Origin of the sequence: Sphingomonas sp. T1 (assembly GCF_902506585.1) — a bacterium.
GTDB classification, from domain to species: Bacteria; Pseudomonadota; Alphaproteobacteria; order Sphingomonadales; family Sphingomonadaceae; genus Sphingomonas; species Sphingomonas aerolata.
Genome location: NZ_LR733875.1, coordinates 1,755,294 through 1,812,964 on the forward strand (window position 1 = coordinate 1,755,294; position 57,671 = coordinate 1,812,964).

General features: G+C 67.3%; 45 protein-coding genes (1 of these 45 only partly in view). 26 read left to right on the forward strand and 19 right to left on the reverse strand.

From position 1 onward, the window contains the following. The first annotated feature begins 266 nt into the window (after positions 1-266). Positions 267-1,223, forward strand: a complete 957-nt coding sequence (locus GV027_RS07925) for an isopenicillin N synthase family dioxygenase (protein WP_159511533.1) — start codon at positions 267-269, stop codon at positions 1,221-1,223. A gap of 179 nt (positions 1,224-1,402) precedes the next feature. On the opposite strand, the gene GV027_RS07930 is transcribed toward GV027_RS07925, so the two are convergent. The 5 genes from GV027_RS07930 to hflK all read right to left on the reverse strand — a co-directional run bounded on the left by GV027_RS07930 (position 1,403) and on the right by hflK (position 8,512). Next, positions 1,403-2,635 (reverse strand): M20 metallopeptidase family protein, encoded by a 1,233-nt coding sequence (locus tag GV027_RS07930; protein ID WP_159511534.1) that lies wholly within the window; start codon positions 2,633-2,635, stop codon positions 1,403-1,405. A 272-nt stretch (positions 2,636-2,907) separates the two neighbouring features. Continuing rightward, positions 2,908-4,701 (reverse strand): helicase HerA-like domain-containing protein, encoded by a 1,794-nt coding sequence (locus tag GV027_RS07935; protein WP_159511535.1) that lies wholly within the window; start codon positions 4,699-4,701, stop codon positions 2,908-2,910. A gap of 110 nt (positions 4,702-4,811) precedes the next feature. Further along, entirely contained in the window at positions 4,812-6,377 is a 1,566-nt protein-coding gene (locus GV027_RS07940) for a Do family serine endopeptidase (RefSeq protein WP_031439387.1), read from the reverse strand. Between the two features lie 105 nt (positions 6,378-6,482). Beyond that, positions 6,483-7,349, reverse strand: coding sequence for a protease modulator HflC (gene hflC / locus GV027_RS07945; RefSeq protein ID WP_037530602.1), 867 nt, complete (start codon positions 7,347-7,349; stop codon positions 6,483-6,485). Beyond that, complete coding sequence (hflK, locus tag GV027_RS07950; protein WP_107931848.1) at positions 7,346-8,512, reverse strand: protease modulator HflK; 1,167 nt, start codon at positions 8,510-8,512, stop codon at positions 7,346-7,348. The genes hflC and hflK overlap by 4 nt, the downstream gene beginning before the upstream one ends. A gap of 69 nt (positions 8,513-8,581) precedes the next feature. Between hflK and GV027_RS07955 the strand changes: the two genes are divergently transcribed. From GV027_RS07955 to groL, 6 genes are all read left to right on the forward strand, one after another. Then, positions 8,582-9,532, forward strand: a complete 951-nt coding sequence (locus tag GV027_RS07955; protein ID WP_107931845.1) for an Mrp/NBP35 family ATP-binding protein — start codon at positions 8,582-8,584, stop codon at positions 9,530-9,532. Between the two features lie 141 nt (positions 9,533-9,673). Next, positions 9,674-10,117, forward strand: a complete 444-nt coding sequence (locus tag GV027_RS07960; protein WP_159511536.1) for a CoA-binding protein — start codon at positions 9,674-9,676, stop codon at positions 10,115-10,117. A 76-nt stretch (positions 10,118-10,193) separates the two neighbouring features. Then, entirely contained in the window at positions 10,194-10,532 is a 339-nt protein-coding gene (locus GV027_RS07965; protein WP_056679394.1) for a hypothetical protein, read from the forward strand. A gap of 120 nt (positions 10,533-10,652) precedes the next feature. Continuing rightward, positions 10,653-12,620, forward strand: coding sequence for an MATE family efflux transporter (locus GV027_RS07970; RefSeq protein ID WP_328799397.1), 1,968 nt, complete (start codon positions 10,653-10,655; stop codon positions 12,618-12,620). Positions 12,621-12,746: 126 nt separating this feature from the next. Further along, positions 12,747-13,034, forward strand: coding sequence for a co-chaperone GroES (gene groES, locus GV027_RS07975; RefSeq protein WP_031394281.1), 288 nt, complete (start codon positions 12,747-12,749; stop codon positions 13,032-13,034). 103 nt (positions 13,035-13,137) lie between these two features. After that, positions 13,138-14,784: a chaperonin GroEL gene (groL, locus tag GV027_RS07980; RefSeq protein WP_031394280.1), complete on the forward strand. Its 1,647-nt coding sequence runs from the start codon at positions 13,138-13,140 to the stop codon at positions 14,782-14,784. 197 nt (positions 14,785-14,981) lie between these two features. Here the strand turns inward: groL and GV027_RS07985 are convergent, their stop codons facing one another. Further along, positions 14,982-16,058 (reverse strand): mannose-1-phosphate guanylyltransferase/mannose-6-phosphate isomerase, encoded by a 1,077-nt coding sequence (locus GV027_RS07985; protein WP_159511537.1) that lies wholly within the window; start codon positions 16,056-16,058, stop codon positions 14,982-14,984. Between the two features lie 161 nt (positions 16,059-16,219). Here GV027_RS07985 and GV027_RS07990 point away from each other — a divergent pair, with 161 nt between their 5' ends. Genes GV027_RS07990 through GV027_RS08010 form a run of 5 tightly spaced genes read left to right on the forward strand, consistent with a single transcriptional unit; the run spans position 16,220 to position 23,908 of the window. Next, on the forward strand, positions 16,220-17,608 hold the full coding sequence (locus tag GV027_RS07990; RefSeq protein WP_159511538.1) for a TIGR03013 family XrtA/PEP-CTERM system glycosyltransferase: 1,389 nt from the start codon (positions 16,220-16,222) through the stop codon (positions 17,606-17,608). A gap of 7 nt (positions 17,609-17,615) precedes the next feature. Further along, on the forward strand, positions 17,616-19,676 hold the full coding sequence (prsK, locus tag GV027_RS07995) for an XrtA/PEP-CTERM system histidine kinase PrsK (RefSeq protein WP_159511539.1): 2,061 nt from the start codon (positions 17,616-17,618) through the stop codon (positions 19,674-19,676). Next, a complete protein-coding gene (gene prsR / locus GV027_RS08000) occupies positions 19,673-21,052 on the forward strand; it encodes a PEP-CTERM-box response regulator transcription factor (RefSeq protein WP_201302598.1) in 1,380 nt (459 codons plus the stop codon). Before prsK ends, prsR begins: the two co-directional genes overlap by 4 nt. Then, positions 21,045-23,060, forward strand: coding sequence for a tetratricopeptide repeat protein (locus GV027_RS08005; protein WP_159511540.1), 2,016 nt, complete (start codon positions 21,045-21,047; stop codon positions 23,058-23,060). The genes prsR and GV027_RS08005 overlap by 8 nt, the downstream gene beginning before the upstream one ends. A gap of 38 nt (positions 23,061-23,098) precedes the next feature. Continuing rightward, entirely contained in the window at positions 23,099-23,908 is an 810-nt protein-coding gene (locus tag GV027_RS08010; RefSeq protein ID WP_159511541.1) for an ATP-binding protein, read from the forward strand. A 42-nt stretch (positions 23,909-23,950) separates the two neighbouring features. Here GV027_RS08010 and GV027_RS08015 read toward each other — a convergent pair whose 3' ends face one another. Together GV027_RS08015 and GV027_RS08020 are read right to left on the reverse strand one after the other, a co-directional pair. Beyond that, positions 23,951-24,205: a hypothetical protein gene (locus GV027_RS08015; protein WP_031393487.1), complete on the reverse strand. Its 255-nt coding sequence runs from the start codon at positions 24,203-24,205 to the stop codon at positions 23,951-23,953. An 87-nt stretch (positions 24,206-24,292) separates the two neighbouring features. Beyond that, positions 24,293-26,068, reverse strand: a complete 1,776-nt coding sequence (locus GV027_RS08020; RefSeq protein ID WP_159511542.1) for an ABC-F family ATP-binding cassette domain-containing protein — start codon at positions 26,066-26,068, stop codon at positions 24,293-24,295. 86 nt (positions 26,069-26,154) lie between these two features. On the opposite strand from GV027_RS08020, the gene GV027_RS08025 reads away from it, so the two are divergent. The 3 genes from GV027_RS08025 to GV027_RS08035 all read left to right on the forward strand — a co-directional run bounded on the left by GV027_RS08025 (position 26,155) and on the right by GV027_RS08035 (position 28,613). Beyond that, complete coding sequence (locus GV027_RS08025; protein WP_236559110.1) at positions 26,155-26,502, forward strand: hypothetical protein; 348 nt, start codon at positions 26,155-26,157, stop codon at positions 26,500-26,502. A gap of 34 nt (positions 26,503-26,536) precedes the next feature. Next, complete coding sequence (locus tag GV027_RS08030; protein ID WP_031393490.1) at positions 26,537-27,202, forward strand: response regulator transcription factor; 666 nt, start codon at positions 26,537-26,539, stop codon at positions 27,200-27,202. A gap of 100 nt (positions 27,203-27,302) precedes the next feature. After that, entirely contained in the window at positions 27,303-28,613 is a 1,311-nt protein-coding gene (locus tag GV027_RS08035) for a sensor histidine kinase (RefSeq protein WP_031440086.1), read from the forward strand. Here the strand turns inward: GV027_RS08035 and GV027_RS08040 are convergent, their stop codons facing one another. Beyond that, positions 28,614-29,612 (reverse strand): LLM class flavin-dependent oxidoreductase, encoded by a 999-nt coding sequence (locus tag GV027_RS08040; RefSeq protein ID WP_159511543.1) that lies wholly within the window; start codon positions 29,610-29,612, stop codon positions 28,614-28,616. A gap of 124 nt (positions 29,613-29,736) precedes the next feature. Between GV027_RS08040 and GV027_RS08045 the strand changes: the two genes are divergently transcribed. The 3 genes from GV027_RS08045 to GV027_RS08055 are packed head-to-tail and all read left to right on the forward strand — an operon-like array spanning position 29,737 to position 31,941. Beyond that, positions 29,737-30,402, forward strand: coding sequence for a pyrimidine 5'-nucleotidase (locus GV027_RS08045; RefSeq protein WP_159511544.1), 666 nt, complete (start codon positions 29,737-29,739; stop codon positions 30,400-30,402). Beyond that, positions 30,399-31,220, forward strand: a complete 822-nt coding sequence (dapD, locus tag GV027_RS08050) for a 2,3,4,5-tetrahydropyridine-2,6-dicarboxylate N-succinyltransferase (RefSeq protein WP_159511545.1) — start codon at positions 30,399-30,401, stop codon at positions 31,218-31,220. The genes GV027_RS08045 and dapD overlap by 4 nt, the downstream gene beginning before the upstream one ends. 10 nt (positions 31,221-31,230) lie before the next feature. Beyond that, a complete protein-coding gene (locus GV027_RS08055) occupies positions 31,231-31,941 on the forward strand; it encodes a CPBP family intramembrane glutamic endopeptidase (RefSeq protein WP_159511546.1) in 711 nt (236 codons plus the stop codon). Here the strand turns inward: GV027_RS08055 and GV027_RS08060 are convergent. The 5 genes from GV027_RS08060 to GV027_RS08080 form a co-directional block, all read right to left on the reverse strand. Then, positions 31,938-32,714: an ABC transporter permease gene (locus tag GV027_RS08060; RefSeq protein WP_159511547.1), complete on the reverse strand. Its 777-nt coding sequence runs from the start codon at positions 32,712-32,714 to the stop codon at positions 31,938-31,940. The two genes, GV027_RS08055 and GV027_RS08060, sit on opposite strands and share 4 nt — an antisense overlap. Beyond that, the gene (locus GV027_RS08065; protein WP_056408873.1) at positions 32,711-33,640 is read right to left on the reverse strand and encodes an ABC transporter ATP-binding protein; all 930 of its coding nucleotides are present in this window, start codon (positions 33,638-33,640) and stop codon (positions 32,711-32,713) included. The genes GV027_RS08060 and GV027_RS08065 overlap by 4 nt, the downstream gene beginning before the upstream one ends. A 169-nt stretch (positions 33,641-33,809) precedes the next feature. Then, on the reverse strand, positions 33,810-34,520 hold the full coding sequence (locus GV027_RS08070) for a DsbA family protein (RefSeq protein ID WP_082451560.1): 711 nt from the start codon (positions 34,518-34,520) through the stop codon (positions 33,810-33,812). Next, positions 34,517-35,872: a M48 family metalloprotease gene (locus tag GV027_RS08075; protein WP_159511548.1), complete on the reverse strand. Its 1,356-nt coding sequence runs from the start codon at positions 35,870-35,872 to the stop codon at positions 34,517-34,519. Before GV027_RS08075 ends, GV027_RS08070 begins: the two co-directional genes overlap by 4 nt. 190 nt (positions 35,873-36,062) lie before the next feature. Further along, complete coding sequence (locus GV027_RS08080; RefSeq protein WP_159512809.1) at positions 36,063-39,011, reverse strand: Rne/Rng family ribonuclease; 2,949 nt, start codon at positions 39,009-39,011, stop codon at positions 36,063-36,065. Positions 39,012-39,578: 567 nt separating this feature from the next. Here GV027_RS08080 and GV027_RS08085 point away from each other — a divergent pair. Both GV027_RS08085 and GV027_RS08090 read left to right on the forward strand, forming a co-directional pair. After that, a complete protein-coding gene (locus GV027_RS08085) occupies positions 39,579-40,820 on the forward strand; it encodes an N-acetylmuramoyl-L-alanine amidase family protein (protein WP_236559112.1) in 1,242 nt (413 codons plus the stop codon). 137 nt (positions 40,821-40,957) lie between these two features. Further along, positions 40,958-42,931 (forward strand): OPT family oligopeptide transporter, encoded by a 1,974-nt coding sequence (locus GV027_RS08090; RefSeq protein ID WP_236559113.1) that lies wholly within the window; start codon positions 40,958-40,960, stop codon positions 42,929-42,931. Between the two features lie 214 nt (positions 42,932-43,145). On the opposite strand, the gene GV027_RS08095 is transcribed toward GV027_RS08090, so the two are convergent. The 3 genes from GV027_RS08095 to queF all read right to left on the reverse strand — a co-directional run bounded on the left by GV027_RS08095 (position 43,146) and on the right by queF (position 47,363). Then, positions 43,146-44,429 carry a glycoside hydrolase family 130 protein gene (locus tag GV027_RS08095; RefSeq protein ID WP_031440075.1) on the reverse strand — a complete coding sequence of 428 codons (1,284 nt, stop codon included), beginning with the start codon at positions 44,427-44,429 and terminating at the stop codon, positions 43,146-43,148. A gap of 52 nt (positions 44,430-44,481) precedes the next feature. After that, positions 44,482-46,752 (reverse strand): glycosyltransferase family 4 protein, encoded by a 2,271-nt coding sequence (locus GV027_RS08100; RefSeq protein ID WP_159511549.1) that lies wholly within the window; start codon positions 46,750-46,752, stop codon positions 44,482-44,484. Positions 46,753-46,904: 152 nt separating this feature from the next. Further along, complete coding sequence (queF, locus tag GV027_RS08105; protein ID WP_037527914.1) at positions 46,905-47,363, reverse strand: preQ(1) synthase; 459 nt, start codon at positions 47,361-47,363, stop codon at positions 46,905-46,907. Positions 47,364-47,383: 20 nt separating this feature from the next. Between queF and GV027_RS08110 the strand changes: the two genes are divergently transcribed. Together GV027_RS08110 and GV027_RS08115 are read left to right on the forward strand one after the other, a co-directional pair. Then, positions 47,384-48,931, forward strand: coding sequence for a cryptochrome/photolyase family protein (locus tag GV027_RS08110; RefSeq protein ID WP_159511550.1), 1,548 nt, complete (start codon positions 47,384-47,386; stop codon positions 48,929-48,931). A gap of 184 nt (positions 48,932-49,115) precedes the next feature. Further along, positions 49,116-50,276, forward strand: coding sequence for an alpha-hydroxy-acid oxidizing protein (locus GV027_RS08115; RefSeq protein ID WP_159511551.1), 1,161 nt, complete (start codon positions 49,116-49,118; stop codon positions 50,274-50,276). Here GV027_RS08115 and GV027_RS08120 read toward each other — a convergent pair. Then, a complete protein-coding gene (locus GV027_RS08120; RefSeq protein ID WP_236559114.1) occupies positions 50,273-50,815 on the reverse strand; it encodes a DNA-deoxyinosine glycosylase in 543 nt (180 codons plus the stop codon). The genes GV027_RS08115 and GV027_RS08120 overlap by 4 nt on opposite strands. A gap of 15 nt (positions 50,816-50,830) precedes the next feature. On the opposite strand from GV027_RS08120, the gene GV027_RS08125 reads away from it, so the two are divergent. Next, positions 50,831-52,882, forward strand: a complete 2,052-nt coding sequence (locus GV027_RS08125; RefSeq protein ID WP_159511552.1) for a S9 family peptidase — start codon at positions 50,831-50,833, stop codon at positions 52,880-52,882. 123 nt (positions 52,883-53,005) lie between these two features. Here GV027_RS08125 and GV027_RS08130 read toward each other — a convergent pair whose 3' ends face one another. Further along, positions 53,006-53,941: a DUF808 domain-containing protein gene (locus GV027_RS08130; protein ID WP_159511553.1), complete on the reverse strand. Its 936-nt coding sequence runs from the start codon at positions 53,939-53,941 to the stop codon at positions 53,006-53,008. Between the two features lie 149 nt (positions 53,942-54,090). Between GV027_RS08130 and GV027_RS08135 the strand changes: the two genes are divergently transcribed. The 3 genes from GV027_RS08135 to GV027_RS08145 all read left to right on the forward strand — a co-directional run. Beyond that, positions 54,091-55,101, forward strand: coding sequence for an adenosine deaminase (locus GV027_RS08135; protein ID WP_159511554.1), 1,011 nt, complete (start codon positions 54,091-54,093; stop codon positions 55,099-55,101). Next, positions 55,101-56,096 (forward strand): bile acid:sodium symporter family protein, encoded by a 996-nt coding sequence (locus GV027_RS08140; RefSeq protein WP_443029553.1) that lies wholly within the window; start codon positions 55,101-55,103, stop codon positions 56,094-56,096. The genes GV027_RS08135 and GV027_RS08140 overlap by 1 nt, the downstream gene beginning before the upstream one ends. 71 nt (positions 56,097-56,167) lie before the next feature. Further along, positions 56,168-57,671 carry the 5' portion of a histidine kinase dimerization/phosphoacceptor domain -containing protein gene (locus tag GV027_RS08145; RefSeq protein ID WP_159511556.1) on the forward strand. It continues 623 nt past the right edge of the window, so the window shows 1,504 of its 2,127 coding nt (coding positions 1-1,504); the start codon lies at positions 56,168-56,170; the stop codon falls past the right edge of the window.

Sequence of the window (57,671 nt, forward strand, 5' to 3'; positions counted from 1 at the left end):
CCCCCCAACCGTCATCCCCGCGAAGGCGGGGATCCATACCGGCAACCCTCACGACTCCATCACCGACGTCCGAACATCTGGATCCCCGCCTCCGCGGGGATGACGAAACCAAGTGCCCCTCCCCCAAGGCCCGTCATCCCCGCCTCCGCGGGGAGGACGGCAAGAGAGGTGCCGGATCGCCCCGCCGCCACGCGAAATCCCGCCAGGCAATTGGCACCACGCGCCCGCGTCGCTATATCGGCGCTCCCCTATCCGGACATCCTTCCATGCTCGACAGCCCCGCCGCCCAGGTTCCCACACTCAGCCTCGCCGATCAGGCGCGCGACCCCGACGGCTTTGCCGCCGCGCTCGGCAACTCGTTCGAACGCTTCGGTTTTGCGATCGTCGCCGATCACGGCATCCCGACCGACCTGATCGACCAGGCCTGGGCCGAGACCAAGGCGCTGTTCGAGCTGCCCGAGGACGAGAAGCGCGGCTATTTCGCCCCCGGCGGCGGCGGCGCGCGCGGCTATACGCCGTTCAAGACCGAGATCGCCAAGGACGCCAAGGTCGTCGACCTCAAGGAATTCTGGCATGTCGGCCGCGAGCTCCCCGCCGGCCACCGCTACGAGGCACAGATGTCGCCCAACGTCTGGCCGACCCGCCCCGAGGGTTTCAAGCCGGTCTTCCTCGACCTGTTCAAGGCGTTCGACACCGCGGGCGACAAATTGCTCTCCGCGATCGCGCGCCACCTGAAGCTCGCGCCCGACTGGTTCGACCCCGCGGTCAAGGACGGCAACAGCGTCCTGCGCCTGCTGCACTACCCGCCGATCCCCGCCGATGCCGAGGGCGTCCGCGCCGGCGCGCATGAGGACATCAACCTCATCACGCTGCTGCTCGGTGCGGAAGAGGCGGGTCTCGAACTGCTCGACCGCGCGAACGGCCGCTGGCTGTCGATCAAGCCGCCCGAGGGTGCGATGGTCGTCAATGTCGGCGACATGCTCCAGCGGCTGACCAACCACGTCCTGCCCTCGACCACGCACCGCGTCGTCAACCCGCCGCCTGAGCGCCGCGGCCATTCGCGCTACTCGATGCCGTTCTTCCTGCATCCCGCGCCGGATTTCCTGATCGAGACGCTGCCGGCGACGATCACCGCGGAAAACCCCAACCGCTACCCCACCCCGATCACCGCACACGACTATCTCTACGAACGCCTCGTCGAGATCGGCCTGATCAAGAAGTAACCGCCCCCGCGCGCTACCACCCCGGCGAAGGCCGGGGCCCAGTTGGGGAACGGTGATAACGTCGGACACCGCTCCGTTACACAGCCCTCCCACCTGGACCCCGGCCTTCGCCGGGGAGGGGCAACGGAGTGGCGCGCCGCTCCCCCGGATCAGTCCAGCGGAGCGCACGCCCCCCAGCCTCAATCGAACCCGTTCGACAGAAACCGCTCCGCCAACGCGCAGTGCACCGCGATGCCGTGCGCCATCACCCGCTCGTCGATCGTCATCTTCGTATTGTGCAGCGGCGGGTTGGTCCGCGGGTCGCTCCCCTCGGGCGCCGCGCCGATGAACGCCATCGCGCCAGGCAGCTTCTGCAGCACGTACGAGAAATCCTCCGCGCCCATCATCGGCGGCATCACCTGATACGCGCCCTCGCCGCCGATCGTCGTCGCCACCGCCTTGATCAGCTCGGTCGCCCGCGGATCGTTCACGGTGACGGGATAGCCCTGCTCGATCGTCGGCGTCCCGACCGCACCATGCGCCGCGGCGATCCCCTCGACCATCCGCACGAACGCCGCGCGCAGCTGTTCGCGCGTCCGCTCGGACAAGGTCCGCATCGTCCCCAGCATCTCGACGCTCGACGGGATGACGTTGTGCGCGCTCCCTGCGTTGAGCTTGGTGATCGACAGCACCGCCGGATCGGTCACCGCCACCTGCCGCGCGACATAGGTCTGCAGCGCGGTGACGATCTCGCACGCGATCGGCAGCGGATCGAGGCAATCGTGCGGCATCGCCGCATGCCCGCCGCGCCCGGTGATCGTCGCGCGCAGCGTGTCGGTCGACGCCATCAGCGTCCCCGACCGGCTGACGACATGCCCCATCGGCATGTTGGGCGAGATGTGCAGTGCGAACCCCGCCTCGGGCAATGGCGCGTCGAGCAGCCCGTCGGTGATCATGTGCCGCGCGCCGTGATGCCCCTCCTCGCCCGGCTGGAACATGAACACGACCGTCCCCGGCAGATCGTCCCGCCGCGCGCACAAGGCCTTGGCCGCGCCGACCAGCATCGCGGTATGCGAATCATGCCCGCACGCATGCATCGCCCCGTCGACCTTCGACGCGAACGGCAGCCCGGTCTCCTCCTGCATCGGCAGCGCATCCATGTCGCCGCGGAGCAGCACGGTCCGCCCATTGCCCCCCGCGGTACCGCCGCCCCGCCCGCCACGCAGGATCGCGACGAACCCGGAGGTGGACGTCCCCTCGCGGATCTCGAGCGGCAGCCCGGCCAGCGCCGCCTTCACCTTGTCCGAGGTGCGCGGACAGTGCAGCCCGACCTCGGGATCCGCATGGATCGCGCGCCGCAACTCGATCGCCGCATCGAGGCTCTCCTCACCGATCGCGGCCCAGTCGGTGGTGGATTCGAAATCGAGCGACATGATCGGGTACCTTTGCAAGACGTGGTGCACCGGCCCGGCCAACGCCCGGCCCGTGCCGATGCCGCCCTATACCACAGCACCCCACCCCCTCCACCACCCCGGCGAAGACCGGGGGAGGTGCAAGCGAGATCGGACCCGCCAGCCGCCACACCCCCCACCACCCCGGCGAAGGCCGGGGCCCAATTGGGGGACGGCAATGACCCCGGGAAGCGCCCCGTTACCGCGACCTCCCCAACTGGACCCCGGCCTCCGCCGGGGTGGTATGCGCGAGATCACACGCCACCGCTCCCCCTTGTGTCCCCGCGAAGGCGGGGACCCAGTCTGGGCACCCGCCTTCGCGGGTGACCATGGGGAAGGACACGCCAGCCCCCACACCCCCCACCACCCCGGCGAAGGCCGGGGCCCAGTTGGGGGACGGCAGTGATGCAGGACAGCGCTCCGTTACTCCAACCTCCCCAACCCACAAGCCCACCCCCCGACGCCCCGCCGCGCGACCGCGACCGGCTCCGGCTGCTCGTCCCGAACACCTGTTTCCCGATCTCGTTCGCCACCTGCCGCCCGATCGACGAGCTCGCCGCCCGCGTCGCGGACGACGCCATCTTCGCCCAGGGCGAATCCGCCGCCTCGCGCTCGGCCGCCCGCTCCACCCGCTCAGCCTCGCGCTCCGCCGCCCGCGCCTCGCGCGCCGCCTTCGCGTCGAGCTTCGCCTGCGCCACCGCCGCCTTCTCCGCCGCGGTCGTCGCCTTCGCCTCGGCCGCCGCCGCGCTCGCCGCCTCGGTTTTCGCCGCAAGCAGCTCCTCCGCCGACTCGCGATCGACCAAAGTGTCGTATTTCGCCCCGATCGCATCCGTCTCGATCATCACCGCGCGCTCGGCGGGCGTGATCGGCGCGACCCGCGACACCGGCGGCTTGATCAGCGTGCGCGCGACCGGCGTCGGCGACCCGTCCGCCTGCAACAGCGACACCAGCGCCTCCCCCACCTTCAGCTCGGTGATCGCGGTCGCGACATCGACCCCCGGATTCGCGCGGAACGTCTCCGCCGCCGAGCGCACCGCCGCCTGGTCGCGCGGCGTGAACGCGCGCAGCGCATGCTGCACCCGGTTGCCGAGCTGCCCCGCGATCGTCTCGGGAATGTCGATCGGGTTCTGCGTGATGAAATACACCCCCACGCCCTTCGACCGGATCAGCCGCACGACCTGCGCGATCGTGTCGAGCAGCGCCTTGGGCGCGGCATCGAACAGCAGATGCGCCTCGTCGAAGAAGAAGCACAGCACCGGCTTGTCGGGATCGCCGATCTCGGGAAGCTGCTCGAACAGCTCGCTCATCAGCCATAACAGGAAGGTCGAATAGAGCTTCGGGCTCGCCATCAGCTTGTCCGCGGCGAGGATGTTGACCAGCCCCCGCCCGCGATCGTCGACGCCGATGAAATCACGCAATTCGAGCGCGGGCTCGCCGAAGAAATGCTCCGCGCCCTGCGACCGCAACTGGAGCAGCGCCCGCTGGATCGCACCGATCGACTGTTTCGACACGTTGCCATAGGTCGTCGTCAGCTCGTCCGCCCGCCCCGCGCACTCGCTCAGCATCGCCTGCAGATCGTCGAGATCGATCAGCAGCAGCCCTTCGGTATCCGCGACATGGAAGGCGATCGTTAGCACCCCCTCCTGCACCTCGTTGAGATCGAGCAGCCGCGCGAGCAGCACCGGACCCATCTCGCTGATCGTCGTGCGGATCGGATGCCCCTGCTCGCCGAACAGGTCCCAGAACTGCACCGGCGTGTCCGCATAGGCCCAGCCGTCATCGCCGATCGCCCTGGCGCGCTCGGCAAAGATCGCATGCGTCTTCGCGGTCGGCGATCCCGCCATGGCGAGCCCCGACAGGTCGCCCTTCACGTCGGCGACGAAGCACGGCACGCCGTTCGCCGAAAATCCCTCGATGATTCCCTGCACGGTCACGGTCTTGCCCGTCCCCGTCGCGCCCGCGATCAGCCCGTGCCGGTTCGCGCGTCTGAGCTCGAGCGTCTGCCGCGTACCGTCCGCGCTCGCGCCGATGAAGATGCCGTCGCCCATGCTGCTATGTCCTCGCTGTCGATCCCGATCCTAACCCCGCGCCCCGCAAAGAAAAAGGACCGCCGCTCGGGTGAGCGACGGTCCTTCGGGACACGCGAGTGTCGGGTGGATTACTTGATCTTGACCGGCAGGAACTGCGCCGGCCCGCGCCCGCGCTTGACCTGCAACAGCACCTGCGGGCGCCCGGCGGCCTTGGCCGTCGTGACCGCGCCCTGCAGCTCGGTTGCGCTGCGCACCGGCGTGCCGTTGACCGAGATGATCACGTCGCCGCGCTTGAGCTTGCCGAACGCATCGCTCGTCTGCGCGACGGCCGCGATCACCACGCCCTGCGTGCCCGCCTCGACGCCGACCGCCTGCGCGATCGCCGGGGTCAGCGGCTGGACACCGATCCCGAGCGCCGCACCCGCAGTGGGTGCCGCGCCGGTCGCTGCATCATCGTCGTCGCCGTCATCGGTGCCGAAGCCCTGCGCGTCGCCGCCCAGCGTCGCCGCCAGCTTGTCAGCACTCGGCCGTGGCACGACGACCACGTTCGCGCTCGTCGGCTTGCCGTTGCGCAGGATGTCGAGCCGCGCGGTCTGACCCGGCTTCACGTTCGACACGAGATAGGACAGCGACTGGTCGACCGTCACGACCTGGCCGTTGACCTTGGTCACCACATCGCCCGCGCGCACGCCGGCGCGCGCCGCGGGCCCGCCCGCGGTGACGTCGTTGATCAGCTCGCCCTGGTTCTTGGCGATGCCGAGCGCGGCTGCGGTATCCTCGTCGATCGTGCCACCACGGCCCAGCGTCACGCCGATATAGCCGCGCTCGATCGTGCCACCCTTCATGAAGGTCGCGATGATCGGCTTGGCGGTCGCCGCGGGGATCGCGAAGCCGATCCCGATATTGCCGCCCGACTGGCTGAAGATCTGCGAATTCACGCCGATCACATTGCCGTTCAGGTCGAACATCGGCCCGCCCGAATTGCCCTGGTTGATCGATGCGTCGGTCTGGATGAAGCGGTCATACGCGCCGCCCTGCCCGGTGACGCGGTTGATCGCCGAGATGATCCCCGCGGTCACCGTGCCGCCCAGCCCGAACGGCTCGCCGATCGCGACGACCCAGTCGCCGACGCGCGCGCCGTTCGAATCGCCGAACTTGACGAAGGGCAGGTTCGGCGCGTCGATCTTCAGCAGCGCCAGGTCCGATTCCTGGTCCTTGCCGATGACCTTGGCGACATATTCCTTCTTGTTGCTCAGCGTCACGGTGATCGAATCGACCGTCGCGCCCTGCGCGCCCGGCGAGATCACGTGGTTGTTGGTGACGACATAGCCGTCCGCCGAGATCAGGAACCCCGAGCCGAGCGACGCACCCTCGCGCTTGACCGGCGGGCCACCCTGCGGACCGCCGCCCATGCCGCCGAACAGCTCGCCGAACGGCGTGCCCGCGAACGGGTTGGCCTGCTGCTTCTGGACGATCGTCTGCTTGGTCGAGATGTTCACGACCGCGGGCTGAAGCCGCGCGACCATGTCGGCAAAGCTCATCGGCGCGCCGGGCTTGGGCACGACCGCCTGGATCGCGCCAGGTTCGTTCTGGGCGACCTGGCCGGTCCCCGAAGCGGTGCCGGGCTGGAGCGCGAGCGTCGCGGTCGCGCCGCCGAGCAGTAGAGCGCTGGTAATGGCGTAGGCGTAACGCACTGGATATTGTCCTCTCGTTTCATCGTCCGAAACCGGGGTTTCATCGCCGATTACGGCTGAACGACGCTTGAATATGAACGGGTGTTCAGAGCAAGCTCACGGGCTTTAACGCCCGCGGCCCTCGAATTCCCGCAGATAGCTGTTGTTCGGCGAAAGAATTATCGACGTCGATCCTTCCGGTGCCGGACCGCCATCTGCCCCGAACGTGTGCCGGTAGGACTGCATGGCCCGATAGAAGTCGTAGAAGTCGGCATCCTTGCCAAAGCTCTCGGCATAGATCTTCGCCGAATCGGCATCCGCCTGCGCACGGACGATCTGCGCCTGCTTCTGGCCCTCGGCGCGGATCGTGATCGCCTCCTGCTGGCGTGCGCTCGACATGCGCTTGAGCGCGCTTTCGAGCGGCAGGCCGACAGGCAGGTTCGCCTGCTTGATCCGCACGTCGACGATCTCGACGCCATACTGGCTCGCCACGCGCTGCAACCCGGTCTGGATATTGTCCATCAGCTCGGACCGCTCGGGGCTGAGCAGCTCGACGAAGCGCCGCTTGCCCAGCTCGTTGCGCAGCGCCGAGCCCAGGATCGGGCGCAGCTGGTCGGGGATGCGTTCCTCGCTGCCGACCGCGTTGCGCATCTTGCGCGGGTCGACGACGCGGTAGCGTGCATAGGCATCGACCTCGAGCCGCAGCTGATCGGTCGACAGCACCAGCGTGTTGTCGAGCTCGATGTCCTGCACGCGCTTGTCGATCCACACGATGCGGTCGATGAACGGCACGCGCACGATCAGCCCCGCGCCGGTCTGGCCGAAGGGCTGGCCGGGCGCATAGGCGTTGACCGTCCGGATCGGCTGGCCGAACCGCAGGATCACCGCCTGCTGCGTTTCCGGCACGATCGCAAAGCTCGCCGCGGCAAGGATCACGAGCACCAGCGCGATCGCGCCCGCGATCAGCGGGTTACGCCAGGTCAGACCGTTCACTGGGCGGCTCCCGGCTGGGCGGCGGCGGCGGCCGCAGCCGGCGCGGGCGTCGCCGGCTGGGCGGCGCGCGGCGCGACCTCCGGATCGGCGAGCCGCTTGCCGTTGCGCAGCGGCAGATAGGGGACGACGCCGCCCGGAGTCTCGACGATCGTCTTGTCGCTCTTGGCCAATACCGCTTCCATGGTCTCGTAATACATCCGTCGACGCGTCACCTCGGGGGCGAGGCGATATTGTTCATAGACCTTGTCGAACGATGCGGCCTCGCCCTGCGCGCGCGCCACGACCTGCTGCGCATAGGAGCGCGACTGGTTGAGGTTGGCGATCGCTTCCTGCTGCGCCGCGGTCACCGCGTTGAAGTCCTCGACGATCTGCGCGGGCGCGGCGGCCTGCTTGATCGCGACGCCCTGGATGCGGACGCCCGACTTATAGTCGTTGAGGATCTGCTGGGTCAGCTCGGCGACGCGCTGCTCGATCACCGTGCGGCCCGTGCCGATCGCCTGCTCCAGCGTCGTCGTCGCGACCACCGCGCGCATCGCGCTCTCGGCCGCGGCGCGTACCGTGGTGTTCGGCTCGGCGAGCTGGAACACGTAATCGCGCGGATCGGCGATGTCCCAGCGCACCGAATAGGCCAGATCGATGATGTTCTGGTCGCCGGTCAGCGTCAGGTTCTCGCCGTCGCCGACGGGGAAATTGTCGGTGCGGATATTCTGCACGTCGACCACCTCGACGCTCGCGATCGGCGCGGGCGGGGTCAGGCGGATGCCCGGGTCGAGCGTGCCGGCATATTTGCCGAAATAGGTGACCACGCCGCGCTGCTGCGGCCCGATCTGGTGGAACGACGTGAACAGCAGCCACAGCACCACGATCACCGCGACCGCGATCGCCCAGAGCGCGCGCGCATTGGCGCCCGTCGGCAGGCCGCCGAACCCGCCGCCGCTGCTACCGCCGCCGCCACCGCCGCCCGAGACCCGGGCCTTTTTCAGGAATTCGTCGAGCGCGCTCGGCTTGCCGGTCGGCTTGCGACCGCCGGGGGGCAGCGCCCAGGGATTGCGGGGGCCGCCGCCCTCGCCGGCATTATCGTCACCCGAGCCGCCCCAGGGGCCCTTTGGCGTTTCGACGGCGAGAATGGGGGGACGCCGGAGCCAGCGCGTAAAGATCGTCATCCAACCTTTATAGGTGTGCCATCGCGGAAAAACAGTGCCAAGCGCCCGCCACGGGCCTATCTGGCGGCGATGATCGACATTGAAGCGGTAAAGGCGGCGATTGCCGCAGTGGCGGGCACGCGCGCCACGGTGCGACTCGAAGGAACGCGGCTCGGCGTGGTGGTCGATGCGACCGGCCTCGACCCGAAGGCGCGCGACGCGCTCGAGGCGACGGTGAAGATGGCCGCGACCGCGCCGGGCGTCGGCGAGGTGCGCGTGGTCATGACCGCCGAACGCACCACCCGCCGGCTGATCGCGGTCGCCAGCGGCAAGGGCGGGGTCGGCAAGTCGACGCTGTCCGCCAACCTCGCCATCGCGCTGTCCAGGGCCGGGCGCCGCGTCGGCCTCGTCGACGCGGACATCTATGGCCCGTCGCAGCCGCGGCTGATGGGGGTCGAGGGCACCCGCCCGACCGCCAAGGACAAGGTGCTCGACCCGGTCCCCACCCCCTACGGCGTCCCCCTCCTGTCGATGGGCCAGCTCGTCGATCCCGGCCGCGCGCTCGCCTGGCGCGGGCCGATGGCGGCGGGCGCGCTCGGCCAGCTGGTCGAGGCGGACTGGGGCGCGACCGACACGCTCGTGCTCGACCTGCCCCCCGGCACCGGCGACGTCCAGCTGACGATGGTCCAGAAATACCGCCCCGCAGGCGCGATCATTGTCTCGACCCCGCAGGATCTCGCGCTGATCGACGCGCGCCGCGCGATCGACCTGTTCGAAAAGGCCGGCATTCCGATCATCGGGCTGGTCGAGAACATGGCCGGCTATGTCTGCCCGCATTGCGGCGAAAGCTCGGATCCGTTCGGCAACGGCGGCGCCGAGGCGGCGGCGCGTGAGCTCGGCATCGCGTTCCTCGGCCGCGTGCCGCTGACGCTGTCGATCCGCACCGCCTCCGACGCGGGAACGCCCCCCGCGGCCGAGCCCGACGACGTGATCTTCGCCGCCCTCGCCGCTCAGGTCGTCGCATGGATTGGAAAAATGTGAAACGTTTTGGGGCCCGCGCCGTTGTGCTGTTACCGGTCGTGCCTGGCGCGTAGAGCTACGGCACGAGCGGACCAGGATTCCAGCCACCCGACCGGTCTATGTACAGACCCGGACGGGTGCTCTCCCGAAGAGGACGCCGCGATGCCTCTTACCGCCGATTCCGATATCAAGGCGCTGCTCGAAAACGCGCGCACGATCGCGCTGGTCGGCGCCTCCGACCGCCCCGACCGCCCCTCCTACGGCGTGATGGCGCGGATGCAGGCGCACGGCTACCGCGTCATCCCGGTCAACCCGCAGATCACTGGCGAGCACATCCACGGCGAATTCGTCTTCCGCGAACTCGCCCAGCTCGGCGACCAAATCGACATCGTCGACATCTTCCGCAATTCCGCCGCCGCGGGCGAGGCCGTCGACCAGGCGATCGCGATCGGTGCCAAGGCGGTCTGGCTGCAGCTCGGCGTGATCAACGACGACGCCGCCGCCCGCGCCGAAGCCGCCGGGCTTCAGGTCGTCATGGACCGCTGCCCGGCGATCGAGATCCCCCGGCTCGGCATCGCCAGAATAGATCGGGATCCGACCGACTGACGCTTGCGGCTCGCCTGCGCGTGCGTCACCCTCGCGACGAGCTTCGTATCGGCCCATCGCGTATCGGGGACAGGTCATGTTCGCCTTGCTTCTGGCTCTCGCTCAGGACCCGCTGCTCGCCAAGGCCAGCGAGCGACTCGCCGCCGAACCCCGCTGCGTCATCGATCCCGCCTCGACCGACATCACCGTCTGCGGCCTGCGCCAGGCGGATCGGTTCCGCGTGCCGTTCGTCGAGCACGACCCCGGCGATCCGCGCCATGAAAGCCTCGCCGCGGAACGCGTCCGGCTGCTCAACGCGCGCACCCCGGTCCAGGACATGGGCCCGTTCCAGGTCGGCGGCGGCATGGCCGGCGTGTCGGTCGGCGTCGGCGCGGCGGGCGTCACCGCCGGCGGCCTCCGCAAACCCGCACCCTGACCCCCGCGCCATCACGCCCCCGCCATCAGCCCCCCGCCATCTGGACAGTGGCAAGACGCCCCGATCGGGTCCATGCTCGGGCGATGCCCATGATCACCGCAAACCGTTGAGGCGCCGCCGATGATTCTCGTCACGCTGCTCGCGCTCACACAGGCCGGCGCCATACCTGCGGCCCAGCCTGCCGCCACATCGACCTCGTCGGCCCCGACCGAGAAGAGCTGGTCGATCCTCAATCCCCCCGACTGCCCGGTGGTGAAGGAGGGCGACAAGACGATTACCGTCTGCGCGCCCGGCACCCAATCGGGCCCGCGCCTCCCGCTCCCCGACTGGGGCCCGCCCGACCGCCCCGTCGCCTCCAACCCGAACATGACCGCGATCCGCGCGCTGTCGCTCGAGGGAACGCCCTGCGCCGCGACCCAGAGCGGCTGCCAGTCCGGCTTCGGCCCCCCGATCGTCCCCCTCATCGCCGGCGCCGTCGCGCTCGCGAAAAGCGCCTTCGCCAAGAAACCCGACAAGACCGGCCGCATCGCCATCGACCTGTCCGACCCACCGAGGTGGGGGGGGGCGACCCCGGCCGCCCTCAAAGGACCAATCCACTGGCCAGTCAGCCCCGCCAGCCCGCCGCGCCCCCCGCACAGATCCCAGGTGTCCCACGCCGCAAATCCCGCTAGGGGCGGCCGGGTGATCGAACCCGTTCCCATCGCCACCGGCCCGGCGCCCGCCGATGCCCGCGCCGAGCTTCTCGCGCTGCTGCGGCTCGCCACGCCGCTGGTCGGGGCGAACCTGATCCAGATGGCGGTGTCCGCGGTCGACGTGATCTTCGTCGCGCGGCTCGGCACGGTCGATCTTGCCGCCGCGACGCTCGGCGTGTTCGTCTTCAACCTGCTGATGTTCGCGCTGATCGGGCTGACTAGCGCGGCGGCGCCGCTGATCGCTGCCGAACTCGGCCGCCGCGCGCATGCCGTGCGCGAGGTCCGGCGCAGCGTGCGGATGGCGCTGTGGCTCGGCATCCTCGGCTCGCTGCCGGTCATCCTGGTCCTCACGCAGGGCGAAACGCTGATGCGGCTCGCCGGGCAGGACCCGGAGGTCGCGCGCCGCGCCGGCCGGTTCATGACGATCATCGCCTTTGCGCTGCTGCCCGGCGTGCTCGCGGGCGTCATGCGCACCGCAGCGGCGGCGCTCGGCCGGCCGGGCTGGGCGTTTCTCGTCACCGGGCTGTCGCTGCTCGTCGGGATCGCGGGCAACTGGCTGCTGGTGTTCGGCAATCTCGGCTTCCCCGCGCTCGGGCTGGAGGGCTCGGCGCTCGCCAGCGTCGCCAGCCTCGGCGTGATGATGATCGCGTACGGCGTGATCCTGACGACCGACCGGCGGCTGCGGCGCTTCCACCTGTTCGGCCGCTGGTGGCGGACCGAATGGTCGCGCTTCCATGAGATCGTCCGGCTCGGCACGCCGATCATGCTGACCTGGATCTTCGAAGGCGCGCTGTTCGGCGGCGCGGCGCTGCTGATGGGGCTGATCGGCGTCGCGGAGGTCGCGGCGCATGCGATCGCGCTCAACATCGCCGCGGTCGCGTTTCAGGTGCCGTTCGGCGTCGCGCAGGCGGCGACGATCCGCGTCGGCATGGCGTACGGCGCGCAGGACCGGGTCTGGATCACCCGCGCGGGCAATGTCGCGCTGGTCGTCGGGATCGGCTTCATGGCGGCCAGCGCGCTGCTGATCTGGGCGGTGCCGCGGCTGATGATCGGCGTCTATGTCGATCCCGACCTGCCGCAGAACGCGGTCGTCGTCGCGCTCGCGCTGCGGTTCCTCGGCGTCGCCGCGGTGTTCCAGCTCGTCGACGGCGCGCAGGCGGTCGCGGCGGGCGTGCTGCGCGGGCTGCAGGATACCCGGACGCCGATGCTGATCGCGCTGTTCGGCTATTGGGTGATCGGCTTCGGCACCGCGATCCTGCTCGGCTTCCGCACGCCGCTTGCCGGCGAGGGGGTGTGGTGGGGGCTGTTCGCAGGGCTCGCGGTGGTGTCGGTGCTGCTGCTGTGGCGCTGGTCGCGGCGTGATCGGCTGGGGCTCGTCCTGACCCGCGGAATGTAACGATTGACGCGATTTTCGTTTGGACGCCCGTTGACGATGCCGGGGACGCGGCACATATGACGGCTGTTGGCACTCGATATCGTCGAGTGCCAGAAATCTGTCACAAACCTAAAGGACATGGATCCCATGAACTTTCGTCCGTTGCACGACCGCGTGCTGGTGAAGCGCCTCGAAGCCGAAGAGAAGACGGCTGGCGGCATCATCATCCCCGACACCGCCAAGGAAAAGCCGCAGGAAGGCGAAGTCGTCGCCATCGGCACCGGGACCCGCGCCGAGAACGGCACGATCACCCCGCTCGACGTCAAGGCTGGCGACAAGATCCTGTTCGGCAAGTGGTCGGGCACCGAGGTCAAGGTCGACGGCGAAGATCTGCTGATCATGAAGGAATCGGACATTCTGGGCATCGTCGGCTGACGCCGACGTGGCCTGGATCGCCCTTTAGGGCTGGTCCGGACCGCGCTCAAAAATACCGTTTTCGTCTCAACATTCACAACATTCGTTTGAAAGGGTAGCTGACATGGCTTCCAAGGACGTAAAATTCGGTCGTGACGCGCGCGAGCGCATCCTCCGCGGCGTCGACATCCTCGCCGACGCGGTCAAGGTGACCCTGGGGCCCAAGGGCCGCAACGTCGTCATCGACAAGAGCTTCGGCGCACCGCGCATCACCAAGGACGGCGTCACCGTCGCCAAGGAGATCGAGCTCAAGGACAAGTTCGAGAACATGGGCGCGCAGATGCTGCGCGAAGTGGCCTCGAAGACCAACGACATCGCCGGTGACGGCACGACCACCGCGACGGTCCTGGCGCAGGCCATCGTCCGCGAGGGCATGAAGTCGGTCGCAGCGGGCATGAACCCGATGGATCTGAAGCGCGGCATCGATCTCGCCGTCGTCAAGGTCGTCGAGGACGTCAAGGCGCGTTCGAAGCCGGTTTCGGGTTCGAAGGAAGTGGCGCAGGTCGGCATCATCTCGGCCAATGGCGACCGTGAAGTCGGCGAGAAGATCGCCGAAGCCATGGAGAAGGTCGGCAAGGAAGGCGTGATCACCGTCGAGGAGGCCAAGGGTCTCGAATTCGAGCTCGACGTCGTCGAAGGCATGCAGTTCGACCGCGGCTATCTCTCGCCCTACTTCATCACCAACCCCGAGAAGATGACCGTCGAGCTTCAGGATCCCTACATCCTGATCCACGAGAAGAAGCTCTCGAACCTGCAGGCGATGCTCCCGATCCTGGAAGCCGTCGTTCAGTCGGGTCGTCCGCTCCTGATCATCGCCGAGGACATCGAGGGTGAGGCACTCGCCACGCTCGTCGTCAACAAGCTGCGCGGCGGCCTGAAGGTCGCAGCGGTCAAGGCACCCGGCTTCGGCGATCGTCGCAAGGCGATGCTCGAGGACATCGCGATCCTGACCAAGGGCGAGATGATCTCGGAAGACCTCGGCATCAAGCTCGAGACCGTCACGCTCGGCATGCTCGGCACCGCCAAGCGCGTCACGATCGACAAGGACAACACCGTCATCGTCGACGGTGCCGGCGATCACGAGACGATCAAGGGCCGTACCGAAGCGATCCGTCGCCAGATCGAGAACACCACCAGCGACTATGACAAGGAGAAGCTCCAGGAGCGTCTTGCCAAGCTCGCCGGCGGCGTTGCCGTGATCAAGGTCGGCGGTTCGTCGGAAGTCGAAGTCAAGGAGCGCAAGGACCGCGTCGACGACGCGCTGCACGCAACCCGCGCAGCCGTCGAAGAGGGCATCGTCCCCGGTGGTGGTACGGCGCTGCTGTACGCGACCAAGGTGCTCGACGGCCTGACCGGTGCGAACGAGGACCAGACGCGCGGTATCGACATCGTCCGCAAGTCGCTGACGGCTCTGGTTCGCCAGATCGCGCAGAATGCGGGTCATGACGGTGCGGTGGTTTCGGGCAAGCTGCTCGACGGCAACGACTCGAACATCGGCTTCAACGCCGCGACCGACACCTACGAGAACCTGGTGGAAGCCGGCGTGATCGATCCGACCAAGGTCGTCCGCACCGCGCTGCAGAACGCGGCATCGGTCGCAGGCCTGCTGATCACGACCGAAGCGGCCGTGAGCGAAATGGCCGAAGACAAGCCCGCCATGCCCATGGGCGGCGGCGGCGGCATGGGCGGCATGGGCGGCATGGACTTCTGATTTCGAACGGGAGGAGCGACGCTCCTCCCGACACGAAATCGGAACGGCCGGCGGGCTGGGCGGCGAAAGCCACCAGTCCCGTCCGACGAAAAGGGCCGGCTTTGCCGGTCCTCCGTTCCGACCAAGACGACCCAAAGCAAAAGGGCCGGGGAGCAATCCCCGGCCCTTTGTCCGTTCTCATTATTGGCGGTACCGCCTCAGCGGTTCTTCATCGCCGCGATCAGCTTCTTCACTTCCTGGCTGCGACCGCGCGGCATGATCAGCACGTCGTTGCCGCTCGCCACCACGATCAGGTCCTCGACCCCGACCAGCGCGACCTTGACGCCGTCGCTGCGCACCAGACAGTTCTTCGTGTCGATCGCCAGCACGCTGCCGTCGCCATCGCCGCGATGCGCATTGCCGTCCGCGTCGCGCGCGCTGATCGCATGCAACGCGTCCCAGCTGCCAACGTCGTTCCACCCCATCGCCACCGGCACCACCGCGACGCGGTCGGCCTTTTCCATCACCGCATAGTCGATCGAGTCATCGGGCGACGCGGCAAAGGCCTCGGCGTCGGGATAGACCCGCGTGCCTTCGCGACGGGCGAGCTTCATCGCATCGGTCGTCGCGACCAGAATGCCGGGATCATGCTGCGCAAGGGCAGCGAGATAGGCGTCGGCGCGGAACAGGAAGATGCCGCCGTTCCAGGCATGATCGCCCGAAGCCAGCATCGCCTCCGCCTTGTCGAGCGGCGGCTTCTCAACGAAGCGCGCGACGCGGTGGACACCCGCGGCCAGTTCTTCGCCGACCTGGATCCAGCCATAGCCGGTTTCAGGCGCGTCGGGGGCGATGCCGAACGTCACCAGCCAGCCCTGCGCGACCATCGGCAGCGCCGCGGCGATCGCGGCGTGGAAGGCGGGCAGGTCGGCGATGACGTGATCGGACGGCATGACGAGCAGCGCGTCGCCGCTGCCGGCACCGGTCTCGCCCGCGGCGATCGCCGCGAGTGCGATCGCGGGCGCGGTGTTGCGGCCCATCGGCTCGAGGATCAGCGCCTGTGCCTCGGCGCCGGCGTCTGCCAGCTGCGCTTCGACCAGATCGGCATGCGCGGCGTTGGCGACGACGATCGGCGCCGCGAAGCGTTCGCCCTGCGCGCGGCCTGCGGTCAGCTGCAACATGGTCTGGTCCGCGGTCAGCGCGAGCATCTGCTTGGGCATTTCGGGACGCGACATCGGCCACAGCCGGGTGCCGGAACCGCCGGACAGAATCACGGGTATAATCGTTCGAACTGTCATGCGACCTCCACTCGGGAGACCGTATAACGACCAATCCGGGACTTCCAATCGCAAACCACCCCGCCAGCGCGCGGTCTTCAGCCTTTGTTTGCGAATTGGTGCAAAGAGACAGCTAGGTGTCGGGTGCGTTTACAGTCACCCTGTCGGGATCCCGCCGAACGATGATCAGGCTCTTCAAACACTACGTCCCCTATGCGGTGCTGCTGCTCGGCATCGTCGACGCCGTGCTGCTGGTCGTGGCAGGGGAGATCGGCTGGGTCGTCCGCGCGCATCAGATCGGCATGGCGGTCGAGCCGATCCACACGCGCGTGCTCCAGCTCGCGACCTTCGCCGCGGCGTTGCAGATCGCGCTGGTCGCGGTCGGCGCCTATGGCGTCGCCTCGTTCCTGTCGCTGCGGTTCGCCGCCGCGCGGCTCGCGGTCGCCTTCTCGCTCGGCGTGATCTTCCAGTCGCTGATCTTCTTCCTGGTCCCCGCGCTCACCTTCTGGCGGTCGAACCTGCTATATGCGACGCTGATCGCGGCCGTCCTGCTGGTGACGGTGCGCGCGGTGCTTGGCCGGCTGCTGGGCGGCGACACGTTCAAGCGACGAATCGTCGTCCTCGGCGCGGGCCATCGTGCCGCACGCATCCTCGCTCTGTCGCAACAGCCTGGGATCAACTTCGTCGCGGCGGGCTTCGTCGCGATGGGCGAGGCGGAGGCGGTGGTCGACGGTGCGATTCCCCGCGCCGACATCCCGAACCTGGCGGCGCATATCGTCGACCTGAACGCGGGCGAAGTCGTCCTCGCGCTCGAAGAACGGCGCAACGCGCTGCCACTCAAGGATCTGCTCCGTGTCCGCACGACCGGCGTCCAGGTCATCGAGATTTCGACCTTTCTCGAACGCGAGACCGGGCGGATCGATCTCAACAGTGTGAATCCGTCCTGGCTGATCTTCTCCGACGGTTTCGCCAGTGGCCGGATGCTGTCGAGCGTGTTCAAGCGCGCGTTTGACATCGTCGCCAGCCTGATCCTGCTCGCGGTCACGCTGCCGGTCATCCTGGTCACTGCGCTTGCGATCAAGCTCGAGTCGCGTGGCCCCGCCTTTTATCGTCAGCGGCGCGTCGGCCTCTACAATCAGGGGTTCGACATTCTGAAGCTCCGCTCGATGCGGCAGGATGCCGAGATTGCGGGCAAGGCGGTCTGGGCGGCGGAGGACGATCCCCGGATCACGCGGATCGGTCGTTTCATCCGCAAGGTCCGCATCGACGAACTGCCACAGACCTGGACCGTGCTGCGCGGCGAGATGAGCTTTGTCGGTCCGCGCCCCGAACGGCCGCAATTCGTCGACGAACTCGAAACCCAGCTGCCTTATTATGCCGAGCGTCACATGGTGAAGCCGGGCATCACGGGGTGGGCGCAGATCAACTATCCTTACGGCGCATCGATCGAGGATGCGCGGCACAAGCTCGAATATGATCTGTATTACGCCAAGAATTATTCGCCCTTCCTCGACATGCTGATCCTTCTGCAGACGCTCCGGGTCGTCCTGTGGCCAACCGGCGCGCGCTGAACGTGGCATGATCGCGCTGCTGATCCTGTGGACGCACGCACTGGCCGCGCTGCTGTTCGGCGTGCTCGTGTTCAGGCAGGCGCAGCGGCCGGCCGGCGGCTGGTCGAACGCGGCCTTTGTCGGCCCGCTCGTCCTGACGACGCTCTGGGCGCTGGCCGTGTCGGGCATAGACTTTCGCGATGTCAGCACCCGGATCGCCGAGAGCGCGCGCTCCATCGCCTGGCTCGGCTTCATGTTCGCGCTCGTACGCCGGGAACGCACCGGCAATCGTGCGCTGGGTGCGGTCTATGGCACCGTCGTAGCGATCGCGGTGATCGGCGCGCTGCTCGCGGTCGTCGAATTGGTGCCGATGGATGCCGATGCGCAGGCACAGACCGAATCGGCACGGCTCGTGTTCGGGATGATGGTGGCGATCAGCGCGCTGGTGCTGGTCCATCATCTGCATCAGGCAGCACGGGCCTCGCCCGACGCGGCGTGGCACGGCGGGCGTCTGGTCGTGGTCGCGGTCACGATCATGTGGAGCGTCGATCTGCTGCTGGCTGTCAGCGCCTATGTCGCGCCGCGCTGGACGCCTGTGATCGTTGCCGTACGCGGTGTCGCGATGATCGGCATGGCGCTGCTCCTGCTCGTTGCGGTCACCCGTCGCGGCGACTGGACGTTCGCGGTGTCGCGTCGCGTCGCCACCCGGTCGCTCACCGCGATCGCGGTGATCAGCTATGTCGGGATCACCGCCGTCGCGACCAGCGTTGCCGACGCCTATGGCGGCGATCACGCGCGGCTGATCCAGACCGCGATCATCTGCGGTGCGACCGCTGCGCTGTTCGGGCTGCTGGCCACGTCGTGGCTGCGCGCATGGGCGAAGGTGAAGATCGCCAAGCACCTGTTTCGCCATCGCTATGACTATCGCGCAGAGTGGCAGCGTTTCACCGAGACGCTGGGCGCACCGGGCGACGGCGCCGCGCCGCTCGACGGACGGATCGTGAAGGCGGTGGCGGACCTGACCGACAGCCCGGGCGGTCTCTTGCTGGTCCCCGACGGTCTGGGCATGAGCAGCGCCGCCGCCTGGAACTGGGAGATGACGACGGCGCCGGCGCCGATGTCGGATCGGGCGCTGGCCGAGCGTCTTCGTCTCAGCCCGCGGATCATCGAACTTGACCCCGTACGGCGCGGCACGGCGCCGGCGGAGGAGAGCGCTAGCGTGCCGCACTGGCTCAGCGCATGCCCCGTGGCCTGGGCGATCGTCCCTTTGGTGCATGGCGGTGCACTGGTCGGCGCGATCATCCTCGCCCGTCCGCCGGTCGATCGCGCGCTGGACTGGGAGGATTTCGACCTGTTGCGGGTCGCGGGCCGGCAGGCGGCGAGCTACCTTGCCGAGGACCGCGCGCATGCCGCGCTCGCGGACGCGCAGCGGTTCGACGAGTTCAACCGCCGCTTCGCGTTCATCCTGCACGACATCAAGAATCTCGTCAGCCAGTTGACGCTGGTCGCGCGCAACGCAGAGCGTCACGCCGACAATCCGGCGTTCCGCGTCGACATGGTCGCCACACTCCAGGACTCCGCCGATCGCATGAATGCGCTGCTCGCCCGGCTTTCACAAACGCACGCGGCCCCCAGCGAGCCGTTCCAGCCGGTCGATGTCGCAGCGCTGGTCAACCGCGTCGTCGGCGCACGTCGCGCACAGCATCCGATCGCGGCACAGGCGACCGGACAGGTGCTCGCCCGGGCGCAGACGGCACGGCTCGAACAGGTGCTCGGCCATCTGATCCAGAACGCGATCGAAGCGAGCGACCGCGACGCTCCGATCGTCGTCGCGGTCACGGCAAACGGCGCGACCATCGCGATCGACGTGATCGACCAGGGGTCCGGGATGAGCCCCGCTTTCGTCCGCCATCAGCTGTTCCGGCCGTTCGCCTCGTCCAAGCCGCTGGGGTTCGGGATCGGCGCGTTCGAAGCACTGCAACTGGTCGAGGCGATGGGCGGGTCGCTCGATGTCTTCAGCCGGGAAGGTGAGGGGACGCGGTTCCGCATATCGTTGCCGGCCGCCGATGCGATGGAGGCGGCGGCATGAGCACATCGGCATCCCCTGTGGAGGCGCGCCCGGTGCTTCTGATCGTCGAGGACGATCTTGGGCTGCAGCGACAGCTGCGCTGGGCGTATGAGGGCTATGAGATCGTCGTCGCCAGCGACCGCGCCACCGCGATCGAAGCGATCCGGGCGCACGAACCCGCCGTCGTCACGCTCGACCTCGGCCTGCCACCCGATCCCGACGGCGTCGCCGAAGGCTTTGCGACGCTGCGCGAAATCCTCGCGCTGAAACCCGATACCCAGGTGATTATCGCGTCCGGGCACGGTGCACGCGAAAGCGCGCTGACCGCGATCGCGGAGGGGGCGTGGGATTTCTATGCCAAACCGATCGATATCGACGTGCTCGGGATGATCGTCGCCCGTGCGTTCCACGTCCATGGCCTCGAGGCGGAGAACCGGCGGCTTGCGGCGCGGGTGGCAGCGAGCGGGGCGGGATTTGGCGGCGTGATCGCCGCCTCGCCCGAAATGGCGCTTGTCACGCGGACGCTCGAACGGGTCGCGCCCGCCAATGTGGCGGTGATGCTGCTGGGCGCGAGCGGCACGGGCAAGGAAGTGCTCGCGCGCGGCATCCATAATGCGTCGCCGCGCGCGCGAGGCAGGTTTGTCGCGATCAACTGCGCGGCGATTCCCGAGACGTTGCTCGAAAGCGAGCTGTTCGGCCATGAAAAGGGGGCGTTCACCGGCGCGATCAAGACCACCGAGGGCAAGATCGAGCAGGCGGCGGGTGGCACGCTGTTCCTCGACGAGATCGGCGACGTGCCGCTGACGCTGCAGGTCAAACTGTTGCGGTTCCTGCAGGAACGGGTGATCGAGCGGGTCGGCGGCCGCAAGGCGATCCCGGTCGACACGCGGATCGTCTGCGCGACGCATCAGGATGTCGACGCGATGGTCGCGACGGGACGTTTTCGTGAGGATCTCTATTATCGGCTGACGGAAATCGTCGTGCGGATCCCTTCGCTGGCCGAGCGCAGCGGCGACGCGGGGCTGCTCGCGCGGCATTTTCTGGCGAAGTACGCCAGGACGATGAATGCCGGCGTGACCGGGCTCGCCCCCGATGCGCGCGCGGCGATCGATGGCTGGAGCTGGCCGGGCAATGTCCGCGAGCTCGAAAACCGGATCAAGCGCGCGGTGATCATGGCCGACGGCAAGCTGATCACCGCTGCGGATCTCGACCTTGGCGGTACCGCCGACACGGCCGATGGGCTGAACCTGCGGGCGGCGCGGGAGGTGGCAGATCGCAAGGCGATCCGTCGCGCGCTGAGCCGTGCCGGGGGCAACATCTCGAGCGCGTCCCGGCTGCTCGGGATCAGCCGGCCGACGCTGTACGATCTGCTAAAAAGCTATGATCTTCATGCGTGACCCGCGATATCCGCTGCTGCGCCGCGGACGCGCACCTCGGCGCCGGCGTGTCTTCACGCGGAGTCATGCCCGTCTGCTGGCGATCGCGCTGCTCGTGCTGGCGGTTGCGGGGACGGCGACGCTGCTGACGCTCCGGCGCGATCCCCCCGATGCGCGAGGCTTGCTCCGCGACGCGCGGATCACGTTGCAGTCGGGCAATTACAGCGCGGCCCGGTCCAATGCACAGGCGGCGATCGCGGCGGCACCGTCGAACGGGCCTGCGCATGTCGTCCTTGCGCGCGCGCTGCTCGAACTAGGCGACGGACTCGCGGCCGAGGCCGAACTGACCCGCGCGCGCGATGCCGGCATCGCGATCGCCACGCTCTACCCGTTCCAGGCGCAGGCGCGGCTGCTCCAGAACGATCCGGTCGGTGCGATCGAGGCGGCCGACCGCGCCGCACCGCGCCAGGCCGCCTATGCTCGCCGCATCCGCGCCGCCGCGCTGGTACTGCTCGGCAACGGCGCTGCAGCCCGCGCCGATCTAGGTCGCCTGGTTGCAGAGCAGCCTCGCGACGGGCGCAACTGGACCGCGCTGGGTCGCGTGGCGCTGGCTATCGGCGATGTCGGTACCGCCGCGGATGCTGCGACGCGTGCGGTCGCGCTGTTGCCGGATGAGCCCGCGGCGCTGACGTTGCAGGGCGAGATTGTCCGACGGCGCTACGGCCTGGTCGCAGCACTTCCCTGGTTCGAACGCGCGCTTGCACGCGATGCCTATTATCATCCGGCGCTGATCGAATATGCCGCCACGCTCGGCGATGCCGGGCGATATCGCGCCATGCTGGCGGCGACGCGACGCGCGCAGCGGGCTCGACCCGGCAGCCCGCAGGCTTTGTATCTCCAGGGGGTGCTCGCGGCGCGCGCGGGTCGGACCGAACTCGCGCGCGGGCTGCTTCAGAAGACCGGGGGGGCGATTGACAGCCTGCCCGGTGCGATCCTGCTCAGCGGTGCGCTCGACTATGCCGAGGGGCGGTTCGAACAGGCCGGCGCGATGTGGCGTGGCCTCGCGCGGCAACAGCCGCTCAACGTCAGCGTGCGCCGGCTGTTGGGGGCTGCGCTGCTGCGGTCGGGTGATCCGCGCGGCGCGCGGGAGGTGCTGAGGCCGATCGTCACCCGTGCGGACGCCGACAGCTACGCGCTCGTGCTTTTCGCGCGTGCGGCGGCCGCGACCGCAACGACGGACCGGGAGCGCGAGGGTGTGGCGCAGGATCTCAATCGCGCAAACCGCGGTGCCACCGGGATGGCGACGGCCTTCGCGATCGACGATCAGGTCGGCACGCTCGACGCGGCGATCCTGCAGGCCCCGGGCGATCCGGGCGCGCTGCTGGCGGCGATCCGTGGCCGGATCCAGGCGCGCGCGCCGGGTGATGCGCTTGCCCGCGCGCGCAGCCTTGCACGGGCAAGCCCCGGCGCGCCCGCCGCCCAGTCGACGCCGGGCGACACCTTCGCGGTGGCGGGGCGTTACGCGGACGCTGCACCGTTCTATGCGCGTGCCGCGGATCTCAGCTTCGACGAACCGACGATGCTGCGCCTGGTCGACGCGCTGAGCCGGGTCTCGCGCCAACGCCAGGCATCGACCGCGCTGGCCCTGTATCTTTCGCAAAATCCGCAGAGCCTGACCGGCCAGCGAATCCTTGGCCATTGGCACGTGATGGCAGGCAACTGGACCGCGGCGATCGAGACGCTCGAAGCGGTGCGCCGGCGGATCGGCAATCGTGACGCGGGGCTGCTGACAGATCTCGCGCGCGCCCATGCCGGGGCGGCGCCGCGTGACGGCGCAGATACGGCAGCGCTTCGCTATGCGCGCGCCGCCCATGCGCTTGCGCCGATGAATGCAGCGGCGACCGACGCCTATGGCATCGCGCTGGCGGGCGTCGGCAAGCTGGACGGTGCGCGGCAGGTGCTGACCAAGGCGGTAGCGCTGGCCCCCGGGGATCGCGCCATCGCCAGCCATCTCGCTCAGCTCCGTTAGACCTTGTCGCACGGCGGCGGTGCCGTCATGACCGCGCGATGACCGACCCGCTCGACAGGATCGCCGCCGCCCTCGAACGCCTCTCGCCGCCGCCGCCCCCAGTAGCGGACTGTCTGGCGTTTCCTGCCTATGTGTGGCGCAACCGGGCGCTTGTCCCGATCCGCGGTTTCGCCCCGCTGCCGCTCGATCTGCTGATCGGCATCGATCGGCAGAAGCACCTGCTGCTGGACATGGTCCGGCGGGTCGCCCGCGGTCACGCGGCGCATGACGTCCTGCTATGGGGCGCGCGCGGCACCGGTAAATCGGCGCTGGTGAAAAGCGTTGTCGCCGCAGTCCAGGCCGAACAGGGCAATGTCGCGTTGATCGAGATCGCCGACATGACCGCGCTGCCGGACCTGTTTGCGATGCTGGCACCCGTGGGCCGCGCGTTCATCGTCTTCGTCGACGATCTCGGCATCGATACTCCGTCCGAGGCGCGTGTGCTGCGATCCGTGCTCGAAGGCGGTGCAGAGCCACGTCCCGCCAATGTGCGTCTGGCCGTGACGGCGAACCGCCGGCATCTGGCGCCACGCGATATCGCCGAACAGGAAAGCGCCATCAATCCCCGCGATTCGATCGACGACCAGCTTGCGCTTGCGGATCGGTTCGGGCTGAGTCTGGGGTTTCATGCCGTCGATCAGGACGGCTATCTGGCGATCGTCGCGGGCTATGCGGCGCTACACGATCTGCCATTTCGGCCCGACGAGGCCCTGACATGGGCAACGCAGCGGGGAAGTCGTTCCGGGCGTGTTGGCTGGCAGTATATCGTTGATCTAGCGGGGCGGTCCGGGCGCGCGATCAGCAAATAACGTAAAAAGGGCCGGCGCCGAAGCGCCGACCCTCAGAACAGCTTAGTTGCTGTCCGAATCGTTGTCGTTGTCGTCCTTGACGATGGCGACAACGCCAATCGCAACGACGCCAGCTGCGATCAGGCCGGCGATCACGCCAGCGCCTGCAGCCTTGTTCTTGCCGGTCGTTGCCGAACCGACGCGTGCCTTCGAAACCGACAGGCTCGACGCAGGGTTGGCAGGCGCAGCAACGGCTGCAACCGACGTGGACATCATAGCGATAGCGAGCGCGCTACCGGTCAGGTTCTTCAGCTTCATAAGACTCTCCAAAACGTACAATGGCGGGATGCTGCAACGCAGTAACATGTGTCAAGTTCCAAATGGTTCGGAACGGTTTAGCGGCCGCTATTCGCCAACCTGCTCAGCCAGTTCCAGCCAGCGGAGTTCCGCGGCCTCTTTTTCGGCGCGCGCCGCCTCGATCGCGGCGGTCAGCCTGGCGAAGGTTGCATTGTCGCGCATGTACAGGTTCGGCGCAGCAAGCTTTGCGGCATCGCTCGCGATCTGGGCGTCGAGCGCCTCGATCCGCTTGGGGAGCAATTCATAATCGCGCTGATCCTTGTAGGTCAGTTTCGCGCGCGGCGCGGGGGCCGGCGGCGCGGTCGCGGCAACCTTCTTCGAGGCCCGCTTGCCGCTGGTCTGGGTCGCACGGCGCTTTTCCCAGTCCTCATATCCGCCGGCGACGACATCGACGGTCCCGGACCCGTCGAGCCCGAGCGTGATCGTCACGGTCCGGTCGAGAAAGTCGCGATCATGGCTGACGATCAGGACGGTGCCGTCATAATCGCCGATCACCTCCTGCAACAGGTCGAGCGTTTCGAGGTCGAGATCGTTGGTCGGCTCGTCGAGCACAAGCAGGTTCGACGGCTTGGCGAATTCGCGCGCGAGCAGCAGCCGCGATCGCTCGCCACCCGATAGCGACCCGATCTTGGCGTCGACCATGTTCGGGTCGAACAGGAACTCCTTCAGATACCCGTGGATATGCTTGCGGACGCCGAGCACGTCGATCCAGTCGCCGCCATCGGCAACGACTTCGCGCACCGTCTTCTCGGGCGCCATCAGGCTGCGCTGCTGATCGATGACGACCGCATCGAGCGTCTTGGCGAGCTTGATCGTCCCGCCATCGGGTTCGATCTCGCCGGTCAGCAGCTTCAGCAGCGTCGACTTGCCCGCGCCGTTGCGGCCGACAATGCCGATCCGGTCGCCGCGCGTGACGCGCAACGTCAGGTCGCCGATGATCGTCCGGTCGCCATACGCCTTGGTGACGTGCTTTGCGTCGATCACGACCTTGGACTTGGTGTCGTCGCTGCTGGTGACGAGGTTGGCCGAACCCTGCGGCCCGATCATCGAGGCGCGTTCGGCGCGCATCTCGTGCAGCTTGGTCAGGCGTCCCTGGTTGCGCTTGCGCCGCCCGGTGACGCCGCGAAGCAGCCAATGCTCTTCCAGCTTCAGGCGTGCGTCGAGCTTCTCGGCCTGGCGCTGTTCCTCGGCATAGACCTGTTCGGTCCACGCCTCGAATCCGCCGAAACCGATCTCCGCACGCCGGATCGCGCCGCGATCGAGCCACAGGGTCTGCTTGGTGAGACGCGTCAGGAAGGTACGGTCATGGCTGATCACGACAAACGCGCCGCGGAAGCGCTTGAGCCAGTCCTCGATCCATTCGATCGCGCCGATGTCGAGATGGTTGGTCGGCTCGTCGAGCAACAGCACGTCGGGGTCCTGCGCCAGCGCGCGGACGATCGCCGCGCGGCGCCGCTCGCCGCCCGACGCGGATGCGGCTTCACGCGACAGATCGATGCCGAGCTGGTCGGCGATCGAGTCGGCTTCGTAGCTGACCGGCGCATCGTCGCCGCCCATCACGTAATCGCGCAGGGTCGCAAAGCCGCGCAGGTCGGGCTCCTGCTCGAGGATGACGACCCGGGTGCCCGGGACGATCGTCCGGCGGCCCTCATCGCCCTCGATGCTGCCGCCGAGCAGCTTCAGCAGGGTCGTCTTGCCTGCGCCGTTGCGGCCGATCAGCGCGAGGCGATCGCGCGGACCGATATGGATGTCGAGGTTGCGAAAAAGCCATCCAGAACCCTGGACAAGGCCGAGGCCTTCGAATGCGAGAATAGGTGCTGCCATGTCCGGGTCACCTAGGGTCGCCGGGTGATGCAGGCAAGTTACACTATGCTGTCGTCCTGCTGTCGCCCTCATTCACAGGCTGTTCAATGCGCCGGGCCTATGCCACCTCCATGAAGATGCTGCTGTTCCTGACAACTCTTGCTGCTTTCCCGATGCTGACGCCGCTGGCGGCGGGCGTCGCGGTGGCGCAGGCGCCCGATCAGCGACATGGCGACCAGCGTTCCGCCTTCGAAGCGCGCAGGACCGGCCGGTCGCTTTCGCTGCGCGAGATCGAGGCGCGGGTGATGCCGATGATGCAGGGCGCGCAGTATCTCGGCTTCGACTATGATGCGGGCAGCGGCATTTACACGCTGAAGTTCCTGCGCAATGGCAATGTGATCTGGGTCGACGTCGATGGCCGGACTGGCCAGATCATCGGCCGCACCGGCCAGTAGCCCGGCCGCGAGCAATTCAAGCGAGAGGATTATCATGCGCGTTCTGATCGTCGAGGACGAGCCGAATCTCGGGGCTCAGCTCAAGAATACCCTCGAGGGCGCCGGCTATGCGATCGACCTCGCGGTCGATGGCGAGGAGGGGCATTTCCTGGGTTCGACCGAGAATTACGATGCCGTCGTGCTCGACCTCGGCCTCCCCGAGATCGACGGCCTCACCGTGCTCGACCGCTGGCGCAAGGAGGGCAAGGTCATGCCCGTCCTCGTGCTGACCGCGCGCGACAGCTGGTCCGACAAGGTCGCCGGGCTCGATGCGGGCGCCGATGACTATGTGGCAAAGCCGTTCCAGAGCGAGGAACTCATCGCGCGCCTGCGGGCCTTGATCCGGCGTGCGAGCGGTAACGCCTCCTCCGAGCTGACTGCCGGCGACATCCGCCTCGATACGCGCAGCGGCAAGGTGACGCGTGCGGGCGAGCCGGTGAAGCTGACCGCGCAGGAGTATAAGCTGCTGAGCTATCTGTTGCATCACAAGGGCAAGGTCGTCAGCCGCACCGAATTGATCGAGCATATCTACGACCAGGATTTCGATCGCGATTCGAACACGATCGAGGTGTTCGTAACGCGTATCCGCAAGAAGCTGGGTCAGGACGTGATCACGACGATCCGCGGGCTTGGCTACAGCCTCGAAGATCCCGACGCCTGACCGACATGATTGCGCCGGACGCCTGATGAACACGCCCCCGCTGGCTGCCGACCTGCCGCTTCACGTGCAGGCCCGGGCGAAGGGATCGCTGTCGGGACGCATGATCCTGATCGCCGCGGTGTGGATCACGGTGCTGCTGGGGGCGGGCGGGTTTGCGCTCGACCGTGTCTTGTCGAGCGCGGTGACGCGCAATTTCGACGACCAGCTGGAGTATGTCCTCCGCTCGCTGCTGAGTTCGTCCGAGATCGGGCCCGAGGGCGAGGTGATCTTCACGCGCGAAGCCGCCGCCGACCAGCGGTTCCTTGAGCCTGGTTCCGGCCTGTACTGGCAGGTATCGGGCCGGGGGCGCGAGGATTTCCCATCACGCTCGCTCTGGGACCGCCGGCTGGCGTTCGGGTCGTCGCATGACGATCTGAACGTGCATTTCTACGACAGCAAACAGTTTCGCGACGAATCGCTGCGGGTCGTCGAACGTGACGTCGTCCTGCCCGGATCGAAGATCCACTGGCGCTTCCAGGTCGCGCAGGCTCGCGAAGGGCTCGATGCGCAGATCACGACGCTGCGGCGCACGCTGGTCCGCAGCTTCGCGCTGCTTGGCCTCGGCCTGATCATCATGGCCGCGATGCAGACCTTCTACGGGCTCTGGCCGCTGCGCCGTGTTCGCGAGGAGATTGCGCGGATGCGCGCCGGCCAGTCCAACCGGGTGGGCAGCGCGATGCCGATCGAGGTCGCGCCGATGGTCGAGGAACTGAACGCGCTGATCGAGCATAATGAACGCCAGGCCGAGGAAGCGCGGCGGCACGCGGGCAATCTCGCGCATGCGCTGAAGACCCCGCTGACCGTGATCATGAACGCCGCGACCGCGCAATCGGACGATCTGGCCGATACCGTCATTCGTGAAGCGCGGACGATGCGGCGCCAGGTCGATCATCACCTCGCGCGTGCGCGTGCGGTCGGCCGGCGCGGCTCGGCGCATAGTCGCGCCGATGTCTGGCCTAGCCTCGAGTCGGTCGAACGTGCGGTCGCTCGTCTGTATCGGCATGTCCGCATCGACATTACCGGTGACAAGACGCTCAAGGTTCATGTCGAGCGCCAGGACCTCGACGAGATGCTCGGCAATCTGATCGAGAACGCCGCGAAATATGGCGGTGGCAGTGTCTTCGTGACGGTCGGCGCGCAGGCCGGGTTCGTCGAGTTCCTGGTCGAGGACGACGGCGTCGGGATTCCTGAGGAACAGCGCGTCCGCATCTTCGATCGCGGCGTGCGGCTCGATACGGGCAAGCCGGGAACGGGTCTGGGGCTCGCGATCGTCCGCGACGTCGCCGAAATCTACGAGGGCACGGTCGGGCTCGAGGAGAGCGAGGACCTCGGCGGACTCATGGTCCGCCTGAGGCTCCCCGCCGCGAGCTGATTAGGCCGCGATCTTCAGTTCCTGCATCACGTCGGCGGTGATCGACAGGCTCCGCTTGCGCGCTTCGTGATCGTAGATCGCACTTGTCACCATCACCTCGTCGACGCCGGTACGCTCGACGAACGCAGCGATCCCGCGCGCGACCTTGGCCGGGCTGCCGACGGCCGAGCATTGCAGGACATGGTCGAGAATCTGGTTGCCCTGCGCGCCGAGCGATTCGCGATAGCCCGCGACCGGCGGCGGCAACTGGCGCGGGTTGCCGGTGCGGAGCGCGACGAACGACTGTTGCTGCGAACTGGCGAGCAGTTCGGCCTCGGCATCGGTATCCGCGGCAAAGACATTGAAGCCCGCCATGACGTGGGGCTTTGCCAGCCGTGCCGAGGGCCGAAAATCACGTCGATAGATGGCGAGGGCCGCATCGAGTGCATCGGGCGCGAAATGCGAGGCGAAGGCATAGGGCAGGCCGAGCGCGGCGGCGAGTTGCGCACCGAAGGTGCTGGAGCCGAGAATCCACATATCGACATCCGCGCCCGCGCCCGGCGTCGCGACAATGCCTGTCTGGCCGTCATTGGCGAAATAGCTCTGCAGTTCCATCACGTCTTGCGGGAAGGCATTGGCGTCGGTCTCGAGCGTGCGGCGCATCGCGCGGGCCACCCTCTGGTCCGAGCCGGGCGCGCGGCCGAGACCCAGGTCGATCCGGCCGGGGAACAGCGCGTCGAGCGTTCCGAACTGCTCGGCGATCACCAGCGGGGCGTGGTTCGGGAGCATGATCCCGCCCGATCCGACGCGGATCGTATTGGTCGCGGCGGCGATATGCGCGATCAAGACCGCAGTGGCGGCGGAGGCGATACCGGTCATGCCGTGATGTTCGGCAACCCAGTAACGCTGGAATCCGACGCTCTCGGCATGGCGTGCGAGATCGGCCGCATTGGCGAGCGACTGTGAAACGGTGCCGCCTTGGACGACGGGGACGAGATCGAGCAGGGAATAGCGTGTCATGCATCGGATATAGGTACCGAGCGGTAGCTTATCCAGTGTCCGCCAAATTTGCTGCCGGGCGCCCCGCGCGATCCGACCGCGCCGGCTTGTCCCTGCGCGCGGCGATGCCTAGAGGTTCGCTCCGATGCTTGCCCGACTTGACCATGTCCGCAACTGGATCTTCGATCTGGACAACACGCTCTATCCGGCGAGCGCCGATCTGTTTTCGCAGGTCGACGCACGGATGACCGGCTTTATCCAGGACCTGCTCGGGCTCGAGCATGACGAGGCGCGGCGCGTGCAGAAGGGCTATTTCCACAATCACGGCACGACGCTGTCGGGGTTGATGACCGAGCATCAGGTCGATCCGCACGCGTTCCTCGCGCATGTCCATGACATCGAGATGGACGTGCTGGAGCATGACGCGCCGCTGGTCGCGGCGATCGCCAAGCTGCCCGGGCGCAAGCTGATCTTCACCAACGGTGACACGCCCTATGCGCTGAAGATCCTCGACCGTCTCGGGCTTGGCGCGAGTTTCGAGGCGATCCACGACATCCATGCGATGGACCTGATGCCCAAGCCGCATGCATCGGCCTATGCAGGCTTTTGTACCGCGTTCGACATCGACCCCACGCAATCGCTGTTCGTCGACGACATGGTCCGCAATCTGCTGCCCGCCAAGGCCATCGGCATGACGACGGTGTGGGTCGACAACGGGTCCGAACAGTCGCCGGGCGCGGAACGCGACCATATCGATTTCACCATCCCGGTGCTCGCGCCGTGGCTGGAAACCATCCTGGAGACATCATGAGCAACCTGCAGACGATCATCGACGCCGCCTGGGACGACCGGGCAAATCTCGGTTTGGAGACGAAGGGCGAAATCCGCGATGCGGTCGACAGCGCGCTGGCGATGCTCGATGCGGGTACCGCGCGGGTCGCGGAGCCCGCCAGTGACGGGTGGCAGGTCAATCAGTGGCTGAAGAAGGCCGTGCTGCTGTCGTTCCGCCTCAACGACAATGTCGTGATCGACGGTGGATCGGGCGGCGCACCCGCGTTCGACAAGGTGCCGTCGAAGTTCGCGGGCTGGGGCGAGGCCGAGTTCCGCGCAGCCGGCATCCGCGTTGTTCCCGGTGCGGTCGCGCGCCGCGGCAGCTTCATCGCCAAGGGCGCGATCCTGATGCCGAGCTTCGTCAATATCGGCGCCTATGTCGGTGAGGGCACGATGGTCGACGCCTGGGCGACGGTCGGCAGTTGTGCGCAGATCGGCAAGAACGTCCATCTGTCGGGCGGTGCCGGCATCGGCGGCGTACTCGAGCCGCTTCAGGCGGACCCTGTGATCATCGGTGACGGCGCGTTCATCGGTGCGCGTGCCGAGGTCGCCGAGGGCGTTCGCGTCGGCGAGGGGGCTGTGCTGTCGATGGGCGTGTATCTGGGCGCGTCAACGAAGATCATCGACCGCGCGACCGGCGAAGTCTTCAAGGGCGAAGTGCCGCCCTATGCGGTCGTCGTGCCGGGTTCGATCGGCGGCGGGGACGGCAAGCCCGCGCTCTACTGCGCCGTGATCGTCAAGCGCGTCGACGCGCAGACGCGGTCGAAGACGAGCATCAACGACCTGTTGCGCGACTAATCCGGCCGCGGTGATCGTCGCGCAGACACTGCTCGCGATCGTCGCCGTCTACGTATTGGCGATCCTGTGGCGGGGGCGGACGTTTCGCGTTCGCCTGCCGACACGACCGGGCCGTAGCCCCGCAAGGCGGATGACGGCCTGGGCGGTCGGGTTGGCGGTGTCGTTCAGCCTGCCCGCGCTCGTCGGCCTTGTCCTGCTCGGCCAGGATCCGCTCGCGGCGGCGCAGCCGGCGGCAATCGCGCTGGTGCCGGACGAGTGGCCGCACCTGCCGATCGCGCCACTGATCCTCGGCATGGCGCTCGGCACGCTCGCGAACGCGGCGATCACGCATGTCTTGTGGCGCCGCGGCCGCCGCGCGTTCCAGATCGGCACCTTCCCCGATGTCCTGCCGAAGACGCGCAAGGACATTCTCCCGGCCATCGCCCTCGCGATCAGTGCCGGGGTCAGCGAAGAGCTGTTCTTCCGCCTGTTCCTCCCGCTGCTGATCGCGCTGGTGTCCGGCAGCGCGCTGGCCGGGACGATTATCGCCGCCTTATGCTTTGGCGGGGTGCACCGCTATCAGGGATGGCGCGGCGTCGTCGCGACGACGCTGTCGGGCGTGGCGCTGTCCATGCTCTACGGCCTGACGAACAGCGTGTGGATGGCGATTGCGTTCCACATCGCGATCGACATCAATGCGCTGGTCGTGCGGCCAATGGCGCGCGGGGCGTGGCGCGCCTAGTTCTTCATCCGCCAGCCGGTCTTGAAGATCAACGCGATCACGATGAGGCAGGCGACGAGGAACGCCGCGGTCACCGCGAGGCTGATGCCGACCGCGACATCACCTTGCCCGAAGAAGCTCCAGCGAAACCCGCTGATCAGATAGACGACCGGGTTGGCCAGGCTGAGCGTGCGCCAGGGCTGGGGCAGCATGTCGATCGAGTAGAAGGCGCCACCCAGAAACGTCAGTGGCGTGATCAGCAGCGCGGGGACGAAGTTCAGCTGTTCGAAGCCGTTCGCCCAGACGCCGATGATGAACCCGAACAGGCTGAACGCGACGGCCGTAAGGATCAGGAAGGCGAACATCGCGAACGGATGCGCGATATGCAGCGGCACGAAACAGGCGGCGGTCGCCAGGATGATAAGGCCGATGATTACCGACTTGGTGGTCGCCGCCCCGACATAGCCGATCACCATCTCCATCGCGGACACGGGCGCGGAGAGCAGTTCGTAGATCGTGCCGGTGAATTTGGGGAAGTAGATCCCGATCGATGCATTCGCGATGCTCTGCGTCAGCAGCGACAGCATGATGAGGCCGGGGACGATGAAGCTGCCATAGCCGACGCCATCGACCTCCTGCATCCGGCTGCCGATCGCGCCGCCGAAGACGATGAAATAGAGCGACGTCGTGAGGACGGGGGTGACGAGGCTCTGCCACAGCGTGCGCAAGGCCCGCGCCATTTCGAAGCGATAGATCGCCCAGACGCCGTGCCAGTTGAGGAAGGGGGTGTTCATGCGCGCTCTCCGACGAGATCGACGAAGATGTCCTCGAGGCTCGACTTGCTGGTTTCGAGATCCTTGAAGCCGATGCCGAGTTCGGCGAGCTTGCGCAGGAGCGAGGGGATGCCGGTATGGTCCGCCTGTGCGTCGAACACATAGCGCAGGCGCTTGCCCTCGTCCTGCAGCGACACGTCCCATTCGGCAAGCTCGGGCGGGATCGCGGTCATCGGCTCCTGCAACGCCAGATCGAGTTCGCGCTTGCCGAGCTGTTTCATCAGCGATGCCTTGTCGTCGACGAGCAGCAGCTTGCCCTTGTTGATCACGCCGACGCGGTCGGCCATCTCCTCGGCCTCCTCGATATAATGCGTCGTCAGAATGATCGTCGTGCCACCCTCGCGCAGGCGGTGGACGAGCTTCCACATGTCGCGGCGCAGCGCGACGTCGACGCCCGCGGTGGGTTCGTCAAGGAACAGGATCTCGGGCTCGTGGCTCAGCGCCTTGGCGATCAGGACGCGGCGCTTCATCCCCCCCGACAGTTCCATGATCTTGGCATGGCGCTTGTCCCAGAGCGACAGGTCACGCAGGACCTGTTCGATATAGGCGCTGTGGCCCGAGCGACCGAAGAGGCGGCGGCTGAAGGTGACGGTGGCGAGCACCGTCTCGAACATGTCGACGTTCAGTTCCTGCGGGACCAGACCAATGCGGCTGCGCGCCTGCTTATAGTCGTGGATCGCGTCGAAGCCCGCGACGGTAATCGTTCCTGCGCTGGGCGTGACGATCCCGCAGATGATGCTGATCAGCGTCGTCTTCCCCGCCCCATTGGGCCCGAGCAGCGCGAAGATCTCGCCCTTGCGGATGTCCAGATCGACGGGGTGGAGTGCGGTGGTACCGCTTTTGTAGGTCTTCGTGACGCCCGCAACGGACAGGATCGGTTCGGTCATTGGGGCCCCTTTTAAGTGAGGGGAAGATGGGGGTGGTGGGGTGTGAAAGTAAGGCCTGACGCGACCCCATCGTCATCCCCGCGGAGGCGGGGATCCATAGACTCGGACGTTCGCCAATATGGGTCCCCGCCTCCGCGGGGATGACGAAATGGGGGTTTGCGAAGTCGGCTTATCCGGCGCGGGCGGCGGCGACCGCCTTTTGCAGGTCCTCGAGCGGCAGCGCGCCGGACAGGATGCGGTCGCCGACCACCCAGCTCGGCGTGCCCGTCATGCCGAGCTTGGCCGCGGTTTCCATGTTCTTGCCGATCTCTGCATCGGCGGTCTTGGTGAAGCCGGCCTGATTGATGTCGACCCCGGCCTTCGCCGCCGCCGCCGCGATCGTCGCGTCGCTGACCTGGCCGCCGGCGTAGAGCGCGTCGTGGAAGGCCGCGAACTTGCCCTGTTGGGCGGCCGCGAGGCTCGCGCGGGCAGCGACGCGGCTTTCCGCGCTGAGGATCGGCAATTCGCGGAAGACGACGCGGACCTTGGGGTCTGCCGCGATCAGCTTTGCGATCATCGGCAGGCTCGCGCGGCAATACCCGCAATTATAATCGAAATATTCGACGAGCGTGACGTCGCCCTTGGGGTTGCCCGCCCAGGCGCTGCCGAACGGCGTGACGATCGCGTCGCGGTTGGCAGCGACCGTCTTGCCCGACTCGCGGTCGCGCAGTTTCTCCATCGCTTCGGGCAGGATCTCGGGATGCGCGAGCATGTAGTCGTGGACGATCGCCTCGACCTGTGCGCGCTCGACGCCACCGCCCTGGCGATCATAGCCCCACACCGCGAATCCGCCCAGGACCGCCCCGACCGCCGCGATGGCGGGCAACATCATCTTGTTCATCTGCGCCGCTTATACTGCTTGGGATTGTCGTCCATCTCGTTCTGCGCGGCCATCGCGATATCCTGCGCGCGGATCCAGTCGGGGGTGTTGGCGGGGATGTTGGCGAGCGCATATTGCGCGCTGGCCGATGCGGTCCGCATGTCGCCGCCCATGCTCGCGCGCTCGGCGGTGGCGAGCGCCGCACGCGCGGTATCGCCGGTCAGTTCGTAGACGGTGCCGAGCTGCATCCAGGCGAACGGGTTCTGATCGTCGCGGCCGACCGCGGTGCGCAGGACCTTGGTCGCCTCGGGATAATTCGCCTTGTTCTCGGTCGCGATCAGCGCGTGGCCGAACGTCGTGGCGATCAGCGGGTTGTTCCGCGAACCTTCGGTCGCCTCGCGCAGCGGGACGAGCGACTCGACCGGCCTGCCCGCCTCGAGCAGGATCTGGCCCTTGATCTCGAGGAAATAGGGATCGTCGGGCTTCGCCTTGACCAGCGCATCCGCCTCGGCATCCGCTTTGTCGGGATAACCCGATTTATGATAGGCATAGGCCCGCGCGTAATGCGCGTAGATCGACTGGTCGCTCGGCGGATAGCTTTGCAGCGTGCGCGGCGCGGGCATGACATAGCCGGCAAGCTTGGCCTTCACGCGGCGGAAGCGTTCCTCGAGCGCGGCATCGGGCTTGTTCGCCCAGGCGGGCGACGCCTGGAGATCCGCAGTCAGCGCCGAGACACGCTCGCCCGACAGCGGATGCGACTGCATGAACGGGTCGATATTGGCGGTGCCGAAGCGATATTCCTGCTGCTGCAGCTTCTTGAAAAAGCTCAGCATGCCGCGGCCGGTGACGTTGGCCTCCCGCAGATATTTGGCGCCGCTCGCATCCGCAGTGGATTCCTGCGTGCGGCTGAACGCCAGGTAATTGCCCATTGCGGCCTGTTGCCCGGCCGCCATGATCCCCGCGCCCGCCTCGCCGCTGCCCGCGGCCATCGCCGCCAGGCCTAGCACCATCGAGAGCAGGTACATGCCCATGGCGGGTTTGGTCCCGCGATCGGAGAGCACGACATGACCGTCGGCAATGTGGCCGAGTTCGTGCGCGATCACGCCCTGAACTTCGTTCGCATTGTCCGCCGCCTGGAGCAGGCCCGAATGGACATAGACGGTCTGGCCGCCCGCGACGAACGCGTTGATCGAATCGTCGTTGATCAGCACGACCTTAACGTCGCGCGGTGACAGCCCCGCCGCGGTGATCAGCGGGCCGGACATTTCGGCGAACATCGTTTCGGTCTCCGCATCGCGGAGGATCGACTGCGCCTGTGCGGGTTGCGCCCAGAGCAGGAGGGTGGCGGTCAGGGCCGCGACGAAGCGCTTCATATCGCGCAGTATCGTCGATCATCGGCGGGGGAGCAATGGCGGGGACGACGACGTGGGCGGGTCCGACGCCCGATGGTGAACACAGGACCCGGCCCAAGCCGCGAACCGCGGGGCAACGGGTCCGAGCGCGCCGAAATGAAAACGGGCGCGACCTTTCGATCGCGCCCGTCTCATCGGCTATGCTTCGGCGTCAGCCGAAGGTGCGCTGCCACCAGCCACGGCGCGGCGCGCCATCGGGGTCGTCGTTCGTGCCCGGCGCGTCGGCATCCTGCGGCTGGACCTCGACCTGCGGCGGCGTGGTCTCGACCGGCGCGGCAAGCACCTCGCTGGTCGGGGCGGCATCGCCGGCCTCGATCACCGCGGCCTTGCGCGGCCGACCACGCGGCTTGGCGACCTTGGCAGGGGCCTCCTCGACGGCTGCGGGCTCGACCGCCGTATCGCTCGCCTTGCGACGCGCGCGCTTGGGCTTCGGCGCGGACGCCTCCAGCGTCTCGGCAGGCGTAGCGCCAACCTCGTCCATCGTCGCATCGGCAACCGCCTCGCGACGGCGCCGTGCAGGCTTGCGCGCCGGCTCTGCCGCAACCGGATCGGGAGCGGCCTGTTCCTGCGGCTCGGGCGTGACGGGCACTTCGGATACGACCGGTTCTGGTGCCATGGTCGTCTCGTTGGCCGTGTCGACCGGACGCGGCTTGCGACCCCGACGCGACTTGGGCGCCGTTTCGGCGACCGGGTCAGCGTTGATCGTCGCGGCGGCCGCACGGGCGCGCGGGCGACGACGCATCTTGGGAGCCTCGGCGACCGGCGCGGACGGCGCCTCCTCGAACACCGACTCGGCCCCGGACGTCTCGACCGGCGCAAATGCCTCCGGCTCGGGCGCCTCGGCGATCAGTGCCGCGGTGTCGACGCTGCTGACGGCAATCGACTCGCCCGTCTCGGCGCCGGTCTGCTCGCCGCCCTGCTCGTTGCGCCGACCACCGCGACGTCCGCGACGTCCGCGACGACGACGGCCTTCGCCTTCGACGCCATTGGCCTGTTCGGCCGGAGCCGTACCTTCGATCTCCTCGCCACCGCCGACTTCGACGATCTCGCCGACGCCTTCGTCGATTTCCTCGACATTGGTGTCGACGTCCTCGAACGCGCCATCCTCGCTCGTACCACCGACGGCGCCGTCCTCACCCGGGCGTGCCCGGCCCCGACGACCGCGGCGGCGACGGCGCTTCTTGCCGCCCTCGCCATCGGCATCGCGGCCCTCACGTGGCGCGGTCTGCTCACGACCACCTTCGCGGCCCCCCTCGCGACGACGCGGCTGTTCGGCCTCGGCCTCTTCGACCTCGTCCTCCTCGATCTCGTCCTCGATCTCCTCGGGAAGATCGTCCTCGTCCTCTTCGATGATCTGGACGAACTTCGGCGGATGCGCGGGCGGCGGGCCACTGGCCTCGACCGTCATGTGCGCGCCTTCCTCGTCCTGGCCGGGAATGATCTCGACGATCACGCCGTAGCGATCCTCGATCTCGGCGATGTCGGCACGCTTGCGGTTGAGGATGTAGACGGCCGCTTCCTGGCTCGCGCGCAGCGTCAGCAGCGAGCCGCGACCGCGGGCGGCCTCGTCCTCGATGAGGCGGAGCGCGGAAATGCCCGACGACGATGCGGTGCGGACGAGCCCGGTGCCCTCGCAATGCGGGCAGGCGCGGGTCGACGCTTCGAGCACGCCGGTGCGCAGCCGCTGGCGGCTCATTTCCATCAGACCGAACGACGAGATGCGGCCGATCTGGATGCGCGCACGATCGTTCTTCAGCGCCTCCTTCATCGCCTTCTCGACCTTACGGACGTTGGAATTGTTATCCATGTCGATGAAGTCGATGACGACGAGCCCGGCCATGTCGCGCAGGCGCAGCTGGCGGCCGATTTCCTGTGCGGCCTCGAGGTTGGTCGCGGTCGCGGTCTGCTCGATGCTGTGTTCGCGCGTCGAGCGGCCCGAGTTGATGTCGATCGAGACGAGCGCCTCGGTCGGGTTGATGACCAGATAGCCGCCCGACTTCAGCTGGACGACCGGATGGTACATCGCCGACAGCTGGTCCTCGACGCCCGCGCGCTGGAACAGCGGCACGGGGTCGGCGTAATGCTTGATGCGCCGGGCGTGCGTCGGCATCAGCAGGCGCATGAACTCGCGCGCCTGGCGATAGCCGTCCTCGCCCTCGACGATGACCTCCTCGATTTCCTTGTTGTAGATGTCGCGGATCGCGCGCTTGATCAGGTCGCTGTCGCCGTAGACGAGCGCGGGCGCCGACGCCTTCAGCGTCGCTTCGCGGATCCCGTCCCACAGACGGGCGAGGTAATCGAAGTCGCGCTTGATCTCGACCTTGCTGCGCTGCAGCCCCGCGGTGCGGACAATGCAGCCCATCGAGGGCGGCAGCTGCATGTCGGCCATGATCGACTTCAGGCGCTTGCGATCGCCCGCGTTGCTGATCTTCCGCGAGATGCCGCCGCCATGCGACGTGTTGGGCATCAGCACGCAGTAGCGACCCGCCAGCGACAGGTACGTGGTCAGCGCTGCGCCCTTGTTGCCGCGCTCTTCCTTGACGACCTGGACGAGCAGCACCTGACGGCGATGGATCACGTCCTGGATCTTGTAGCGGCGGCGCAGGTTCATGCGACGCTCGCGCAGATCCTCGACCGCGGCCTCGTCGCCGTTCGGCTTGCGCTTGCGACGCGGGGCCTCGCCGGTCTCTTCGCCGCCTTCGAGCTCGTCGGCGACATCGGGATCTACCCCGCCATCGTCCTCGAAGCGCTCGATATCGTCCTCGTCGTCACCCTCTTCGTCGTCCGCGTCATAGTCGGCGCGCAGGGCTGCCTCCTCGGCGGCATGCTCGGCCTCTTCGCGGAGCAGCGCGTCGCGGTCTTCCTTGGGGATCTGGTAGTAATCGGGATGGATCTCGCTGAACGCGAGGAAGCCGTGGCGATTGCCGCCGTAATCGATGAACGCCGCCTGGAGCGACGGCTCGACCCGCGTGACCTTGGCGAGGTAGATGTTGCCCTTGAGCTGCTTGCGCTCGGCGCTTTCGAAATCGAATTCCTCGATCCGGTTACCCTTGACGACGGCGATCCGGGTTTCTTCCCGGTGGCGTGCGTCGATCAGCATACGCGTTGTCATAATAGATTCTCCGCGCGCGCGCCGGGCCTGATGGCAGCCGTCGCGCGCTTGATGGTGGTGCGGTCGGACACGGACGCCCGGACTCGCGGAAGGTATGCGAAACTGCCTCTGCTCGACGCGCATGCCGCGGGAACTCACCCTGCGGCGCCCGCACGACCGCGATCCCGTCGGCGAAGGCCGATCGGTGAGCGGGGCGGGGGGAATGCGTCATTCGAGCGTCAACCTGAAATTGCCGCGCCGTCGAGGATCCGAAGGCGGGCGTTGAGACCGGCGCGTCGCTGGCAAACTCTAGCGACGCACGGGTGCACGGCAGGACTAGCACCGCATTGCAGATCCCGCAACTGGCCCGGCGCGGGGCCGTCCGAAGCCTCGAAACCCGGCATTTTCACACGTTGTATTTCCGCGCGGCGATCTGTCCGGCAGCCGCGCCGGCAGCCACGGATATGGGAAAACCAAGGCAAACAGGCTATTAACCCTGCTCCGCAAGATCCTCTTGCGGGGGCGTAGCGTAGGCGTCTCGTTTCGGTCGGGCTCGACCGATCCAGGGAGTGTAGAATGGCTTTTCGCTGGACCGGCAGCGCGGTCGCACGGCATGGACGCAGGATGGTTGCGATCATCGCCCTGCTGCTCGGCTGGCTGTCCGGCGTTCCCGCGCTGGCGGCGACCGTTCAGAGCATCGCGATCGGCCGGACGCAGATCGTGATCCGCTTCGATGCACCGGTCGGCAGCGGCGCGAGCCAGATCCTGACCGGGCAACGGCAGATCGCGGTCGATATCGCGAACGCGACGCCCGGCGGAACCGCCAGGCCGGGCGGCGTCGTGACCCGCATCACGCAGCGCCGGCACGGCGGCACCGGGCTGCGGATGCTGTTCGACTTGGCCGAGCCGGTGATCGTGGCGGATGGCGGGTTCGATTCGCAGGGACGCGAGCTGACGCTGGCCTTGCGCCGCGTCGACGATGCGGCCTTTACGCAGGCCAGTATCGCCGGCCCGCTGAATTTCTTCCCGGTCACTTTCGCCGCGCGGGCGGCGCCGCGGTACAAGGTGTCGATCCCGGTGCCGCCGCGCGCGCGCGGGATCACGCTGCCGCGGGTCGAGGGCGACGACATGCGTCCGCTGGTGGTGATCGACGCCGGACATGGCGGTGTCGATCCCGGCGCGATCGGGCCTGACGGGCTGCGCGAGAAGGACGTGACCCTCAAGGTCGCCAAGGCGATCCGTGACGCGCTGCTTGCTTCGGGCCGGGTGCGCGTCGCGCTGACGCGGAGCGACGACCGGTTCCTCGTGCTGCGCGAACGGTACGGCGTCGCACGACGGTTGAAGGGAGACCTGTTCATCTCGGTCCACTGCGACAGTACCGGATCCGAAGGCGCGAGCGGCGCGACTGCCTATACGCTGTCCGAGGTGGCGTCCGACAAGGAGGCGGCGCGGCTAGCCGCGCGCGAGAACAAGGCGGATGTGATCTCCGGGGTGAATCTGGGCGAGGCGCCTGCCGACGTGTCGTCGATCCTGATCGACCTGACGCAGCGCGAGACGATGAACGCGTCCGCCACGTTCGCGCGGTTGTTGGGACGCGAGGCCAAGCCGCTGATGCCGCTCAAACCGAATTTCCACCGCATGGCGTCGCTGATGGTGCTCAAGGCGCCCGACATGCCCTCTATCCTGTTCGAGACGGGCTATATTTCGAACCCGCAGGACGCGGCGTTTCTCGACAGCGACGAGGGACGGCAGCGGATCGCGGAGAGCGTGACGCGCGCGGTCACGGTGCATTTCGCGCGGCGGATGGTGGCGCGCTGATCCGGCCGGTTGCGCTCAAGGCAAGAGCGCGGCATCCTGACGGCTAGGACCCCGGCGGAGGCCGAGGCCCGGTTGGAGGACGTTCCGACTGGGCCTCGGCCTCCGCCGGGGCACGTGTTTCTGGTTAGGACGATCTGATGACCGACGCGACGCGGGGCGTATCCGAGACCGGGCCCGAGACGAGCATGCGCGAGCTTACCTTTCGCGGGGTCGTGCTCGGCGCGATTATCACGCTGCTGTTCACCGCGGCGAACGTCTATCTGGGTTTGAAGATTGGGCTGACCTTCGCGACGTCGATCCCCGCCGCGGTGATCTCGATGGCCGTGCTGCGGCTGTTCAAGGATTCGACGATCCTCGAGAACAACATCGTCCAGACGATCGCGTCCGCCGCGGGCACGCTCGCGGCGATTATTTTCGTGTTGCCCGGCCTCGTCATGATCGGCTGGTGGCAGGGGTTTCCGTTCCTCACCACGGCGGCGATCACGATGTTTGGCGGCGTGCTCGGCGTGCTGTTCTCGGTCCCGTTGCGCCGTGCGCTCGTCGTCGACACGGTGCTGCCCTATCCGGAAGGCCGCGCGGCCGCCGAAGTGCTCAAGGTCGGCGCGGGCAGCCGTGAGGGCGGCGAGGAGAGCGCACGCGGGCTCGGCATCATCGTCGTCAACGCGCTGGTGTCGGCCGGGTTCGCGATCCTGACTCAGACCAAATTGGTCGCTGCCGAGGCCGCGACGTGGTTCCGCGTCGGCGCAGGTGCGACCGGGATTTCCGGCGGATTGTCGTTCGCGCTGCTGGGCGCGGGGCATCTGGTCGGAATCTCGGTCGGGATGGCGATGTTTACGGGCGTGGTGATCGGCTGGTGGATCCTGCTGCCGATCCTGACCTCGGCGGGAAGCGTGACCGGCACCGCGGAGGTGATCGCGACGACCGTGTTCCGGTCGGACGTGCGGTTCTTCGGTGCGGGCGTGATCGGCGTCGCGGCGATCTGGACCTTGCTCAAGATCGCAGGACCCGTGGTCGGCGGCGTGCGATCGGCGCTGGCGGCGTCGGCAGCCAAGCGCGGCGGCGAAGTGCTGGCACTCGAGGAGCGCGACATCCCGATCGGGATCGTCGGGATCGCGTCGCTGGCGATGCTCGTCCCGATCGGGATCCTGCTGTGGACGGTCCTCCAGGGCGGGCCGCTCGAGGCGTCGGCGATCGGGCTGATCGCGGGGAGTCTTGCGTTCATCCTGGTCATCGGCCTCGTGATCGCGGCGGTGTGCGGGTACATGGCGGGGCTGATCGGCGCGTCGAACTCTCCTGTGTCGGGCATCGGCATCCTCGCCATCCTCGCCGCATCGATCCTGCTCGTGTCGTGGTTCGGTCGGGCGGTCGAGCCGGGGACGACGCAGGCGCTGGTCGCCTACGGCCTGATCGTGACGGGCGTGGTGTTCGGCATCGCGACGATCTCGAACGACAATCTCCAGGATCTGAAGACCGGGCAGCTGGTCGGTGCGACGCCATGGAAGCAGCAGGTCGCGCTGCTGATCGGCGTGGTGTTCGGGTCGATCGTCGTGCCACCGGTGCTCAACCTGCTCGGTAGCACGCTTGGCTTTGCGGGTGCGCCGGGGGCCGGGCCCAATGCGCTGGCCGCACCGCAGGCGGCGCTGATCTCGGCGCTCGCCAAGGGCGTGCTGGGGGGCAATCTCAACTGGGCAATGATCGGCTATGGCGCGATGACCGGGGTCGCGGTGATCGCGCTCGACGAACTGCTGGGCAAGGCGGGCAAACTGCGGTTGCCGCCGCTGGGCGTCGGGCTGGGCGTGTATCTTCCAATGGCGGTGACGTTGCCGGTCACGATCGGCGCGGTGGTCGGCTATGCCTATGACCGCTGGGCCGACCGCGCGCGCGATCCCGAGCTTGCCAGGCGGATGGGCGTGCTGACCGCGACGGGGATGATCGTCGGCGAGTCGCTATGGGGCGTGGGGTTTGCCGGGATCGTCTATCTCACCAACCAGGAGACGCCGCTGGCGCTGGTCGGGGAGGGGTTCGTGCCCATCGCGCTGGTCGGCGGAACCCTGCTGTTCGCGCTGCTGACCTGGGTGATGTACCGGCGGACGATGGCGGCGTCGCAGTAAAGAGTGTTTCCCCGCGAAGGCGGGGACCCAGACTGGGCTCCCGCCTTCGCGGGAGAACAGGATACACGCGTGCGCCGAGGTATTTCGCACCACCCCGGCGGAGGCCGGGGCCCAGTTGGGGAGGTCGACGTAACGGAGGGCCGTTAGTCGTTACTACCGTCCCCCAACTGGGCCCCGGCCTTCGCCGGGGTGGTGGTTGGGGTGCGGGGTAGCCTCACTTCATCGCGGCGAGCATGTCCGTGATCTTGACGAAGGCGAAGCCGATCGAGCTGTCGGCGATCCCGTAAGGCAGGAACAGCGCATCGCCGTGGCGCAGCGCGCCGCAGCTGTAGACGACGTTGGGGACATAGCCCTCGCGGTCCTGATCCTTGGCGGCGAGAATCGGCTGCTGCGTGCGGCCGATCACCTTCGACGGGTCGTCCTTGTCGAGCAGCACCGCACCGATCGAATATTTGCGCATCGCGCCGACGCCGTGCGTGAGCAGCAACCAGCCCTCGTCGAGTTCGATCGGCGGGCCGCAATTGCCGATCTGGACGAGCTCCCACGGATAGAGCGGCGTCAGGATCTTCTCGCCGTCGTCCCAGTCGGTCAGCGTGTCCGACTTCAGCAGGAACAGGTTTTCGCCGTCCTGCCGGCCGATCATCATATACTGGCCGTTCACCTTGCGCGGGAACAGCGCCATGCCCTTGTTGCGCGCGGCGGGGCCAGTCATCGGGACGAGATCGAACGCGCGGAAATCGCGTGTCCGCATCAGCTCGGATTGGATGACCGAACCGTTATAAGCGGTGTAGGTGCCGATCCATTCATAGTCGCCATTGTCGTGCTGGAAGCGGACGATGCGCAGATCCTCCAGCCCCTTCGACTGCGCCTGGGTGATCGGGAAGATCACGGTGCCGCTGAGCGTGCTGTCGCGGTGACGATAGACGGTGACGGGGCCCTGCGGCATCTCGTCCTCGCCGCTGCCGACCGCGTCGGTCGCGGTGGCGAAGGGCGGCTCGGGCGCCAGCTTCATCAGGTTCTGGTCGGTGATGATGCCTTCGCGGAACGCGACCGACGAGATGTGACCCTCGCCGACCGCGCGCATCGACATCAGGATGCGTAGGCTGCCCGGCGGCATGCCCGACTGGTCGAAATGCGGCACCGCGCTGGGGTTCATCAGCGCGGCAGCGGCATAGCTGTATTCATGACAGAAATAGGCGCCGATCAACTGGCGCTTCTCGTCACCAATATCGGCGCCGTTGAGCCCGAGCATGTCCTCGATCTGGTCGTAGCGCGTCATGAACACGCGGCGCGTCTGCCAGTGCCGCGCCTCGAAATCCTTCAGCACCACCTCGAGCTGAATCCGCGCCTCCGCGCTCGTCATCTCGAGGACTTCGCCGACCAGTCGCTCGGTACGACTGGGTGCACCGGCATTGCCGGCCCAGGCGATATGAAAGGGCCGGACGACGACCCGTGACGGGTCGGCGTGCAACCGCAGCTGGTGGGTAAACAGGTCCATCGTGCTTATGCCTCGCGTGCCGTTCCACCTTGGGACGCCGACGCTAGCGAGGCTATGCGACGACGCGCGAGGCTCCTGCCACGCTTTGGGCTGCGTTTGATACCCCCGAAATCGCACAATTGGCCAATTGCAGCGCCAAAATCGACTCTGCACCCTGGTTGCGGTTCAATCCCGTCGGCATCAATCCATCGAAACAGCCACCATCGGCGATGCTCGCGAGCGGCAGATTGAGGTCATTCCCGCCCAGGAACCAGCGATAGGCACGCTCGGCCTCGTCACGCCAGCGCAGGTCGCCGGTGGCCTCGAACGCCGCCATGCAGGCATCGACGGTGGCCTGTGCCTCCAGCGGCTGCTGGTCGAACTGCAGCGGATCCTCATAGGAGCGTCCGAAGCTTTCCGTACCCACTGCGCGGAAGCGACCCTCGGGCGAGGTCTGCTTGGCGACGATCCATTCGAGTGTCGCCAGACCGCAATCGATCAGGTCCTGGCGGCCGAGCGCCTGGCCCGCACGGATGAGCGCCTGTGGCAGGCGCGCATTGTCATAGGCGAGGACGATCTCGAACCACTGCCATTCGGGACGTCGCGTCTTCTCGAGCAGTGCCAGATGGACATCTGGGAACTTTGCCAGGATCGACAGCGAGAGCTGATGCCCGGGGCTCGCCTCGAGCATCGCCGCCGCGCCGAGCATCGCAAAGGCCTGCGCGCGCAGGCTGCCGAGCTCGAGCGCACAGGATGCGGTCGAGTCATACATCGCCGTCGCCCAGTCGCGATGCTTGGCCAACTGCGCATCGCGTGCCGTGATGCCGAGCGCCCAGACGGTGCGACCGTTGGAATCCTCAGACCCGACATCCTCGCACCAGCTCCGGTCGAAGCTCATGAAGTTGCGGAAGCGACGCTCGTCGGGGTTCCAGGCATATTGTACGAACGACGCATAGATCGTCGTCCACTTGTCACGCTGGACCTCATCCATGTCCGGCATCGCACTCATCAGCATGAGCGCACGGCAATTGTCGTCGATGCAATAGCCATGCCGGCGATCGGGGATCGAGTAGATCGAATGCTGGAGCATGCCCGTCGAATCACTCATCCGTTCGACGGCCGCGAAGTCAGGCGCAAGCGGCTTCAACGGGGGCGAAGGCTTGGCCAGACGAAAAGGGCGTGCCGCGACCACCGCGCGGATCTCTGCCATCGATGTTTCGGCAAGCTGTGGCCAGATCATCGTGCGACCGCGCGCATAGGCGCGTTCGGCCAGACGATGACGGTCGCGATCGCTCGACAGCAGCATATCGATCTCGCGCGCGAAGGCAGCAACGTCACCGAACGGGACAAGGACGCCATGTCCATCGGCGAGGATCTCGGTCGCATGGACGTACGGGGTCGAGATGACGGGCTTGCCGACGCCGATCGCGTAGCTGAGCGTCCCCGAAGTGATCTGCGCCGGGTTGGTGTAGGGCGTCACATAGATATCTGCCGCCTGCAGATAGCTCAGCAACTCGTCATGTTCGACGAACGCGTCGATGAAGGTGACATTGCCCGCCACGCCACGGGCTTCGGTCAGCGCCTTGAGACGATCACGATACGCCTCGCCCTGATGCGCGACGAGATTGGGGTGCGTCGCGCCGAGCACGACGTAAAGAAGATTGGGATGACGTTCGATGACCGCGGGCAGCGCCTCGATCACCGTTTCGATGCCCTTGTTCGGCGCGAGCAGCCCGAAGGTCAGCACGACCTTGCGGCCTTCCCAGCCGAATTGCGCCTTCAGCGTGTCGGGTTCGACGAGGTCACGATCGGGCACGCCGTGCGGGATCATCACGATCTGCCGCGGGCTGGCGCCATAAACGCGCTGGAGGATGTCGCGGCCACGCTCCGCCATCACGATGACGCGCGCGGCACGGCGCAACAGGCCCTCCATGACGCGGCGTTCGTCGGGATTGGGACGTTCGAGGATCGTGTGCAACGCAACGACGACCGGCAGCGTCGTGCGGTCGAGCAGCGCGAGCAGATAGTCCCCGGCCGGGCCACCGTAGATGCCGTATTCGTGCTGAACCCAGATTGCCTGGGCTCCGCTCGCATCGATCTTGCGTGCGGCATCCAGATAGGCGGTCAGATCGGTTTCGGGGATCGTTCCAACGACTTCCGGCGGATACTCGTACAGGCCAGGATGATCATCCATCGCATAGACGTCGACCGCGACCTCTGGAAAGCGCGCCCGCATCGCGGTAAACACATCCGTCGTATATGTCGCGATACCGCACCGCCTCGGCAAAAAATTGCCAATGAGTGCCAGCCGCGTGATCTTGGTCCCGTCCGCCGGTAACGCCATACCCTGTCCTTTGTCTGAGCGCGCATAACAGGCTAACCCGGCATCGCGCTCACCCCCAACGGCTGACAAGGTATGAAAGTTGCATTAATATTGCACTGCAACACACGCTTTGATGTTAAACTTTATCAACGTCGCCGCATGCGGCGACGGCGTCAGCCACGCCCACGATACGGGGCGACGCCCTGATCGGGCAGCCAGAGATCTGCGGGGGGTGCGGACGACTGCCAAAAGACGTCGATCGGGATCCCGCCGCGCGGATACCAATAGCCGCCGATCCGCAGCCAGACCGGCTTCATCTCGTCGAACAGCCGCTCGCCTATGCCTACCGTGCAGTCCTCGTGGAAGCCGGCATGGTTGCGAAAGCTGCCGAGAAACAGCTTGAGCGACTTGGATTCGACGATCGTCTCGCCGGGGACATAATCGATGACGAGATGCGCGAAGTCGGGCTGGCCGGTAACCGGGCAGAGCGAGGTGAATTCGGGCACCGCGAACCGCACCAGATAGGTCCGGCCGACGCGCGGGTTGGGCACGTAATCGAGCACGGCCTCTTCGGGCGAGGCGGGGAGGGCGCTGTTCTGGCCCAGATATAACGGGTTTGTAGGAGCGGTCATGGTCCGCCATGTAGGATGCGATGCGCTCCAAGAAAACCACGCTCGTGCCGATCCTCGGCGACCAGCTCTCGCTGCAGATCGCCTCGCTGAACGGGGCCGACCCGGCGGCGACGATCGTGCTGATGATGGAGGTCGCCGACGAGACGACCTATGTCCGCCACCATCGCCGCAAGATCGCCTATATCCTGTCGGCGATGCGGCATCACGCCGAGGCACTGCGCGAGGCGGGCTGGACCGTCGACTACGTCACGCTCGACGATCCGGAGTCGACCGGCAGCTTTACCGGCGAGGTCGCGCGCGCGATCGAGCGGCATGATCCGGCGCGGATCATCGTCACCGAGGCGGGCGAGTGGCGCGTTGCGGGGATGCTGGACGCGTGGGAAACGCTGTTCGGCCTGCCGGTCGAAATCCGCGCCGACGACCGCTTCCTCGCCAGCCATGCCGAGTTCGAGGCCTGGGCGGAGGGGCGCAAGCAGTTGCGGATGGAGTATTTCTACCGCGAGATGCGCCGCCGCACCGGGTTGCTGATGGACGGCGAGAAGCCCGAAGGCGGCGAGTGGAATTACGATGCGGAGAACCGCAAGCCCGCCAAGGCGGACCTGCTGATGCCGCGCCCGCTCTCCTTTGCCCCCGATGCGATCACGACCGCGGTGCTCGCGATGGTCGCGGCGCGGTTCGGCGAGCATCCCGGCAGCCTCGATGCGTTCGACTTCGCGACGACCCGCGACGATGCGCTGAAACAGCAGCGGCATTTCCTGAAGCACGCGCTGCCGCGGTTCGGGGATTATCAGGATGCGATGCTGACCGACCAGCCGTTCCTGTGGCACGCGGTGCTGTCGCCCTATATCAATTCGGGGCTGCTCGATCCGGTCGAACTGTGCCGTGCGGTCGAGGCGGAATATGCGGCGGGGCGCGTGCCGCTCAACTGCGCCGAGGGGTTCATCCGCCAGATCATCGGCTGGCGCGAATATATGCGCGGCATCTACTGGCGCGAGGGGCCGGAGTATGTCGAGCGCAACTTCCTGGATGCGAGGCGAGACTTGCCCGGCTTCTACTGGACCGGCGAGACCGACATGCACTGCCTCTCGCAGGCGATCGGGCAGACGCTCGACCATGCCTATGCGCATCATATCCAGCGGCTGATGGTGACGGGCAATTTCGCGCTGCTGATCGGCGCGGACCCGAAGCAGGTCCATGAATGGTATCTGGAGGTCTATGCCGATGCGTATGAATGGGTCGAGCTGCCCAATACGCTGGGCATGAGCCAGTTCGCCGATGGCGGCCTGCTGGGGTCGAAGCCCTATGCGGCGTCGGGGGCGTATATCAACCGGATGTCGGATTATTGCGGGCATTGCCGCTATGACGTGAAGCAGCGCGTCGGCCCCGACGCCTGCCCGTTCAACGCGCTCTACTGGGATTTCCTGGTGCGCAACGCGGACAAGCTCGATCGCAACCCGCGACTGGCGATGCCGTATCGCAACTGGGCCAAGATGAAGCCGGCGGACCGGGACGCGACATTGGCGCAGGCGGCGGGGTTTCTCGCGCGGCTCGATGGGGATGGAGCGTGAGGGCCTAGCGTTTGTCATCCTGACGAAAGTCAGGATCCAGGGTTCCGGGCGTCGAGCTTCGTGGCTCTGGGTCCTGACTTTCGTCAGGATGACGGGGGAAGGGTGGCGGTATAGGGTTGCGGACGAAGTTAGGGCTGGCGGCCGACCGGCCTCGCTTCGCGAGAGGCCTTGAAGGAACAGTGCGATGCCGCATTTCGGCGATTACCAGAACGCGATCTACAACGCCGGTCTGAGCGGCGTGATCCCGAAGCTCCCGGTCGATTACGCGACGCTCGAACAGCGCGCGAGTGCGGCGATGCCGCCGTCGGTGCTGGGCTATGTCCAGGGGGGCTGCGGCGACGAATTTACGCAGGACAACAATGCACATGCGTTCCGCCACTGGGGCATGACGCCGCGGATGATGGTCGATTGCAGCAGGCGGGACCTGTCGATCGACCTGTTCGGAATGCGGCTGCCGAGCCCGATCTTCATGGCGCCGGTCGGGGTGATCGGGATCTGCACGCAGGACGGTCACGGCGATCTCGCCGCCGCGCGTGCCTCGGCCGAGACGGGGGTGCCGTTGATGGCGTCGACGCTGTCGAACGATCCGCTCGAAAGCGTGGCGGGGGCGCTGGGCGAGACGCCGGGGTTTTTCCAGCTCTATACACCAAAGGACAAGGCGCTGGCCGAGAGCCTGGTGCGCCGCGCCGAGGCAGCGGGGTATAAGGGGATCGTCGTCACGCTCGACACCTGGGTGACGGGATGGCGGCCGCGTGACCTGAACGTCGCGAACTTCCCGCAGCTGCGCGGCGCGGTGCTGATGAACTATTTCTCCGATCCCGTCTTTCGCGCGATGCTCGCCAAGCCGCCCGAGGAGGATGGCGCAGCGGCGGTGCGGCAATGGGCGGGCGTGTTCGGCAAGGTGCTGACCTGGGACGACATGGCGTGGCTGCGCTCGCTCACTACGCTGCCGCTGATCCTGAAGGGGATCTGCCATCCCGACGACGCACGCCGCGCGATCGATGCAGGAGCGGATGCGATCTATTGTTCGAACCATGGCGGGCGCCAGGCCAATGGCGGGATCGCGGCGATCGACATGCTGCCGGACGTGGTCGCGGCGGCGGGCGACGTGCCCGTGCTGTTCGATTCAGGGATCCGGTCGGGGAGCGACGTGGTGAAGGCGATCGCGCTCGGCGCGCGTGCGGTCGGCGTCGGGCGGCCCTATGCCTATGGCCTCGCGCTCGATGGGGCGGCGGGGGCGGCGCATGTGCTGCGGTGCCTGCTGGCGGAGGCGGATCTGCTGATGGCGGTGAATGGCTGGCCGACGATCGCCGATGTGCGCGCGGCGGGCGCGGTGCGGATCTAGCGCGGCACGGCGAGGAAGGGGGCGAGCGCGTCCCAGGCGGGCTGCTTGGCGGCGCGGCCGATCGTGTGGAGCGCGCTGCTCGACGGCAGCGCGACGATCTGCGGGCCGAGCGTTCCGAGCCCCTGTCTGAGGCCGAGCTTCAACGCGGTGGCGCCGTTGAACGCGATCGCGCGGAGTTCCGGAAGGCGCGTTACCAGGTCGGCGACCGCATTGTCCTGCGCATCGAGGATCGCGGCGTCGGTGCTGCCGACGCGGTGCGCCGACCCGATCACGTCCCACAGCGCCACGCCCGCATCACGCAACGCGACCAGCCGCTCGTCATAGGCCAGCGCGACCAGATCGCGCGCCACGACGCCCGACATCAGCGCCCAGAACTGGTTCTGCGGATGCGCATAATAGCGATCTTCGGCAAGCGAACGGTCGCCGGGTAGGCTGCCCAGGACGAGCAGCCGCGCATCGTCGGCGGCCACGGGCGGGAAGGAGGATTTGCGCGTCATCGTGCCCGACGACGTGGCGATTGCGCGCGATCGTGCAAGCATTCTATGCAGACGCGCATGAAGATCCTGCTGTCCGCAAGCCTCGCCGTGCTCGCTCTTGCAAGCGCCCCCGCCACCGCCCGCCAGCTGACCATCGACGATGTCGTCAAGCTGTCGCGCGTGTCCTCGCCCGCCGTGTCGAAGGACGGCCGCTGGCTGGTGTGGGAGCAGCGCGAGACCGATCTCGCCGCCGATCGCGGGCGGTTCGACCTGTGGCGGCTCGACCTGACACGCAAGGGTGCGAAACCCGAGCCGCTGATCGCCGAAGCCGATGTGAACGAGACCGGCGCGCAATTCTCCGCCGATGGCGCAACCGTCTATTACCAGTCGGACAAGGGCGGCAGCGACGCGGTCTGGTCGATCGGCATCGCCGGCGGCACGCCGCGCAAGCTGACGAACTTCGAGGGCGGTTTCGGCGGGTTCAAGGTCGCACCGACCGGCGACAAGCTTGTGGTGTGGGCCGATCGCAAGCCCGGCGCGCCGAGTCTTGCGCCCGCCATGGTCAAGAAGGACCCGAATGCCGGGGCGGGGCGGACCTATAATCAGCTGTTCGTGCGGCACTGGGACACATGGTCGAATGGCGACCGATCGCAGCTGTTCGTGCTGCCGCTGACGGCCGCCGGCGCGCAGGGAGACGGCGTCGCGGTGACTGGCGGTCTGATCGGCGATGCTCCGTCAAAGCCGTTCGGCGGCGGCGAGGAAGTGTCGTGGAGCGCGGACGGCAAGACGCTGTATTTCGCACTGCGTGAGGCGGGGCGGATCGAAGCGACCTCGACCAATCTCGACATCTTCTCGGTCCCCGCGGACGGCTCCGCGGCACCGGTCAACCTGACCGCTGCGAATACCGGCATGGACAATCTGCCGACGGTGTCGCCCGATGGCCGCACGCTCGCCTGGTTCGCGATGGCGCGCGCGGGATTCGAGGCGGATCGCCAGGTGCTGATGACGCGCGATCTGGCCAGCGGTCAGGTGCGCGCGGTGACGCAAGGGTGGGATCGTTCGGTTGCGTCGATCGCGTGGAGCCCCGACAGCAAGCGCCTCTACGTCACCGCCGACGACACGCAGGAGACGCCGGTGTTCGCGGTCGACCCTGCCACGGGCGCGGTGACGCGACTGACGCAGGAGGGCCATGTCGGCGCGGTCGTGCCGACGCCCAGGGGCGTGGTAGTCGCGATCAGCAGCCTGACCGCGCCCGACGACTTCTATGCGCTCGCGGTGAAGGGCACGCGGATGCCGAAGCCGGAGCGGTTGACGTCGGTCAACGCGGCAAAGCTCGCGGGCATTGACATGCCGACCGTCACGCGGTTCAACTTCAAGGGCGCGAACGACGACACCGTCTGGGGTTATGCGGTGAAGCCGTATGGCACCACGGGCAAGGTCCCGGTCGCCTATATGGTGCACGGTGGCCCGCAGGGGTCGAGCAACAACAGCTGGTCCTATCGCTGGAACCCGGCGGTGTTCGCGGGTGCGGGCTACGGGCTGGTCGCGGTCGATTTCCACGGGTCGACGGGGTACGGCCAGGCCTTCACCGACGCGATCAGCAACAATTGGGGCGGCTGGCCGCTCGAGGATCTGCAAAAGGGGCTGGCGGCGGCGACCGCCAAGTTCGGCTGGCTCGATGGTGACCGCGCCTGTGCGCTCGGCGCGTCGTACGGCGGCTATATGATGAACTGGATCGAGGGGAAGTGGCCCGACCGGTTCAAGTGCATCGTCCAGCATGACGGCGTCTTCGATGCGCGCGCGATGGCGTACGAGACCGAGGAGCTGTGGTTCGACGAGTGGGAGCATGGCGGCAAGACCTATTACGAGGATCCCGCCGCGTTCGAGAAATGGAACCCGGTCAACTTCGTCGCCAACTGGAAGACGCCGATGCTGGTGATCACCGGCGAGAAAGATTTCCGCATCCCCTATACGCAGGGGCTCGCGAGCTTCACCGCGTTGCAGCGGCGGGGGATTCCGTCACGGTTGCTGGTCAACCCGAACGAGAATCACTGGGTGCTGAAGCCGAAGAACAGCCTGCAATGGTATGGCGAGGTGATCGGCTGGATGGACAAGTGGACGGCGAAATAAGGATGCGCTGATCCTCCCCGTAATCCTGACGAAAGTCAGGACCCAGAGCCACGAACGTCAGTGCCCGTTACCTTGGATCCTGACTTTCGTCAGGATGACGGGAATGGAAGGAGCCGCTAGCGCTCAGTGCGCCTTGGGCTTCTTCATCGCGTGGAGGCCGAGTGCGATCGCGCCACCGAGGATCAGGCCGACCACGCCTGACAATGCGGCGTTGACCACCCAGTTCACCACGCCCTTGGCCACCGGCACCGCGGCGGCGGCGCCCGCGGCGGCATCGTGGATGAAGTGCGGGATCGTCGTCAGCCCGAAATCCTCGATCCCGTGGACGATGATCTGCCCGCCGACCCAGACCATCGCCGCGGTGCCGACCACCGACAACACCGACATGACGACCGGCATGCCCTTGACCAGGCCGCGTCCGAACGCCTGGACCGCGGGGCTTTTCCGCTCGGTCAGGTGCAGGCCGATATCGTCCATCTTCACGATCAGCGCGACGACGCCGTAGACGAGGATCGTGATCGCGACGCCGACCAGCGCAAGCACGATCGCCTGTTCCCAGATCGGTTCGGCGGCGACGTCCGACAGCGCGATGACCATGATCTCCGCCGACAGGATGAAGTCGGTGCGGATCGCGCCCGACACCTTCTGGTCCTCGAGCGTCTTCGGATCGATCGGGGCGGTGGCTTCGGCTTCGGCATGGCCGCCGCCGAGCGCTTCGAGGATCTTTTCCGCACCCTCGAAGCAGAGATAGGTCCCGCCGATCATCAGCAACGGGGTCAGCGCCCAAGGTGCGAACGCGCTGAGTGCGAGCGCTGCGGGGAGGATGAAGAGCAGCTTGTTGCGGAACGAGCCGAGCGCGATTTTGCCGATCATCGGCAATTCGCGCTTCGGCGAGAACCCGACCATGTAGCGCGGCGTGACCGCGGCATCGTCGACCACCACGCCGATCGCCTTGCTGCCCGCCTTGCCGGTCGCAGCACCGATATCGTCGAGGCTGGCCGCGGCCAGCTTGGTGATCCCGGCAATGTCGTCGAGCAGTGCGACCAGTCCTGTGGGCATCGATGGGTCCTTCGCGTGATCGGTAAGAGGCGGCAATAGCCGGTCCGCGGTAACGTGACAGCGATGTCATGCAACGGGTTTCGACCTTGCGCAAAGTGCGTGACGCGCGGAATGGTTGCGCGGTGACGCACATCACGACGGGATCGAGCATGACAGACGACTTCATCACCAACCTGCCCAAGGCCGAACTGCATCTGCATATCGAGGGCAGCCTCGAGCCCGAGCTGATGTTCGCGCTCGCCGAGCGCAACAAGGTCGCGATCCCGTTCAAGAGCGTCGAGGACGTGCGCGCGGCCTACAGCTTCACCAACCTCCAGACCTTTCTCGACATCTATTATGCGGGCGCGGCCGTGCTGCAGACCGAGGAGGATTTCCACGATCTGGCGCTCGCCTATTTCGACCGGGTCGCCCAGGACGGCGTGGTCCATGCCGAGATCTTCTTCGATCCGCAGACGCACACGCATCGCGGCATCCCGTTCGACGTCGTCGCCAACGGCCTGTTCGCCGGGATCGATGCGGCGCGGGCGAAGCACGGGATGAGCATCGGGCTGATCATGAGCTATCTTCGGCATCTCGACGAGGACGATGCGTTCAGGACGTTCGAACAGGCCGAGCCCTGGCTCGACCAGATGATCGGCGTCGGGCTCGATTCGTCCGAGATGGGGCATCCGCCGTCGAAGTTCGCGCGCGTGTTCGAAGCATCGGCGGAGGCCGGGCTGCTGCTGTGCGCGCATGCCGGCGAGGAAGGCCCGCCCGCCTATATCCACGAGGCGCTCGACATCCTGCGCGTCGACCGGATCGATCACGGCAATCGTGCGCTCGAGGATCCGGTGCTGGTCGCGCGGCTCGCGCGCGAGGCGATGACGCTGACCGTGTGCCCGCTGTCGAACGTCGCGCTGCGCAACGTCAACCGGATCGAGGACCATCCGATCGACCGGATGCTCGATCTCGGCCTGCGCGCGACGATCCATTCGGACGACCCGGCCTATTTTGGCGGCTATATCGGCGAGAATTACCGGCAGACCGCCCGTGCGCGCAACCTGTCGCGCGGGCAGATCGTGACGCTGGCGCGCAACAGCTTCCTCGGCAGTTTCCTCGACGACGAGGCGATCGCCGGGCATCTGGCGACCCTCGAGGCCTATGTGACCGCGCATCCGTGATCCGGCGCTTTCTATCGATCTTCGAGCCGTTCATCCTGATGCTGCTCGGCACCGTCGTGCTGGCGAGCCTGGTGCCGCCGCGGGGACAGGCGGCGACGATCGTCGGCTATGTCGCCGACGTCGCAATCTTCCTGCTGTTCTTCCTGCACGGCGCGAAACTGTCGCGTGCGGCGATCTGGGACGGGCTGCGCAACTGGCCGCTCCACCTCGCCGTGCTGGGGGTGACGTTCGTCGCCTTTCCCGCGCTCGGGCTCGGGCTGACCTCGCTGCCCTTCGTCGACGACGAGCGGATGGCGACGGGCGTGCTGTTCCTGACCCTGCTGCCCTCGACGGTCCAGTCGTCGATCGCCTTTACCGCGATCGCCCGCGGCAATGTCGCGGCCGCTGTCTGCAGTGCATCCTTTTCCAACCTGCTCGGCATACTGATCACCCCCGCGCTGGTCGCGATGCTGATGCGGAGCGCAGGCAATGCCGGCGGGATGTCGATCGAGAGCGTCGAGACGATCATTGTCCAGCTGCTCGTGCCGTTCGTGGCGGGGCATGTGCTGCGGCCCTGGATCGGTGCATGGGTGGCGCGGCGCAAGGCGATGCTGACGATCGTCGATCGCGGATCAATCCTGCTCGTCGTCTATGGCGCGTTCGGGGCGGCGGTGGTCGAGGGGCTGTGGAGCCGGGTGTCGCTCGGCGACCTGCTCCTGATCGGGCTGCTCTCCTGTGCCCTGCTGGCCATCGTGCTGGCGCTGACGCTGACCATCGCGCGGCTGATGCGGCTGCCGCGCGAGGATGCGATCGTGTTGCTGTTCTGTGGGTCGAAGAAGAGCCTGGCGTCGGGGGTGCCGATGGCCGGCGTGCTGTTCCCTGCGGCGCAGGTCGGTGTGATCCTGTTGCCGCTGATGCTGTTCCACCAGATCCAGCTGATCGCCTGTGCGGTGATCGCGCGCCGCTATGCAGACCGGGCGGATGCGCCCGTGGAGGCGATGGCGCCGGTGGCGTAACTGCCTTGGCTTATTTGCTTTTCCGCGCGCGAAACGACATGGTCGCGGCTTGAGGGAAAGGCCCAGCATCTGTGACTGATACCGCGTTGGACCTTACGGCCTGCGATCGGGAGCCCATACACATTCCCGGCGCGATCCAGCCGCACGGGCTGTTGCTCGTCGCCGATGCGGAAAGCCTGCGCGTCGTTGCGGGCGCGGGCGATATCGAGACGCGGCTGACCCCCGACTGGCTTGGCACGGACCTAGCGATGCTGATCGGGCAGGACGTCGCCGCGCTGCTGGCGGAGCGGTCGGGGCGCGGGAGCATGATCGGCGCCGCGGTCGGCACGCTGGTCGCGGGTACCAGCGAGCAGTTCCACATGGTCCTGCATGCGAGCGAGGAACACGTCCTCGTCGAGCTCGAGCCCGCCACGACGGCGCCGTCGAGCGCTGCGACCGTGCTCGGCTGGCTCGATTCGATGGCGACCGCGTTCGAGCGGTCGGGTAGTCTTCAGGCGCTGTGCGAACAGGCGGCGGTTGCGTTCCGGACGCTGACCGGGTTCGACCGCGTCATGGTCTATCGCTTTCTCGACGATGAATCCGGACGCGTGATGGCGGAGGATCGTGATCCCGCGTTGCACAGCTTCCTCAACCATCATTTTCCTGCGACCGACATCCCGAAACAGGCGCGCGCGCTGTATGTCCGTAACCGGACGCGCGCGATCCCGCATGCGGTCTATACACCCGCGATCCTGCGCCCCGCCGGGTTCGAGACGCTCGACCTGAGCGACGTCGCGCTGCGCAGCGTGTCGCCGATCCATCTGCGCTACATGACCAATATGGGCGTCGCCGCGTCCGCGTCGATCTCGATCGTCAAGGACGGGCTGTTGTGGGGGATGATCGCCTGCCACAGCATGACGCCGCGGACGCTGGCGCCCGATATCCGCGCGACCGCGAGCACGCTGGCGAGCAGCCTCGCCCGACAGATCCGCGCGAAGGAGGAGGCCGAGGGATACCGCGAACGCCTGCGGCTGCGGTCGGTGGAAGATGTCGTCGTGCTCAAGATGGCCACCGAGGGCAGCGCACAGCGGACCGCGGCGGCGGTCGGCGACGACCTGCGCCGGATGCTGGCGAGCGACGGCTTCGCGCTCGTCCAGCACGGCGCGGTGCAGCGCGACGGCCAGTGTCCGGACGACAGAGACGTACTGGACCTGGTCGAGTGGATCCGCAGCCGCGGGACAGGCGACATCGTTGCGACGCATGCGCTGTCGACGCTCTACCCGCCTGCGGAACGCTATCGGTCGAAGGCGAGCGGGCTGCTTGCGATGCCGCTGATCGACGAGGGCGCGGTGCTGTTGTGGTTTCGTGCGGAGCGGATCACAGAGATTGAATGGGCGGGCAATCCGCACAAGGCGACCTCCGGGGACCCTGCCGAGCAGCTGACGCCGCGCACGTCGTTCGCGTCATGGACCGAAGAGGTGCGTGGCGAATCGCGGCGCTGGTCGCTCGAAGAGATCGAGGCGGGCTATCGGCTGCGTCGGATGTTCCACGACAGCTATGCGAGCAACCGGATGCGCGCGCTCAACCGTGAATTGC

Coding starts and splice junctions, on each gene's coding strand:
- GV027_RS07925 (WP_159511533.1), top strand. CDS start 267: ATGCTCGACAGCCCCGCCGCCCAGGTTCCCACACTCAGCCTCGCCGAT.
- GV027_RS07930 (WP_159511534.1), bottom strand. CDS start 2,635: ATGTCGCTCGATTTCGAATCCACCACCGACTGGGCCGCGATCGGTGAG.
- GV027_RS07935 (WP_159511535.1), bottom strand. CDS start 4,701: ATGGGCGACGGCATCTTCATCGGCGCGAGCGCGGACGGTACGCGGCAG.
- hflK (WP_107931848.1), bottom strand. CDS start 8,512: ATGACGATCTTTACGCGCTGGCTCCGGCGTCCCCCCATTCTCGCCGTC.
- GV027_RS07955 (WP_107931845.1), top strand. CDS start 8,582: ATGATCGACATTGAAGCGGTAAAGGCGGCGATTGCCGCAGTGGCGGGC.
- GV027_RS07960 (WP_159511536.1), top strand. CDS start 9,674: ATGCCTCTTACCGCCGATTCCGATATCAAGGCGCTGCTCGAAAACGCG.
- GV027_RS07965 (WP_056679394.1), top strand. CDS start 10,194: ATGTTCGCCTTGCTTCTGGCTCTCGCTCAGGACCCGCTGCTCGCCAAG.
- GV027_RS07970 (WP_328799397.1), top strand. CDS start 10,653: ATGATTCTCGTCACGCTGCTCGCGCTCACACAGGCCGGCGCCATACCT.
- groES (WP_031394281.1), top strand. CDS start 12,747: ATGAACTTTCGTCCGTTGCACGACCGCGTGCTGGTGAAGCGCCTCGAA.
- groL (WP_031394280.1), top strand. CDS start 13,138: ATGGCTTCCAAGGACGTAAAATTCGGTCGTGACGCGCGCGAGCGCATC.
- GV027_RS07985 (WP_159511537.1), bottom strand. CDS start 16,058: ATGACAGTTCGAACGATTATACCCGTGATTCTGTCCGGCGGTTCCGGC.
- GV027_RS07990 (WP_159511538.1), top strand. CDS start 16,220: ATGATCAGGCTCTTCAAACACTACGTCCCCTATGCGGTGCTGCTGCTC.
- prsK (WP_159511539.1), top strand. CDS start 17,616: ATGATCGCGCTGCTGATCCTGTGGACGCACGCACTGGCCGCGCTGCTG.
- prsR (WP_201302598.1), top strand. CDS start 19,673: ATGAGCACATCGGCATCCCCTGTGGAGGCGCGCCCGGTGCTTCTGATC.
- GV027_RS08005 (WP_159511540.1), top strand. CDS start 21,045: ATGCGTGACCCGCGATATCCGCTGCTGCGCCGCGGACGCGCACCTCGG.
- GV027_RS08010 (WP_159511541.1), top strand. CDS start 23,099: ATGACCGACCCGCTCGACAGGATCGCCGCCGCCCTCGAACGCCTCTCG.
- GV027_RS08015 (WP_031393487.1), bottom strand. CDS start 24,205: ATGAAGCTGAAGAACCTGACCGGTAGCGCGCTCGCTATCGCTATGATG.
- GV027_RS08020 (WP_159511542.1), bottom strand. CDS start 26,068: ATGGCAGCACCTATTCTCGCATTCGAAGGCCTCGGCCTTGTCCAGGGT.
- GV027_RS08025 (WP_236559110.1), top strand. CDS start 26,155: ATGCGCCGGGCCTATGCCACCTCCATGAAGATGCTGCTGTTCCTGACA.
- GV027_RS08030 (WP_031393490.1), top strand. CDS start 26,537: ATGCGCGTTCTGATCGTCGAGGACGAGCCGAATCTCGGGGCTCAGCTC.
- GV027_RS08035 (WP_031440086.1), top strand. CDS start 27,303: ATGATCCTGATCGCCGCGGTGTGGATCACGGTGCTGCTGGGGGCGGGC.
- GV027_RS08040 (WP_159511543.1), bottom strand. CDS start 29,612: ATGACACGCTATTCCCTGCTCGATCTCGTCCCCGTCGTCCAAGGCGGC.
- GV027_RS08045 (WP_159511544.1), top strand. CDS start 29,737: ATGCTTGCCCGACTTGACCATGTCCGCAACTGGATCTTCGATCTGGAC.
- dapD (WP_159511545.1), top strand. CDS start 30,399: ATGAGCAACCTGCAGACGATCATCGACGCCGCCTGGGACGACCGGGCA.
- GV027_RS08060 (WP_159511547.1), bottom strand. CDS start 32,714: ATGAACACCCCCTTCCTCAACTGGCACGGCGTCTGGGCGATCTATCGC.
- GV027_RS08065 (WP_056408873.1), bottom strand. CDS start 33,640: ATGACCGAACCGATCCTGTCCGTTGCGGGCGTCACGAAGACCTACAAA.
- GV027_RS08070 (WP_082451560.1), bottom strand. CDS start 34,520: ATGAACAAGATGATGTTGCCCGCCATCGCGGCGGTCGGGGCGGTCCTG.
- GV027_RS08075 (WP_159511548.1), bottom strand. CDS start 35,872: ATGAAGCGCTTCGTCGCGGCCCTGACCGCCACCCTCCTGCTCTGGGCG.
- GV027_RS08080 (WP_159512809.1), bottom strand. CDS start 39,011: ATGCTGATCGACGCACGCCACCGGGAAGAAACCCGGATCGCCGTCGTC.
- GV027_RS08085 (WP_236559112.1), top strand. CDS start 39,579: ATGGCTTTTCGCTGGACCGGCAGCGCGGTCGCACGGCATGGACGCAGG.
- GV027_RS08090 (WP_236559113.1), top strand. CDS start 40,958: ATGACCGACGCGACGCGGGGCGTATCCGAGACCGGGCCCGAGACGAGC.
- GV027_RS08095 (WP_031440075.1), bottom strand. CDS start 44,429: ATGGACCTGTTTACCCACCAGCTGCGGTTGCACGCCGACCCGTCACGG.
- GV027_RS08100 (WP_159511549.1), bottom strand. CDS start 46,752: ATGGCGTTACCGGCGGACGGGACCAAGATCACGCGGCTGGCACTCATT.
- queF (WP_037527914.1), bottom strand. CDS start 47,363: ATGACCGCTCCTACAAACCCGTTATATCTGGGCCAGAACAGCGCCCTC.
- GV027_RS08110 (WP_159511550.1), top strand. CDS start 47,384: ATGCGCTCCAAGAAAACCACGCTCGTGCCGATCCTCGGCGACCAGCTC.
- GV027_RS08115 (WP_159511551.1), top strand. CDS start 49,116: ATGCCGCATTTCGGCGATTACCAGAACGCGATCTACAACGCCGGTCTG.
- GV027_RS08120 (WP_236559114.1), bottom strand. CDS start 50,815: ATGCTTGCACGATCGCGCGCAATCGCCACGTCGTCGGGCACGATGACG.
- GV027_RS08125 (WP_159511552.1), top strand. CDS start 50,831: ATGAAGATCCTGCTGTCCGCAAGCCTCGCCGTGCTCGCTCTTGCAAGC.
- GV027_RS08130 (WP_159511553.1), bottom strand. CDS start 53,941: ATGCCCACAGGACTGGTCGCACTGCTCGACGACATTGCCGGGATCACC.
- GV027_RS08135 (WP_159511554.1), top strand. CDS start 54,091: ATGACAGACGACTTCATCACCAACCTGCCCAAGGCCGAACTGCATCTG.